Here is a 56,116-nt window from a genome sequence, read left to right on the forward strand (position 1 = left end):
CGCCCATGCTGAAACCGGATGGGATGACTATGCCGACGGTTGGCGGGTCGAGAATACAGCTGGCGATACGCAGGGCACTCGTGTGCTGCAGCACCCGCACGCGAATGAGCAGCCGTTCACCCGAAGCCTATCGGGGGTTTCGTTGCCGAAGGGGGCTGAAGTGATCTGGATCCGGGCGCGGACCAGCGTCGACGGGTGGGGGCATAAGCGATTTAAACTGACGCTTCCGGTGGCCGAGTAGTCCAACGTTATGCAAACCTGTGAAAGGAAAAGGCCCGGACAATGTCCGGGCCTTGTTTGGTTTTTCAGGTCCGCTTAGTGCGAATGACCTTTGTCCCATTCTTCCTGCTTGGGCAGGATTTCAAAGGTATGTTCGGGCGGTGGGCTGGGCAGGGTCCATTCCAGCGTGTCCGCATATTCGTTCCAGTAGTTGTTTTCGGTCACGCGTTTGCCCTTGAACAGCGTGTAAAACACGATGCCAATGAAGAACACGAATGACGCGAAAGACAGGAACGCACCGTAAGAGCTGATCTTGTTCCAGTAGGCAAATGCTTCCGGGTAGTCGATGTAACGACGGGGCATGCCTTGGCGGCCTAGGAAGTGTTGCGGGAAGAAGGTCAGGTTCACACCGATGAAGAAGGTCCAGAAGTGGATCTTGCCGGCCCATTCAGGGTACTGGCGACCGGACATTTTTCCGATCCAGTAATAGATGCCTGCAAAGATACACATCACCGCACCAATCGACATCACATAGTGGAAGTGTGCCACAACGTAATAGGTGTCGTGATAGACGCGGTCGACACCTGCTTGCGACAGCACGACGCCCGTCACACCACCCACGGTGAACAGGAACAAGAAGCCCATAGCAAACAGCATCGGTGTCTTGAACTCGATCGAGCCGCCCCAGAGCGTCGCGATCCATGAGAAGATCTTAACGCCTGTCGGCACCGCAATGACCATCGTGGCCAGCATGAAATAGGACTGCTGGGTCAGCGACATGCCAACGGTGTACATGTGGTGCGCCCACACGACGAAGCCGATGAAGCCAATAGCGATCAAGGCCCAGACCATCGGCATGTAGCCGAAGATCGGTTTGCGGGCGAATGTACCGATCACGTGGCTGATCAAACCGAAGCCGGGCAGGATCACGATATACACTTCCGGGTGTCCAAAGAACCACAGGATGTGCTGATACAGGATCGGGTCGCCGCCACCTGACGGGTCAAAGAACGTCCCGCCGAAGTTACGGTCGATCAACAGCATGGTGATTGCGCCTGCCAGAACCGGCAGCGAAAGAAGGATCAGCCATGCCGTTACAAAGATCGACCACGCGAACAGAGGCACTTTGAACAGCGTCATGCCAGGGGCACGCATGTTCAGGAATGTTGTGATGATGTTGATCGCACCCAGGATCGACGAGGCACCCGACACGTGAACCGCGAAGATCGCAAGGTCCATCGAATACCCACCTTCTGTCGTGGACAGCGGCGGATACAGAACCCAACCGACACCAGACCCAAGTTGGTCATTTCCACCCGGCGCCAGCAGCGAAGCCACGCCAAGAGCCACACCCGTGGCGTAAAGCCAGAACGATAGGTTGTTCATCCGCGGGAAGGACATATCCGGTGCACCAATTTGCAGCGGCATGAAATAGTTACCGAACCCGCCGAACAGGGCAGGGATGACCACGAAGAACATCATCAGAACGCCGTGATAGGTGATCATCACGTTCCAGAGGTGGCCGTTGGGCGTGCACTCTGCGGCGGCGTCTGCAATGAAACGCGCACCTTCAAGACACATGTATTGAACACCGGGTTCCATCAACTCAAGCCGCATGTAAACGGTGAAGCTGACCGAAATGAAACCCGTCAGTCCGGCCAGAAACAGATACAGGATCCCGATATCTTTGTGGTTGGTCGACATGAACCACCGGGTAAAGAACCCGCGATCATCGTGGTGGTCATGGTCGTGAATGGCTGCGTCCGCCATGTATCCCTCCCTTTAGGGTTAACGTGACCAAAGCGAGGCAAAACCTCACCCGGCTTTTTAACGTGTGTAATATGAGGCGGGGGGACGGGCAATGTCGCAATGGTCGCATTGCTTAAAAAAAATACGCCCCGCACCGATAATTACCGGGCAGGGCGTGACGTTTCAGCGAAAAATCAGCCTTGTCGCTGATAAGCCTTAGTTGGTGGTGGTCGAATCGCTTTCAGTCGCTTCACTTTCAGTGGCCTCACCTTCGCCCGACATTTCAGGCGAGAAGGTGGCGAGGAAGGCAACGATGTCTTCGGGCTTGCCCCATTTGAAGGTCATCTTCGACTTGGCTGCGGAATCACCGGTGTGTTCTTTCAAGAAACCTTTGGGATCCTTGATGTACTCCATCAGCAGTTCTTCGGTCCAAACCAAACCGGCTTCGCCTGCAGCAACAATGGAATCGCCGTATTTGAAATCTTCAACGGTGCCAGCCTGGCGGCCAACTACACCGTAAAGGTTCGGGCCGGTCTTACCGCCTTTGAACAGTGCTTCGCCGCTGTCATCGACAATGCCGTGGCACGATTTGCATTTTTTGAAATCTTTTTCGCCTTTGGCGACGTCGCCTTCTGCGAAGGCTGTGCCCGAAAGAGCAAGAATCATAGCTGCGGAAGAGAGAATCGTCTTCATGTTGGTCCTCTTGATATGTCTATTTCACGCGTTATGCGCTTTGTTGTGCGGACCCTGCAGTGATTGCAACCCGATTGAAAGATGGCGAGCTGTCGCAGGGTATATAGGAGGCCATTCAGGCTAGTTTTTGCCGGCAGGGCCGAAGACCTTATCAAAACATCGACGCAAGGCATTGTCCACATCATCCATGGTGACAGGCAAACTCAGATCTACAAGGCTGGTCACGCCGTGTTCAGAGATGCCGCACGGCACAATGCCCGAAAAATGTTCCAGGTCCGGTTCAACATTGATCGAGATCCCGTGGAAGCTTACCCATTTGCGCAGGCGCACTCCGATGGCAGCGATCTTGTCCTCGGGCGATTGGCCCAAAGCGGTTTTGGGCTTGTCATCACGCACGACCCAGACGCCGACACGGCCTTCGCGCCGCTCACCGGTGACGTTGAATTCGGCAAGCGTGTCGATGACCCATTCTTCAAGCGCACCAACGAATGCGCGCACATCGCGTCCGCGCTTGCCCACATCCAGCATCACATAAGCAACGCGTTGGCCCGGTCCATGATATGTGTATTGTCCGCCCCGCTTTGACGAGTGGACTGGAAACCGGTCAGGTGTCACAAGGTCTTTCGGGTCGGCAGATGTGCCTGCTGTGTAAAGTGGCGGATGTTCCAGAAGCCAGATCATCTCGCCCGCCTCACCACGCGCCATGGCATCGACATGTGCTTCCATACGCGCAACGGCGGCTGTGTAGTCGACCAATGTTTCGGCTGTTTCCCATCTGACAGGGGGCATATCTGGTAAGGCTTTCATAGGCTTCATTTGGCACCGCTTTGTGGCATTGTCAAAATGCATCCTGAATTATCTTGGGTTCGCATTTTTTGGCTTCACATCCCAAGACCCCTTCGATATGAAGCGCGTCACCTAGCCTGGGCTTGCGGTCGTGGCGGAATTGGTAGACGCGCAGCGTTGAGGTCGCTGTGAGGTAACACTCGTGTGGGTTCGAGTCCCACCGACCGCACCATATCTCACGCACATTTTGCGAACGACTGCTCGTCGCCGGATCGGCTTGCAATCCGCTTGCCTGTCAATCCGACGCAAGGCTATGGTCGCGCCATGCTTGATCCTGATGACAAAGCCTTTCTGACAGATCTGTTCGATGCGGCCATCACCGCTGCAAACGCAGAAACAGTTCTGCGGGGAAATTTGCCGGAGAAACCGAAGGGTAAAACCGTGGTGGTCGGTGCGGGTAAAGGCGTCGCGCAACTGGCAGCAGCATTTGAAGAGCTATGGGGCGAGCCGGTCGAGGGCGTCGTTGTTACGCGTTACGGTTACGCTACGCCATGTCAGAACATACGTGTTTTGGAAGCCGCACACCCCGTGCCCGATGCCGCTGGGCTTGTGGCCGCGGTCGCGTTGTTAGATTCGGTCAGCGGGTTGGGTGCGGACGATCTTGTCGTCGCACTGATCACGGGGGGTGGATCTGCATTACTTCCTGCGCCACCCGACGGGATGACGCTTGAAGATGAGCAGCAACTGAACGATGCGCTGTTGGCGTCTGGGGCACCGATTTCGGTGATGAATGCGATCCGTAAGCATGTGTCACGGATAAAAGGTGGACGATTGGCTATGGCCGCCTTTCCCGCCCAGGTCGTCAGTCTGATCGTATCTGATGTGCCCGGCGATGTCCCGTCGCAGGTCGCATCTGGTCCAACGGTTCCCGACGACGCAGATCAAGCGCAGGCGCTTGCAGCGATTTCGTCGTGGAACATTGATGTGCCCGTTCATATCGTGGAGCATATACGGACCAATCCAGCACCGTCGCCGTCAGACCCCGCCTTTGGTGGCCATCAGGTGGACGTTGTCGCTTCGGCGCGCCTGAGCCTTGAAGCCGCTGCTGCACGGGCGCGGGTGCTGGGCATTCCCGCAGTTCTTCTGTCTGACGCAATAGAAGGAGAGGCGCGTGAGGTGGCGAAGATGCACGGCGCTATGACGCGTGAGGTGTTGATGCGCAATCAACCGTTCAGTGCCCCCTGCGTTTTGCTGTCAGGCGGCGAAACGACTGTAACATTGAAAGGTGCCGGGCGCGGAGGCCGAAATACTGAGTTCCTTCTGTCGCTGGCAATCACATGCGATGGCCTGACTGGGTTCACTGCCCTAGCGGCAGATACCGACGGGATTGACGGATCAGAAGACAACGCTGGGGCGTTTATTGATGGCCAGACTGCCGGACGGCTTCGAACTTTGGGTCACGACCCGTCTGCCCTGTTGGCACAAAATGACGCGTGGGCGGCATTCGATGCGTTGGGTGATCTGTTCTCACCAGGGCCGACAGGCACCAATGTCAATGATTTCCGGGCGATTCTTATCAAATAGAGTAAAAAGGGTGCCCGCATTGGACACCCCATTCTAAGTCATGCTGCCAGTTTTTCGATACTGGCATCCGCTTCAGAAAGACCATCCGGCCCGGTTGCCGAGATGAAATCAACATCTGTCATGCCCAAGAAGCCGAGAATAAATTTCAGATAGGGTGTTGCAAAATCATGTGGCGCGCCAACCGGAGTTCCAGCAGAGGCGGTCACAACAATCACACGCTTTCCGGTCAAAAGACCTTCGGGTGTGCCGTCTTCGCGATAGCGAAATGTGACGCCTGCGCGAGCCAGTTGATCAATCCATGCCTTCAATGTGGACGGGATCGAAAAGTTATAGGTCGCCGCAGATATCACGATCAGCTCGGCTTGCTGAACTTCGGCCACAATCTGATCTGACAGGTCCAGTGCTGCGTTGTCATCTTCCGTCCGCGCTTCGGGTGGGGTGAAGGTGGCGGCGGTCCATGCAGCCGTCAGATGCGGTACGCCCTGCGCCAGATCACGTGTGGTGACGGTGGCGTCGGAGTACTTGGCGATCACTTTATCAGCCAGTGCGCGAGAGATTGAACCGTCCGCCCGGGCGGAACTGTCGATGCGAAGGATATGTGTCATGTAGTGCTCCAGTATTGCTTTGGATAAGATATGTGGACTTGCAAAAAAAAACGCAATCTGCACAAATTAACAGTATCTGTTAGAATTCGCACAGAAAGATTGAAGGACCCGATGAACCACTGGGACGAAATCCGAACAGCTTATCATGTCGCGCGGGCAGGCACGGTCAGTGGAGCAGCAGCAGTGTTGGGCATCCATCATGCAACGGTCATTCGTCATATTGATGCCATTGAAGCCCGGCTTGGCGTCAAACTGTTTCAACGCCACGCACGCGGCTATTCGCCGACCGAGGCGGGATCCGATCTTGCGCGGATTGCACAAGTGACCGAAGACCAGTTCACCCAACTTGAGGGACGATTGAAGGGGCAGGGCGATGACGTCACCGGCGATCTGGTGATCACCGCTCTGCCGGGGTTCTCAGCTCGGCTCGCGCCAGTGTTGACCGAGTTTCAATCCCGCTATCCCGGATTGCGTGTGCGGCTTTTGACCGGCCCAAGGATTTTCAAACTCGAATATGGCGAGGCACATGTCGCGATCCGTGCCGGAACGGCGCCGCAAGAACCTGACAATGTGGTCCAGCCGTTTCTGAATGTGGGCATTGGCCTCTATGCTGCGCAATCCTATATCGACAAGCACGGTTTGCCGACCGAAGAGACATTGGCCGATCATCATTTCATCGGAACGGGTGATCTGAACTCCCGCGCGCCGTTCATGCAATGGCTTGCACAGAACATTCCGGCCGAGAATGTGCGGTTTCAAGTGTCCGACGATTTTGCAATGCACGAGGCATTGATCGCTGGGGCAGGGTTAGGTTTTGCGGTGCGAGGCGCATTGGGCGGACTGGTTGAGGTCGTGCCCCCTAAAGAAGAGTGGATATCGCATCTTTGGCTGGTGACACATGTTGACCTTCATCGGTCGACAAAAGTGCAGGCCATTCTGACGCAGCTTAAAACCGCTGCTCGGCAATGGGCGAAGGAAGACGTGGGCTTGTCCTTGCCTTAACTGGTTTGTTCGTCGCGTAGTTCGGTTTCAAGAAACCGCTCAAACGCGTCAAGGTTCACAGGCTCAAACTGCCCAAACCCCTGCATCCAGATCGATGCTTCGCGCAGGGCATCCGGTTCCAGTTTGCACCACTTCACCCGTCCTCGCTTTTCCTGGCTGATCAACCCGGCGCGGGTCAGGATTGTCAGGTGCTTTGAGATTGCGGCCAGCGACATTTCAAACGGCTCTGCGACATCGGTGACCGCCATGTCATCTTCAAGAAGCATGGTCAGAATGGCGCGTCGGGTCGGGTCGGACAGTGCGGCAAAGGCAAGATCAAGACGAGTGTTCATACCTGTGGGTTACGTCCGGGCGTTTCAATCGTCAACCAGATGGTTGAATAAGCGGTTTTGGTGCCAATCAGCACCCGAAACGGGCAGGCTGCGCTATGGCGAAAGCTGGCGACGACTAAAATTCATAAATATCAATATATTAGGCGGTTGGGTGTTCGCGCTAAACGCCGTTGACTCAAAGCGTTTCAACCCTTAGCACATGCAGCAACCGTCACCGGAGGCATTTCCTTGTCCAACGAACCCGATCGCGAGCGCCTACAGCAGCTCGAGGCGCGCCTGAAAGAGGCGAAGGGTGAGGAGAAGCAGAAAAAAACCGGGGACGAGGCCTATAACCAGGCGTCCTTCGCCTGGCAGATGGTCATAGAGCTTACGGTCGGTCTGTTGATCGGCTTTGGCATCGGATACGGGTTAGACGGGCTGTTTGGCACAAAACCCATCTTCATGGTGCTGTTTATGATGTTGGGTTTTGCGGCAGGCATGAAGGTCATGCTTTCGACTGCAGCCCAGATGCAGAAAAAAGCGGAAGACGCGCAAAACGCGCAGAATGCCGCAGAAGAAGAGGGTAACGGACGTGGCTGAACAAAGCGCAAAACAGGGTGGCGGCCCGATCATCAAGATTGCATTCTTTGTTGTTCTGGCCTTGGTGCTTCTGTCGGGCCTGATTTTTGCACCCGAGCATCCGGGTCTGGCCATTCATCCGATGGATCAGTTCGAGATCAAACCGCTGTTCGGTGGTGACCATCTTGGCACCTTTACACCGACCAACCAGACTCTTTGGATGGTTATAGCGATCGTCGGCATTGTGCTGCTTCTGGTGGTCGGGTCGCGTGGCCGCGCTATTGTGCCAACGCGAGGGCAATCGGTTGCTGAACTGGCCTATGGCTTCGTCTACAAAATGGTTGAAGACGTGGCAGGCAAAGACGCCGTCAAATACTTCCCCGGTATCATGACATTGTTCATGTTTATCGTGTTCGCCAACTTCCTTGGTCTGATCCCGACCAGCTTTACCGCCACCAGCCACATCGCTGTTACCGCGGTGCTGGCCTTGATCGTGTTCGTTTTCGTGACCGTGCTGGGCTTCGTCAAGAACGGCGTTGGTTTTCTTGGACTGTTCTGGGTTTCGGCCGCACCGTTGCCGCTGCGCCCGGTTCTAGCCATCATCGAGATCATTTCCTATTTCGTGCGCCCCGTCAGCCACTCCATTCGTTTGGCAGGCAACATGATGGCCGGCCACGCGGTGATCAAGGTTTTCGCCGGCTTTGCCGCAGCTCTGGGGCTGTTCGGCTTCCTGCCAATCCTCGCAATCGCAGCGTTCTATGCGCTCGAAGTGCTCGTAGCCTTCATCCAGGCCTACGTGTTCTCGATCCTGACCTGCGTATATCTGAAAGACGCTCTGCATCCGTCGCACTAAGCCACGGTTGCAGCCCGCTCACCAATCCTAATTCAAGCATTCCAACGTAAGGAGAAATCACAATGGAAGGCAATATCGCTCAAATGGGTCAATTCATCGGTGCAGGTCTGGCAGCTATCGGTTCGGGTGCCGCCGCTATCGGTGTGGGCCACGTTGCTGGTAACTTCCTGGCCGGTGCTCTGCGCAACCCGTCGGCAGCTGCCGCACAAACCGCGACCCTGTTCATCGGTATCGCATTTGCAGAAGCCCTGGGCATCTTCTCGTTCCTGGTTGCTCTGCTGCTGATGTTTGCTGTCTAAGACCTGAACCATCCTTACGCGGGGGCGAAGCCTTTGGTGTTTCGCCCCAAGTAATCCGGTTTGGAGATAAGACATGGCAAGTAATACGCAACAGACCGCGGACGGTGCACATGGTGGCGCAGAAGCCGCCGGCATGCCGCAACTGGACTTCTCGACCTTCGGGAACCAGATTTTCTGGCTCGTTGTCACGCTGGTCGTAATCTATCTGGTCCTGACAAAGGTCGCATTGCCCCGGATTGAGGCTGTGCTGGCGGAACGTCGGGGCACGATCACTAGTGATCTGGCAGCCGCTGAAGAGCTGAAGCAGAAAGCTGTTGAAGCTGAAGACGCTTACAACAAGGCGCTGGCCGACGCTCGTGCAGAAGCAAACAAGATTGTTGCAGAAGCACGCGCCGATATTCAGGGCGAGGTTGATGCCGCTGCCGCCAAGGCAGACGCAGAGATTGCGGCCAAGGCTGCCGAAAGTGAAGCCGCGATTGCGGAAATTCGCGCCGGTGCCGTGGACAGTGTGAAAGCTGTAGCCAAGGATACAGCGAAGGAAATTCTCGCTTCTTTGGGTTACAAAGCTGATGCCAAATCTATCACCGCTGCGGTGACATCGCGGATGAAAGGGTAAAAACATGAAGACATTTACTCTTGCTCCGCTGTTCTCCGTAATCGCCATGCCTGCATTTGCAGCAGGTGATACGGGGTGGGCCGATCTGGCCAACACCAACACCGTCGTGATGCTGGCGTTCCTGCTGTTCATCACCTTCTTGGGCTATATGGGCATTCACAATATGCTTGGCTCTCAGCTGGACAACCGTGCAGACGGCATCAAGTCCGAATTGGAAGAGGCGCGCGCCTTGCGGGAAGAGGCGCAGACCATTCTGGCGTCCTATGAGCGCAAGCAGAAAGAAGTCGCCAAGCAGGCAGATCGTATTGTCGCCCATGCGAAGGAAGAAGCAGCCAATGCAGCGGCCGCTGCGAAAGAGGATCTGAAAGCCTCGATCGCGCGTCGTCTTGCGGCCGCAGAAGACCAGATCGTTTCGGCCCAATCTGCCGCCGTGAAAGAGGTGCGTGACACCGCCGCTCAGGTCGCGGTGGCTGCGGCGCGCGATGTGATCGCCAAGCAGATGACGGCGACCGAAGGCAACAGCCTGATCGACGATGCGATCAAGACGGTCGAAGCCAAGCTGCACTAAGCCGTAGGCTAAATGAAAGTTAGAAAGCCCGGCCCCTGCGGTCGGGTTTTTTGTTGGGTGACGTTCGGTGTGTTGCGCGCCTATGTGCGCTCTTTTTCATAGGTCAGACGTTGGAGTGCGACCTCTTCGTTGCGATCTGCGCGGCGCAGATCGGAGTAAGCTTGAGTCACGAAATCCATATGCGCCTCGATGGCCGCCCGAGCTTTCACGGGATCGCGGGCTTGAAGCGCGTCATTAATGGCCCGGTGCTGTTCCAGCAGGTCAAGGCGCGTATTGGTGATCTGGATAACCACCTGGCGGCTGTAGAACACTCCTTGTTTCAACAGGTCATACATGGCGCGCATCATGTGAACCATCAACACGTTGTGGCTGGCTTCGATGATTGCCATGTGAAAGTCGCTGTCCAGATCGGCACCCTGACTCTCGGGTGCGCCTTCCATCTTTTGAAAAAGTTCTGCGATCACTTTCAGATCTGTATCGGATGCAAACTTCGCGGCCCGTTCAGCAGCCAGCCCCTCCATATCTCTGCGAAACGCAATGTAGTCATAGACTGCCTCGTCGTGACGCGAGAAAAGTTGAACCAGCGCGGGCGGGAAAGAACTGTCCAGACTGTCACTGACATAGATACCAGCACCAGCCCGGCGCGCCAAAAGACCCTTGTCTTCTAGATCCGCAATCGCATCACGCAACGAAGGACGCGACACGCCCATCCGATCAGAGAGATCCCGTTCAGATGGCAAGCGTTCGCCCGGGCGCAAGATGCCACGCAAGATCAACAGTTCAATCTGTTCGACGACGGATTGTGACAGCTTACCTGCCGCTATTTTTTGAAATGGCATTCTGTGTCCTGCGCGCGAATTGGTCATATAATATGACCACATTTGCGGCAGCGCCTCAATGAAAAAAGCCGGACACATGCCCGGCTTTCTTCCCCTCACGATTGGCCGGTCAGTTACGGATCGGACGAATGATAATCTCAACTCGGCGGTTTTGTTGACGGCCATATGCATCAAGGTTCGATGCAACCGGACGATCTTCGCCATAACCGATAGTCACAACACGAGACGTCGGAACGCCGTTCGACGTCAGAACAGACGCCACCGATGCAGCCCGTCGCTTGGACAGAGACAGGTTATAATCGGCGTTGCCCACATTGTCCGTGTGGCCGACGACCTCGATCACCGAGTTCGGGTATTGGCGCAGGTTGTCGGCCACCGCACGCAGATCGGATTGCAGCGCATAGCTGACATCGGCGCTGTCGGTGGCGAACAGGATGTCTTGCGGCAATGTCACGATCAGTTCGTTGCCGGTGTTCACGATCTTGACCTGATCGTTGTCGATCGACTGGCGTAGATCGCCCGCCTGCTTGTCAAGCTGCTGACCAATGACGCCACCGACCACGCCGCCGATCACCGCGCCAACGGCTGCTTTGCCAAGCTTTCCGTCGCCTTTGCGGGTCGCGCCCAGAAGGCCGCCTGCGATGGCACCGATTGCCGCACCGTTTTGGGTGCGCGGGCCCATGTTGCTCGTCGGGCTCTGTGTCGGTGATGTACAGGCCGTTGTGGCCAGTGCACCAACAACAGCGAGCATTAAGATTGAGCGTTTAGCGTGCATACTGCATTCCTCAGGTTTGTTATTCGCGTTTGTCTTACATGAATGACGATTGATATCGAATAACAAGCCCGTTTGTCGGCGAAACTACGCAGAAATCAGGCGCTTGCCGCATCCTCGGTCTGGGCGCTTTCCCATGCAAGCAGCGCGCGCTTCACCGGCAAGCCCCAGTGATAGCCGCCGAGAGCGCCGGATTTACGCAACGCTCTATGGCACGGAATCAACCAACTGACCGGGTTGCGCCCAACGGCGGTGCCGACAGCCCGCACGGCCCGTGGGGATCCGATGGTTTCGGCGATTTGCGAATAGGTCGTTACGTGGCCAGAAGGTATGGACAGCAACGCCTCCCACACCTTGATCTGAAACGGGGCACCTATCAGGTGCAGAGGCGTCATGCCGCGTTGATCGAATGCTTGATCTACCCAAGGCGCTAACTTCGTTGGGTCCTCCTGAAACTTGGCATTGGGCCAGCGGGATCGGAGGTCGGCCATGGCCACTTGCGGTCCGGTCTCAGACGCAAAACCCAATCCGCAGATACCCTTGTCCGTACCCATAACCAAAGCAGGGCCGAAGGGGCTGTCGAACCATCCCCAATGGATGGTCAGACCATCACCGCCAGCGGCATATGCGCCAGGGCTCATCGCTTCCCATCGTAAGAAAAGGTCATGTAGCCGCCCTTGCCCGGACAACCCAACCGAATGGGACGTTTTCAGCGTCGAAAAACGATCCTGAAGAAGCGTCTTTGCGTGGCCCAGCGTTAGGAACTGTTGATAACGTTTCGGTGACACTCCGACCCAGCGTGAAAAAACACGTTGAAAATGGGCGGGCGACATATCCATCTTGGCGGCCAATGCCTCAAGCGACAAAGATTCTCCGTCGCTCGCATCGATGTGGTCGATCGCCCGGCGGATAACGTTGTAATGATAACTATCTTCCTGAAGGGTCATGGCGGCCTCGCTTGTTCTACGGTACCAGAATGGCGCAGATTACCAGTGTAAAGCGACCCGGAAAGTGCGCATCCGTTCGAAATCATGAGGGAACCGCCTTGTCGGAGAGGTCAGAAAAAGGCATAGGAACGGCATGGCAAAACAACTGGGATATCACCCGATCCGCGCGATCTTTGAGCGTTTTCACGCGGCCGAGCCAGAGCCGAAAGGCGAGCTTGAGCACGTGAATGCCTACACGCTGGTCGTCGCCGTGGCGCTGTCTGCGCAGGCTACCGATGTCGGCGTCAACAAAGCGACACGTGCGCTGTTCAAAATCGCCGATACTCCCGAAAAGATGCTCGCCCTTGGTGAAGATGGGTTGATTGAACATATCAAGACCATCGGTCTGTTCCGGCAGAAGGCAAAAAACGTCATCAAGCTTAGCCGCATTCTGGTTGAGGAATACGGCGGTGTTGTTCCGAATTCCCGCGCGGCGCTTCAATCGCTGCCGGGGGTCGGGCGCAAGACCGCAAATGTGGTTCTGAATATGTGGTGGGGCGTCCCCGCGCAGGCGGTTGACACGCATATCTTTCGTGTCGGTAACCGTACCGGAATAGCGGTGGGCAAAGACGTGAACGCGGTCGAACGCGCGATCGAAGACAACATTCCAGCTGACTATCAACAACATGCCCATCACTGGTTGATCTTGCATGGGCGCTATACCTGCAAGGCGCGCAAGCCAATGTGCGGAAACTGTATTATCCGGGATCTATGCCCCTACGAGGACAAGAATATATGACGAAAAAGTACAAGGTTGTTGGCATCGGCAATGCCGTAGTGGACGTGTTGACCGTGGCCGATGATAGTTTTCTTGAGCTGATGGGGATCGAAAAAGGCATAATGCAACTGGTTGAACGCGATCGGGCCGAAGTGCTGTATGCCGCGATGAAAGAACGCAAGCAGGCGGCCGGCGGATCCGTCGCAAACACGCTGGCAGGCATCGGCAAGCTGGGCTTGCCGACCGGGTTCGTCGGGCGGGTGCATGATGATGCGTTAGGTCGTTTCTATGCGGACGCGATGGAGATGGATGGCACACGGTTCATCAATCCTCCGGTGCCGGGTGGAGAGCTGCCGACCTCGCGGTCAATGATCTTTGTCTCGCCTGATGGTGAGCGGTCGATGAATACTTATCTGGGTATTTCCGCTGAGCTGGGGTCCGACGATGTGGACCCGGACGTCGCGGCTGACGCCGAGATTGTGTTTTTGGAAGGTTACCTATTCGACAAGGACAAGGGAAAAGAGGCGTTCATCGCCATGGCTCGCGCTTGTCGCGCCGCAGGCGGGCTTGCGGGCATCGCCATTTCCGATCCCTTCTGCGTCGAACGGCACCGGGACGACTTCTTATCACTGATCGAACACGATTTGGATTATGTCATAGGAAACGAAGACGAGATCAAATCCCTGTTTGAAACTGATGACATGGAAGAAGCAATCGCTAGAACCGCCGCGATTTGCCCGATGGTGGTATGCACCCGATCAGGCGACGGTGTTGCGATCTTGGCAAATGGCGAGCGTGTGGATGTGCCTGTCGAAAGGATTGTGCCCGTCGATGCCACCGGGGCTGGTGATGGTTTTGCAGCTGGGTTCCTCTTCGGTCTTGCCAATGGTGCCGACATGCGCACTTGCGGCGAAATGGGGTGTACCATTGCAGGTGAGGTGATCCGCCATATCGGGCCACGTGCCGACCGTAACTTGTTGGCGCTGCTGCGCGACAATGGGCTGGTCTGATCGGGTCAATCACCCAGCTTGGCGTGCACCTCGTCCAGATCAACCTCGCCGATGGGCATCTTGTTGGCAGGGTTTTCAAAATCATATTTGAACAAGTCGAAATCACGGTTGTAGATTTCATAGACCAGATGCATGGATAGATCGTCGAAATAATCTTCGACCGGGTGGGCACGCTTCGGGCCGTGCCCTTCGCTTTCGTTGAAGCGTGGAATGTCGGACAAAGTTACGGAATGCGGCGTCTCGATTGCGTCAAGCACTTGCTGCATCCCATCATTGAACCGTTCGGTCCAGACGATGTTGTCATATCGTCCACCATTGGCAATGAAGGTTGCCACGTGTCCAGACATTGCTGACCAATGAATGTCAGGGTCCATCGGACGTCGCCACCGGATAGTGTCACGGGCAAACAGCAGGAACCGTCGAAAGCTTTTCACCTGATCAAATTCAAACCCGTTGTCTGGATCGCCTACATCGATACCGTATTTCTGGATTAAAAGCGGCACCAGATTGCCACGGTACCGGCGGCCATTGCGCTGAATGCCGCAAATCTTGTCAAAGAAACTGGACAGGATCCGCGTATAAGGATTGCGAACACAGGTGAACGCATAGCTTGAATGCGCCAGTACGTTGTCTTCGATGAGTTTTTGCGAAGCATCCTGCGCCCATTTGTGCAGTCCATCGGTGCTGTCATGGATGTCACCATCGAAAAAACGGCCGTGATCGGAATAGTACATGATCTGGCCAATGGTCGAGCAAGCGCATTTGGGCACGACCCGATACACAACGCTTTCGCTTTCGGTCATCCAAGTGCCGGGAAATCCCATTAACTCAATACCTCCGAGGCCATACAACGACCGATTGAACAGAACACAGCTATACCGTTCAGAAAAAAGCAAAGAAACACTGTTTATTCAATGGTCTTTCACGCTATCAATGGCTGCAGTCTTCGTGCCTACAAGGATTTTGTGACGACACCATGGCCAAAATTGCCTTCATTCTTCTGTGCCACAAGGACCCCGACGCAATTATCAATCAGGCAACGCGACTGACTGCCGTCGGCGATTGTATGTCGATTCATTTCGATGCAAGTGCCAATCCCGAGCATTATCAGCAGATTCGCGAGGCACTTGCAGATAACCCAAACGTCACCTTCGCGCGCAAACGCATCAAGTGCGGCTGGGGTGAATGGTCATTGGTGCAAGCAACTCTGAATGCGGTTGAGGCGGCGCTGGATGACTTTCCACGCGCCACACATTTCTACATGGTGTCCGGCGATTGTATGGCGATCAAGTCTGCAGAGTATACGCATAACTTTCTCGATTCCTCGGATGTCGACTATATCGAAAGCTTCGATTATTTCGAAAGTGACTGGATCAAGACCGGTATGAAAGAAGAGCGGCTGATCTATCGCCACTTCTTTAACGAACGTACCCAAAAGCGCAGGTTCTATGCTGCGTTCAACCTGCAAAAACAGCTTGGGCTCACACGGGACATTCCGCAAGACGTTCAAGTGATGATCGGAAGTCAGTGGTGGTGTCTCAGGCGGCGTACGGTTGAATGGATCGTTGAATTCACGCGTAAGCGCAGGGATGTCATGCGATTCTTTCGCACCACCTGGATCCCAGACGAGACCTTCTTTCAGACCTTGGTGCGGCATTTGGTGCCCGAAGGGGAAATTCGGTCGCGCACCCCAACGTTTCTGATGTTCACCGACTACGGCATGCCGGTGACCTTTTATGACGATCATTATGACTTGCTGCTCAGCCAAGATTTTCTGTTTGCCAGGAAAATCAGCCCGGAGGCGCACGAGCTGAAACGTCGTCTTGGGGATCTGTATGCTGCCGAAGGTGTCACGTTCCAGATTTCGAACGAAGGGCGCAGCCTGTTCAAGTTCCTGACAGGCCGTGGCCGGATCGGGCAAAGGTTTGCCCCGCGGTTTTGGGAGGCTGAAAGCAGCCTTGGACGGGATAGGGAGCTGCTGATCATCGTGTCCAAGAAGTGGCATGTCGGCAAACGGCTTTTGCAAAAAATTGCCGAGGTCACTGGGTTACCCGTGATTGAATACCTGTTCGACGAAGAAAGTTGTCCGATGCCTGATCTGGGCGGCATTCAATCGCGGATGGGCAAACGCACCCGGCACCGCAGGGCGCTGATGCGGATGCTGTTTGACTACCACGATACCAATCGGTTGGTCGTGTGCATGGACCCCAACAACCTTGATCTGTTGCAGGACTTCTTTTCGGACAGGTCAACGACCCGTTTGCTGGAAGTCCACTGTGACTTCACGGATGACTATCTACTTGGCCATGCAAAGCGCGTTGGGTTGGCGGGTGACAACACACCACGGGACGCCATCAATCGATTGTTACCCACGATCCGTTCCGATGTCGCTTTCGAAAGTGAACAAATCCGCGATGCGGGTTTTACAGAACTGTACCGGATCAGCGAATCTGCCAGTGTTGACGAAAATACAGTGCCATTGTCGCGGTTTTTGTCGATCACCGAAGATCGTGCCAAAGAGATTGCCGAGCTGGACCACCTTTTCGCCGACTGATGGCCCGATCTGGTTTAACGACAGGAGACAAACATGCCCTATTCCTATGACGACCAGAACATCTTCGCCAAGATACTTCGCGGAGAAATCCCAAACGATACAGTTTACGAGGATGAATTTGCCCTGGCCTTTCGTGATATCCAGCCACAAGCACCCGTTCATGTGCTGGTGATCCCCAAGGGACCATATGTGAACCATGATCATTTCGCGAACTCTGCGACGGATGCCGAAATTACTGGTTACACCCGCGCGATTGGCAAGGTTTGCGCGGCACTGGGTATCGCACCGGGGGATGAGGGGCAGGGCTATCGCACAATCGCCAACTCTGGCGAAGACGGCGTGCAGGAAGTGCCACATTTCCACACGCATATTTTGGGCGGACGCCTGTTGGGTCGGATGCTGAAACGCGCTGGCGATTGATCGGTTCTGCCTTGCAGAGATACGCGGTGCTGGTATCATGATGCAAAACGAATGAACGAGGTGTCCGTGATGACCCAGACTCCGCCCGAAACCAAAGTTGTGGACAGTTATAAGGTCGCCTGTGACGGCGGCGAAGGGGCGCTGGGACACCCGCGTGTGTATCTGCAAATTCCGCAGGAACATGGCTGGGTAGAATGTCCCTATTGCGATTGCAAATATGTCCACAAGGATCATTCGGACAAGGCGGCGTAAACGCTGCAATCCGGTCAGAAAGACGGGCCGCGGGCAAACGCCACGCGGCCTTTTGCGTCTGAGGGCGCTCGTATACAAGGGAGGGGCCGATGAGCTTCGGAAAAGGTTGTCATCTGCATCTGGTCGACGGGTCGGCCTTCATTTTCCGTGCTTACCACGCACTGCCACCTTTGACGCGCAAATCCGACGGTTTGCCCATTGGTGCGGTCGCTGGGTTTTGTAACATGCTGTTCAAGTTTATTGAGGATAACACCGGCCCCGACGCTCCGACCCATGTGGCCGTGATCTTCGACTATTCGGGGAAGAGTTTTCGAAACGATATGTATCCGCTGTACAAGGCCAATCGCCCCCCCGCGCCTGAAGACCTTGTGCCGCAATTCCCGCTGACCCGTGATGCCACTCGCGCCTTCAACATCGCATGCATCGAGAAAGAAGGGTTCGAAGCGGACGACATCATCGCCACGCTTGCCAAACGTGCCAACGAAGCGGGAGGGCGTGTCACGATCCTGTCGTCTGACAAGGATCTTATGCAGCTGGTCGGGGGCGGGGTCGAAATGCTCGACCCAATGAAGAACAAGCGCATTGGAGTTGAGGGGGTTGAAGAGAAGTTCGGCGTAGGACCCAACCGCGTTGTGGATGTGCAGGCCCTGGCCGGTGATAGTGTCGATAACGTACCCGGTGCGCCGGGGATCGGGATCAAGACGGCGGCGCTTTTGATCAATGAGTTTGGTGATCTGGACACACTTCTTGAGCGGGCGGGTGAAATCAAACAACCCAAACGCCGCCAGACCCTGATCGACAATGTTGAGCAAATCCTCATCAGCCGCGACCTTGTGAAACTGGACGATAACATGGAGTTGGATCTGCCCTTCGATGAGTTGGAATTGAAGGAACCCAATCCCGAGACGCTGCTAAACTTCTTGACCGACATGGAGTTCCGCACACTCACCAATCGCGTCGCGAAGAAGTTCGATGTGGAAGCGCCAGAGATCAAGAGCGTTGAGCCAAACGTTGACGCAAGCGCCCCCGAGATGCCCGAGATCAATCCCGAGCGCTATGAGTGGGTGAAAGATGCGACCGCATTGAAGGCCTGGGTAGATCGCATTGTTGGGCGCGGATATGTAGCCATTGACACCGAAACCACTGGGTTGGACGAAATGCGGGCGGAACTGGTTGGTATCTCTCTGGCAGTCGAACCGGGCGAGGCCTGCTATATTCCTCTGATCCACAAAACCAGTCAGACAGATGATTTGTTTGGCAGTGATGACTTGGCCGACGGGCAAATGTCACTGGACGAGGTTCTTGCCCTTCTGAAACCCGTGCTTGAGGATCCCGCAATTTTGAAGATCGGGCAGAACATGAAATATGATGCGAAGATAATGACGCGCTATGGCGTTGATATTGCGCCGATAGATGACACGATGCTGATGTCGTATGCTCAGAATGCCGGGGTTCATAATCATGGGATGGACACGCTGTCTGACCGATATCTCGGGCATACGCCGATCTCGATCAAATCGCTTCTTGGAACAGGAAAATCGGCGATCACCTTTGACCGCGTTCCGGTCGAGGATGCGGTGAAATACGCGGCCGAAGATGCCGATATCACTCTTCGGCTGTGGCACTATCTGAAACCACGTCTGCACAGCGCCCATGTGACGCGTGTTTATGAGCGCCTCGAACGCCCTCTGGTTCCTGTGCTGGCTCAGATGGAGATGACCGGCATCAAGGTTGACCGCGATGTGCTATCGCGCATGTCCAACGCCTTTGCCCAAAAAATGGCGGGATATGAAGCCGAGCTTTACGAGATTGCAGGCAAGGAATTCAACGTGCAAAGCCCTGCACAAGTGGGCGAGATTCTATTTGACCAGATGGGGCTTGAGGGCGGTAAGCGCACCAAGTCGGGCCAATGGTCAACACCGGCGGATGTTCTGGCAGACCTGGCGACCGAACATGACTTTGCTGCGCGCGTTCTGGATTATCGTCAACTTCAAAAGCTGAAATCCACCTATACCGATGCGTTGCAGGACCATATTCACCCGGAGACGGGCCGCGTGCATACGTCTTATTCCATCGCCGGTGCAAACACAGGCAGGTTGGCGTCAACTGATCCGAATTTGCAGAATATTCCCGTCCGCTCGGAAGAAGGGCGTCGCATCCGCGAAGCCTTTGTCGCGCCGGAAGGCACCAAGTTGATCAGCCTGGACTACAGCCAGATCGAACTACGTATTCTCGCTCATGTAGCCAATATTGATGCACTGAAGCAGGCGTTTCGCAATGGCCAAGACATTCACGCAATGACCGCTTCCGAGATGTTCGACGTGCCAATGGACGAGATGACACCTGACATTCGTCGCCAAGCCAAAGCCATCAATTTCGGTGTGATCTACGGCATTTCAGGATTTGGTCTGGCCCGTAACCTGCGCATCCCGCGAGCCGAGGCACAGGGCTTCATTGATCGCTATTTCGAACGCTTCCCCGGTATTCGCAAATACATGGACGATACGGTCGCATTTGCGAAGGAACACAAACGTGTCGAAACCCTGTTCGGACGCCAGATTCACACACCCGAGATCGACGCCAAAGGCCCCCATGCAGGCTTCGCCAAACGCGCGGCGATCAACGCACCAATTCAAGGCACCGCTGCCGATATCATTCGTCGCGCGATGATCCGAATGCCATATGCAATTGCAAAAATGCCTGCGAAGATGCTGTTACAGGTCCACGACGAACTGATTTTTGAAGTTGAAGATGGAGCTGTGGAAGAGGTCATCGAGGTTGTGCGCGGCGTGATGGAAGGTGCAGCAGAGCCGGCGATCAAACTTGATTTACCGCTGATCGTCGACGCGGGAACCGGCATGAACTGGGCCGAAGCGCACTGACCGCTATTTCCGGGGGTCAATACCGCGTTCAGCCAATTGCGCATAAAGCGCAGGCAGGTTTTTGTCGCGTTCTTCCCGAAACCGTTCGCCGATTGTGAACCCTTCGATCCGGTCGATACGGAACATGCGGAAATCCTCGCGCAGCTCGCACCAGCTGACAACGCACCATCCGTTTTTCCACAGCCACAAGGCAAGCGGGCGAACGACACGCGTAGATTTCCGCGCGCCTTCATCGACATAGCTCAAGGCAAGGCGCAAACGAGCATTTATGGCTGCCTCGATCTGATCAATGAAATGCCTATCACGTTCCGATGGCATCAGGTTTGGCCCGGCGTGGATTTCGACCCGATCGGCTTGCGCGCCAAGGCTGTCGGGCAACACAGACCTGACCTTCACCAAGGCTTCCGTTGCTGCCTTCGCCATGGATGCCCCACCCATCCGTTCAATCAAACGGGTGCCAGCAATCACGGCCATTACTTCGTCACGCGTGAACATCAGGGGCGGGATATCATATCCCGCCCGCATCACATATCCGACGCCAGCCTCGCCTTCGATAGGGACGCCTGATCCAATCAGATCCGCGATGTCGCGATAGATTGTTCGCTCGCTAACCTCGAGCGTTTCGGACAGATCACGCGCGGTGGTCAGGCGACCGCCCCGAAGATGTTGGACAATCTGAAACAGGCGGTCGGCGCGGCGCATAGACTATCCTCTCGGTTCAAACAATCCAATCGAGTTGCCGTCAGGATCGGTGGCATATTGGAAACGGCCCGGCGGAATTTCGATGATCGGGCCTGTCATAGTTCCGCCAGCAATTTCGCACCGTTTGGCACAGGTTTCCAGCTTATCGGGTGTCGCGATATGCACGGTCGGACCATTTCCATCAGTGGCGGGCTTTCCGGCATAAAGATGGCCACCGACACCTGTCATGTCACTGGAAAAATTGGCCAGGGGATTGGGGCCTGTGTCGTCAATTGCCATCTTCCATTGAAAAACCTCGGTGTAGAATGCGACGGCTTTCTCAAGGTTCGTTACTGGAATTTCCGTCCATACAACAAGGGGTTGGGTATCCATGATATTTTCCTTTAGTTGGTGTTGATGAGCCTGTGTCGCACACCCCTCCTGACAGCATACTGTCAGGAGGGATTGGGTCGAAACAGATCGGCCGAAAACTGCACGGCCTTCAAACCGGCAAATGGCTCTGCTTGACCCGCTATAGGAGTGCTATAGGCTTCAGGGACCTGCCCAGAGGACTGACATGCGCCAATTTACCCTTCCCGCCGTGATTTTGACGTCAATCGCATTGGCGGGCTGCCAAACCACCAAAACGGAAACTCCCAGTGGCGACGTTACCTTCTGTGATCGTGTGATTGGGTGGCATCCAATTGCTGGCGAGAATGGCGCTGAGCGTGCGGTGACGCGGGCCGAGGTATGCTCGAAACTGGCAGGCGATGGGGTTTGGATGAAGGTTGGGCAGGTCCATTCAAAACTGCGCGCCCGGAGCTATTGGTTGTGGATGCCCAAAGATGATCGTCATCTCGCTGTGTCGTCCACAGATGGCGCGCCAGTGCTTTCGGGTTGGTCGCTTCAGGCCCGTCCTTTCGGCTATGCGCACGAGGTTGTTATCGTACCCGATTTGGGTAAGATCAATGCCGGTGCTTTACCTGCTGGCGCTTGCCCGCAAAAAGCGGTCGGAAAGAAGCCCCAGTTGCGTTACTGCATTGCCAGCGACTGAAGTGCGATTTTGCTAACTGTCGCCGCGCGGGTCCAGCAAGCGTTTCATCACGTCATCCGAGGTAATCCGACCGACCGGTTTGCCGCGTTCGGTGACGCAGACTTCAGCCTGTCCGTCCAGTGCCGTCATCACCTTTGCTACACGATCACGCACATCGACGCTGGTGGGGGCTGTGCTGTCCTCGTCGGTCATGACGTCCCGCGCGGTTAGAACACCCAGCGGGTTCATGTGGGCAACGAAATCCGCCACATAGTCGTCGGCAGGGTGCGTAAAGATATCTCGAGGTGTACCGCATTGTACGATGCGCCCACCTTCCATGATCGCAATCCGGTCGCCTAGCTTGAACGCTTCGTCCAGGTCGTGACTGACGAAAATGATCGTGCGTTTCAGGCTTTGTTGCAGCTCAAGTAACTCGTCCTGAAGCCGGGTGCGGATCAAAGGATCAAGCGCAGAAAAAGGTTCGTCCATCAGCAGAATTGGGGCTTCCGTGACGAATGCGCGTGCAAGGCCGACGCGTTGCTGCATCCCGCCAGACAGATCGCCGACTTTGCGGTCTGCCCAGTCTGACAAGCCCACGATCTCAAGTTGAGCGTCCACCCGGTCTTTTCGATCGGCGGCGGACACACCATGAAGTTCTAACCCCAGCCCGACATTCTGGCGCACGGTGCGCCATGGCAGCAAACCAAACTGTTGAAATACCATCGCCACACGACGTGCACGGATGCGACGCAGTGTGTTCTTGTCGGCGTGGGTCACATCAACCAAGACGTTGCCGTCGCAGACATGGGCCGCACCCCGCACAACAGGGTTCAGCCCATTCACTGCGCGTAGAAGAGTTGATTTGCCCGACCCGGACAGCCCCATCAACACAAGAATTTCGCCCTCTTGAACTGTCAGCGAGCAATTGTGCACGCCCAGGACTTGGCCGGTGGCTTCTTGAATCTCAGAACGGGTCAGGCCTTGATCCATCAATGGCAGGGCTTTGTCAGGCGATTGCCCGAACACGATCGAGACGTTGTCGAATTTGACGGCAACGCCTGCGGTTTCACTTGGCTTGGTGATCTGTGTCATCTTAACGTTCCACTCGCAAAACGCGGTCAAGCATGATGGCCACGACCACGATGATGAACCCGCTTTCAAAGCCAAGGGCAGTATTCACCTGATTCAATGCCCGCACGACGGGCACACCCAGACCATCGGCCCCGACCAATGCTGCGATGACAACCATCGACAATGACAGCATGATGGTTTGATTCAGGCCGGTCATGATCTGCGGCAGCGCATAAGGCAGCTCGACTTTCCATAGGGTTTGTCGCGGCGTAGCACCAAAGGCCTGGGCAGCTTCCAACAAGGCGGGTGGGGTGGAACTGACGCCCAGATGGGTCAGGCGAATTGGGGCCGGCAGCACAAAGATCACGGTCGCGATCAGGCCGGGCACCATGCCGATACCAAAAAAAACAATCGCTGGGATCAGGTAAACGAAAGTCGGCAGCGTTTGCATCAAATCCAGCACTGGACGCATTGCGCGAAACAGGCGCGGGCGGTGGGCGGCGGCAATCCCGATGGGAGTGCCAACGGCCATGCAGACCACACATGCTGAAAGGACCAGCGTCAGGCTTTCAGTCGTTTCCTCCCAATAGCCTTGATTAAGAATGAACAGGAACCCAAAGAGCACCAGCGCGCAAGTTTTCCAGTTCCGTTGTAGAAGCCACGTGATGGCCACGAAAACCGCCGTCACCAACAAAGGGTGCGGGGTTTGCAACACCCATAAAATACCGTCGATCAGCAGTTCCATCAGCCAGCTGAGCCAGTCAAAGAACGGCTCTCCCGTTTCCTGAAGCCAGTCAAACAACCGTTTGGCGGTCTTTCCTACGGGGATCTTCGTTTCGGTCAGCCAGTCCATGCTTCGCCTTTTTCAAAAAAGGGTAAGATCAAAAAAACGCGCCGGAGAAACCCCGGCGCGCCTTTGATTGAGCCTTAGATCACAGACCCAGAGCCCCTTTGACAGCGGCAACGCTGTCACCGCCATCAACCGTGGTCACGCCATCCAGCCACGCCATGAAGGCGTCAGGATTGGCTTTCAGCCAAGCGCTGGCAGCATCGGCCGGGTCTTCCCCGTCATTCAGGATCGCGCCCATGATTTCGTTCTCCATGGCTAGCGAAAACTCAAGGTTTTGCAGCAGCTTGCCGACATTTTGGCATTCTTCTACATACCCCTTGCGGGTGTTTGTCATGACCTGTGCGCCGCCCAGATTGGGACCGAAGAAGTCGTCGCCTCCGGTCAGATAACCCATGTCGAAATTGGCGTTCATCGGGTGGGGTTCCCAGCCAAGGAAAACGACCGGCTCGCCTTTTTTGTCGGCGCGGGCAACCTGTGCCAGCATCCCTTGTTCCGAGCTTTCGACAACCTCGAACCCCTCAAGGTCAAACGCATTGCCGTCGATCATCGATTGGATCAGGCGGTTGCCGTCATTGCCCGGCTCGATGCCGTAAATCTTGCCTTCCAGTGCATCCTTTTGCGCTGCGATGTCAGCAAAATCTTTGATGCCCATATCCATCGCGGCCTTGTTTACGGCAAGCGTGTATTTTGCACCGTCAAGGTTCATGCGCACGGTTTCTACTGTGCCTGCCTCGCGATAGGGCGCGATGTCGGCTTCCATCGTGGGCATCCAGTTGCCAAGGAACACATCGATATCGCCTTCGGCCATCGATGTGTAGGTGACGGGCACTGACAACACCTTGATATCAGTGTCATATCCCAGTGCGCCCAGCACAACTGTCGTGGCTGCAGTCGTGGCGGTGATGTCAGTCCAGCCGACATCCGAGAATACGACTTCGTTGCAATGACCATCTGCAAATGCAGCGTTGGTTACGGCCGTAAGCGCAATGGCTGATAAAGTTGTTCTGAGGTTCATTTGTTCGCTCCCTATGTGTTCGTGCGGTTTCTTCTGACCGAAGGTCCGGGACTCCCCGAACCGCTCATCCAACCCTAACGTAGTGGATACACGGGTGAAACCAGCTTCATTGGACACAGACGCTGCTTTTTATTGATTGACGAGTCAATTAAAAAAACGCAATCCTGCCGAGATACTGGAATTGGAGGAGATATGCCCAAGGTTGGAATGGAGCCGATCCGGCGCGGTGCGCTGGTGCAAGCCACGATCCACGAGATCGGGCGCGCAGGCAGTCTGGATGTCACCGTGACCCAAATTGCCAAGCGGGCCGGTGTGTCCAGTGCTTTGGCGCATCACTATTTCGGTGGGAAGGATCAGATCTTTCTGGCCGCGATGCGCCATATCTTGTCGGTCTATGGGGCGCAGGTGCGGGCAGCTCTGTTTGGCGCAACCGGACCTCGTGACCGTGTCGAGGCGATCATCCGGGCGAATTTCGAAGCCGGAAACTTCCGGCCCGAAGTCATTTCGGCTTGGTTGAATTTTTATGTGTTGTCGCAAAGCAATGATGGCGCGCGCCGGCTCTTGCGCGTGTATCAGCATCGTCTGCACTCCAACCTGGTTCATGCGTTGCGCCCGTTTGTTGGCGTCGATGCGCATGACGTGGCTGACACGCTGGCATCAATGATAGACGGTCTCTATATCCGCCACGCTTTGCGCGAGGAAGCGCCAAGCGGCGCTCGTGCCTGCGACCGGGTTCTAGCCTGTCTTGATGTCATATTGGAGTCCTACGAATGACCCGTCCAAACATCCTGATTATCATGGTGGACCAGTTGAACGGAACTCTGTTTCCTGACGGTCCCGCGGATTGGTTGCATGCTCCAAACTTGAAGAGACTGGCTGAACGTTCGGTCCGGTTCCAGAATGCCTATACCGCCAGCCCACTTTGTGCGCCGGGCCGAGCCAGTTTCATGTCTGGCCTGTTGCCGCGCCGTACCAACGTTTACGACAATGCAGCCGAATTCGCGTCCGACATTCCAACTTACGCGCATCACCTGCGCCGGGCAGGCTATCAAACTGCGTTGTCGGGTAAGATGCACTTCGTCGGCCCCGACCAGATGCACGGGTTTGAAGAGCGATTGACCACGGATATTTACCCTGCCGATTTTGGCTGGACACCTGACTATCGAAAGCCCGGAGAGCGGATCGACTGGTGGTATCACAATATGGGGTCCGTCACCGGGTCCGGCGTCGCCGAGATTTCGAACCAAATGGAATATGATGATGAGGTCGCTTATAACGCCTGCGCTAAACTCTATGATCTGGCGCGAGGGCATGACGACCGGCCATGGTGCCTGACGGTCAGCTTCACCCATCCGCATGATCCCTATGTGGCTCGGCGCAAATATTGGGATCTGTATGAGGATTGCGAGCATCTTTTACCCAAGGTACCCGCGATGGACTACGGTGATCACGACCCCCATGCGCAGCGGATTTTTGACGCCAACGATTGGCGCAGTTTCGACATCACAGACGAGGATATCCGTCGTTCACGTCGGGCCTATTTCGCCAACATCTCGTTTCTGGACGACAAGGTTGGCGAGATGCTGGACGTCATGGAGCGCACACGGCAGGACGCGATCATCCTGTTCGTGTCAGACCATGGCGACATGCTGGGCGAACGTGGATTGTGGTTCAAGATGAACTTCTATGAAGGGTCGGCGCGGGTGCCCCTGATGATCTCTGCGGCAGGGTTAACACCCGGGTTGGTTGTTGCGCCAGTATCTACGCTAGATGTGACTCCGACCTTGGCCGATCTGGCAGGCATCTCACTGGATGAAGTGAAGCCATGGGTGGATGGTGAAACACTTGTGCCTATGGCCAGGGGCGAGGAACGGGAAAGCCCCGTCGCGATGGAGTATGCTGCAGAAGCGTCATATGCCCCGCTTGTCTCTTTACGATATGGACCGTGGAAATATAACCGCTGCGCGCTAGATCCCGATCAGTTATTCAACATTGAAGATGATCCGCTAGAATTGAACAATCTTGCGGATGATCCGGCACATTTGGGAACGTTGAACAGCCTGCGCGCCAAGTCAGAAGCCCGTTGGGACTTGTCTGCTTATGATGCGGAAGTGCGCGAAAGCCAAGCGCGGCGCTGGGTGGTTTATGAAGCGTTGCGCAATGGCGCTTATTTCCCATGGGATTATCAGCCCCTGCAAAAAGCGTCGGAACGCTACATGCGCAACCACATGAACCTGGACACATTGGAAGAAGGTCAGCGGTTCCCCCGTGGGGAATAAGCGTCCCAATTACGGCGGAACAAACATGCAAGCAGAATACATTATTGTGGGCGCAGGTAGCGCGGGTTGTGCGATGGCCTACCGACTGGCTGAGGCTGGTAAAAAGGTTTTGATGATTGAACACGGTGGAACAGATGCGGGACCGTTCATCCAGATGCCCGCCGCGCTGAGCTATCCAATGAACATGCGCCAGTATGATTGGGGTTTTATGACCGAACCTGAACCGCATCTGGGTGGGCGTCGGTTGGTGACGCCCCGTGGCAAAGTGATCGGTGGATCCAGCTCGATAAATGGCATGGTTTATGTCCGTGGACATGCCAAGGACTTCGATCATTGGGCTGAAAGTGGTGCTGATGGATGGTCCTTTGCAGATGTTCTGCCCTATTTCAAAAGAATGGAACACTGGCATGACGGTGGCCATGGAGGGGACGCAAGCTGGCGTGGCACAGACGGGCCGCTGCATGTTACACGAGGCCCCCGTGCCAACCCGTTGTTCCACGCCTTTGTAGAAGCCGGGACGCAGGCCGGCTATCCAGTGACTGGGGACTATAACGGTCAGCAGCAGGAAGGCTTTGGCCCCATGGAGCAAACCGTCTGGCGAGGTCGACGCTGGTCGGCGGCGAATGCATATCTTCGTCCGGCACTGAAACGGGACAATTGCGAACTGATCCGGGCCTTTGCCCGCAAAGTTGTGATCAAGGATGGCCGCGCCATCGGAGTTGAGGTTGAGCGAGGCGGCAAGATCGATGTCATCCACGCAGAAGCCGAGGTGATCATCGCTGCAAGTTCGATCAACTCTCCCAAATTGTTGATGCTGTCGGGCGTCGGTTCCGCGGCGCATTTGGCCGAACACGGGATTGAAGTGGTTGCCGATCGCGCAGGCGTAGGTCAGAATCTGCAAGACCACCTTGAAGTCTATATGCAATACGCGGCGCAGAAACCAATCACGCTTTACCGCTATTGGAACTTGGTCTGGAAAGGCATTCTGGGCGCGCAATGGCTGTTCACCAAGACGGGGCTAGGCGCGTCGAACCAGTTTGAAAGTGCTGCCTTCATCCGGTCGCGTGCCGGTGTCGAATACCCCGACATCCAATATCATTTCCTGCCCATGGCCGTGCGCTATGACGGCACGGCACCCGCCGAAGGACATGGCTTTCAAGCCCATACCGGCCCCATGCGGTCACCATCACGCGGGGAAATCACACTGAAATCGGCCGACCCGAACGAAGCGCCGCGTATCTTCTTCAATTACATGTCCACCGAACAGGATTGGCAAGACTTCCGCACCTGTGTTCGTTTGACCCGCGAAATCTTTGCACAAGACGCGTTCAAAGATCACGTGAAGCATGAAATCCAGCCTGGCAATGCTCTGCAAACCGATGACGAGATAGATGGATTTATCCGAGAGCATGCCGAAAGCGCCTATCACCCATGTGGCACGTGCCGCATCGGACGGGGTGATGACCCGAACGCCGTGGTGGATCCCGAACTACGGGTCATCGGCGTGGATGGATTGCGCGTAGCGGACAGTTCAGTCTTTCCGCGCATTACCAACGGGAACTTGAATGCGCCGTCGATCATGGTGGGCGAAAAGGCATCAGACCTTATTCTGGGTCGCCGACTTCCCGCGTCAAATGATGCCCCTTGGATGCATCCCGATTGGCAAAATTCTCAACGGTAACAGCTGCTGATTTGATCCGGGTCAATGCGGTGGGTGATGAACGCGCGCAACCTAGTGACGAACCAAGAAAAAAGGAGAAGTCGCGAATGTCTCACACCCCTCACGAACTGCAAGAAGAGTTTCCGGAACTGGCAGTAAAAATGGCCGAGATGAAGCTTTCAGACGCTCATTTCGCCAAACTGGCCGATGAATATCACGAGTTGAATCGTGCCGTGCACCGCGCAGAAACCAATGTCGAACCGACCGATCAGTTTAACGAAGAGGAAATGCGCAAAAAACGTGCTGTCCTGAAGGATCAGATTTATCGAATGTTGACAGCGGTCTAGGCCGGGTTGTCGTTGCCATAGGGCCTGACCCATCAGGTCGGAGCAATGGTGTGTTAAAACCGCGCGCTGATATCAGTTCCAGTGGGCGTCGAAGAAAAGTCGAAGCGCATTAGTAGAGCGCTTCGATCCACTCTCGCATCTTTGCCAAGGCATCCTTCCGCCAAATCGTTTTGTGGCCAGCATCGGGGTGCGTGACGAAGACCTTGTTCGGGCTAGGCGAGAGTTTGAAGATTGTGCGCCCCATCGCGATCGGGATGGTGGTATCTGCACCACCATGCATCACAAACAATGGGGCTTTGGTTCTCGTGACCGACTGGCGCGACGGCCAGAGGTCGGAACGGTTTCGAAACAACGGTAGCATCGCAGGGTTTTTATAAGCCACTAGTTCTACCAGAGACGTGTAGGGTGCTTGTAGGATGATCCCAAGTGGCGGACGTTGTCGGCCCACTTTGTGGGTTGCGATCTCTAACGCAACACCTGTACCCAGGCTTTCCCCCCACAGAATGGTTGGACTGTTGCCGACGATTGCCGGAAGGTCTTTGTAGAGTTGATTGGCTAAGTTCTGAATGCGCTTCCGGCTGGGAAGACTTTTACTGCCGCCCATTCCGGGATAGGACATGGCGACGACACCATATCCCTTGTCCAAAAACCAAGGAAATTTGCCGCGTCGAATGGCGAGATTGCCACCAGATCCTGGTAGATAAAGAATTGTCGGCTTGCCGGGCTTCGGTTGCCCAACCCACAAAATCAAACCGTGAAATCGTTGTTCTTCCAAACGCTTGTCAACTTGTTTCGGGTTGGCATATGCCGGATCGAATTGATAGAACACGCGGCGCTCAAGCAACGTCTGTGCGGACTGAGCTTTTGCTGGAGTGTCGAGCAGCGCAGAAAAAGCGAAGATCGTCAGAACGGCTAGTAGCGGAAATTTATTCATCGTTTGATCTCGTAGGGAAGTGTGCCGCGTGAATATGGATCGACTTGCAGTTTGCGTTCAAGGGGCGGCACTGACCGCTGGTGGCAGAACTGGCGTTCGCAAATGCGGCAGGATACGCCTATCGGCTCAAAAGCAGCGTCATTCGTAACATTCAGATCGTCGGCATAGACCAAGGCGCCGGCGTGTTTTACTTCGCAACCCAGTCCTATTGCATAGCGACGCACAGGGGCGTCAAAGCTGCCGCCTGATTTCGATACGTTCCGTGACAAACAGAAGTATCTGACCCCATCTGGTGTTTGCGCAAGCTGACGTAGAAAACGTCCTGGTGTTTCAAAGGCTTGGTGTACGTTCCATAGCGGACAAGCTCCGCCAAAACGCGCAAACTGAAGTCGTGTGGCCGAGTGGCGTTTGGTAATGGTACCGGCCTGATCAACGCGGACAAAAAAGAAGGGAACACCCTTTGCACCGGGTCTTTGAAGCGTGGACAATCTATGGGCCACTTGTTCGATGGATGCCCCGAAACGATCTGCCAGTCGTTCAAGGTCATGGCGCGTCTCATGCGCTGCGGCAAGAAACTGCTCATAGGGCAGTCTGGCAGCCCCTGCGAAATAATTGGCAAGGCCAAGTTTGGCGATGGAGCGGGCTTCGTCGGTCTGGAAGCGCGCGAAATCCAAGGTGGCCTCTAACAGCGCATCTTGGGTAAGTAATGCAATCTGCATCAACAACTGAAACTCTTGCGTTGCCCGGGGTGGGCGCGTGGACAGGCGCAGTACCCGGCTTTCAGGGTCATAGCTGCGCATCGCATCCTGATCGACCCGTTCAAGCTTGATCCCACGGTCTGCCAATACGGTCTCGGCCATTTGGGCAGGGTCCAACCCACGAGATCTTCCGTTGGCAGCGAAATGTTCAGCCGCGCGATCCACTGCATCAATGTAATTGTCGCAATAGTGAAAGAAGTCGCGCACTTCGTCCCATGGGCTCGCGTTGGAGCCATGATCAACCGTGCCAAGGTTTTCATCGAGTGACGCCAGTCTTTCGTGACCCATTCGGTAGGCGCGGTGTAGCTCCAGTAACGCATGGGCAAGCGCAGGTGCATTAGAGGCTGCAAGTCTGAGGTCTGCCAATGGCGGTACGTCCGAAAACACTGGGTCGGCGAAGGCTTCGCGCATATCGCTGACCAGACGCTCGGCATCACCAGTCGACAATTCGGCCACGTCGAAGCCGAACTCCTGCGCCAGTGCCAAGACCACCCCGGTTGAAACCGGCCGGTTGTTGTTTTCCATCTGATTCAAATAGGGCAGACTGACACCCAGTTTTTCGGCAAAATTTTTCTGGGTCAGTTCAAGCCGTGATCGAATTTCACGAAGTTTTACGCCAGCATAGAGCTTCTGGGTGGCCATGCGCAGGGCATTCCTTTCGAAGATTTGCAGAGTTTGCTAATGCGCCCTTATACCATTTGCAAAGGCCGTGCGTCAAAGATTCAACCGCTTTTCGCGCTGCATCACCAGAACGATGGCAACGACAGCCAGGGCTGAAGATGCAAGCATCAGAAGCAGAAGCGGCATCGCGGTTGATCCGGGGACCAGCAGCCATCCTGCTAGGGCTGACAAGGCTGCGCCGCCACCGATGTTTAATGCGCCACCGAGTCCCGAGGCGCTGCCCGCAAGCTCTGGTCGCACGCTCATCATCCCTGATGTCGCGTTGGGAAGGGTCATACCATTGCCGACACCAACCCATGTCATGAAGCCGAAAAAGACATACTCGGACCCAAATCCAAGCAGGAAAAGTGCAAGCGAGATTGTCAGGCCGGCAGCCGTAATGATGGCCCCCCAAAACACCATGCTGGTCAATCCGATCCGCATGGAATAGCGCCCTGAGATATAGTTTCCCACCAGATATCCCGCAGCAGGTGTACCAAAGAACAACCCTAGACGCGCTGGGCTCATGCCGTAAATCTCGCTGCCGACAAAAGGTGCGCCACCGAGGTAGGCAAAGAATGCGCCCGAGGTCAGTGCCGCCGAGGCGCAATAGCCCCAGAAACGTGGTGATGTTAGCAAGGATGGGTAGGCGCGGAACTGGGCGCTAAACCCGCCCGGTTGTGGCGTGATCGTTTCGCCCAGATCGCGCCAAGTCAAAAGGATCGCAGCCACACCCGCGCCTGCCTGCAGCCAGAAGTTGGCCTTCCAGCCAAAGGTTTGATCCAGAACGCCGCCGATAGATGGACCGATCATCGGGATGATGGACATGCCCATGGTCACATATCCGATCATCGATGCCGCTTGGTCGCCGGGCACCATGTCGCGGATCGCGGCGCGGGACAGAACAACTCCGACAACGACAGCAGCCTGAAGCATCCGAAAGCCCAGAAAGATTTGAACTGTGGGCGCAGAAATGCAGCCAAGAGTCGCAAAGATATAGATGGCAAACCCCGCCATGATCACCGGGCGACGACCAAACCGGTCTGACAAGGGGCCGACGGCTATCTGCATCAACGCGTTGACGCAAAGATACAAGGCGACCGACAGCTGCACGATACGATAGTCGGTGTCGAAATAGCGCGCCATGCCGGGTAGGGACGGCAGAAAGACATTCATCGACAAGGTCGCCGCTGCGGCCACGAATGTCAGCGTAAAGACATGCGGTGGTGTGGATGAATCCAAAAAACGGGATGCGGGTTTTGACGACATGTGTCATGGCTAGGCTTGGGCAGCCAGACTGTCCATCCCGAGGTGACAGGATTTGCAGTTATTCAATTTGCAATATTTACATTGCAATAAGTTTGCAAATTCGCCCAATTTCTCTTTCAGGATGGGTGGTTAAGCGTTACTTTGCCTCGAAATCAAGGAGTGCCGCCAGATGAAAGATATCCTTCAGGAGCTTGAAGATCGCCGCGAGATTGCCCGCCTTGGGGGCGGACAAAGGCGCATCGACAGTCAACACCAAAAAGGCAAGCTGACCGCGCGTGAGCGGGTCGAGCTTCTGCTGGACGAAGATTCGTTTGAAGAGTTCGACATGTTCAAGGCGCATCGCTGCAGCGAATTTGGCATGGAGGCTGACAGGCCGGCAGGCGACGGTGTCATCACCGGTTGGGGCACGATCAACGGGCGACTGGTTTATGTCTTCAGTCAGGATTTTACGGTCTTTGGTGGATCACTGTCGGAAACCCATGCGGAAAAAATCTGCAAGATCATGGACATGGCGATGCAGAACGGCGCGCCAGTGATTGGTATCAACGATTCAGGTGGTGCGCGCATTCAAGAGGGCGTGGCGTCGTTGGCGGGCTATGCCGAGGTGTTTCAACGCAACATCATGGCGTCGGGTGTCGTGCCGCAGATCTCAGTGATCATGGGGCCATGTGCGGGCGGCGCTGTGTATTCACCGGCGATGACCGATTTCATCTTCATGGTCAAAGACAGCTCATATATGTTCGTGACCGGACCCGATGTTGTGAAAACTGTAACCAATGAAGTGGTGACTGCGGAAGAGCTTGGCGGTGCATCGACTCACACCAAGAAGTCGTCGGTCGCAGACGGCGCATTTGAGAACGACGTCGAAGCGTTGTCCGAAATTCGTCGTCTTGTCGATTTCCTGCCACTGAACAATCGCGACAAAGCCCCCACGCGACCTTTCTTTGACGATCCTTCGCGGTTCGATGAAAGTCTTGATACATTGGTGCCAGACAACGCCAACGCGCCTTATGACATGAAAGAGCTGATCGCCAAGCTGGCCGATGAAGGTGATTTCTATGAGATTCAGGAAAATTTTGCCAAGAACATCATCACCGGGTTCGTGCGACTGGAAGGTCAAACCGTCGGCGTGGTTGCCAACCAGCCAATGGTGTTGGCAGGATGTCTGGATATTGACAGCTCGCGCAAAGCGGCCCGTTTCGTGCGGTTCTGTGATGCGTTCGAAATTCCGATTCTGACCTTGGTCGATGTGCCGGGCTTCCTGCCGGGCACCAGCCAAGAGTATGGCGGTGTGATCAAGCATGGTGCGAAACTTCTGTTTGCCTATGGTGAAGCGACGGTGCCGAAGGTCACACTGATCACCCGTAAAGCCTATGGCGGTGCGTATGACGTGATGGCGTCCAAACATCTACGCGGCGACTTCAACTATGCCTGGCCTACGGCTGAGATCGCGGTGATGGGGGCCAAAGGTGCGACAGAAATTCTGTATCGTTCCGAACTGAGTGACCCCGAGAAGATCGCGCAGCGCACGCTGGATTACGAAGAACGGTTCGCCAATCCCTTCGTTGCCGCCGAACGTGGCTTCATCGACGAGGTGATACAGCCGCGGTCTTCGCGGATGCGGATCTGTCGTGCATTTGCGTCTTTGCGTAACAAAAAGCTTCAGAACCCTTGGAAAAAACACGACAATATCCCGCTTTGAGAATGACATGCGAAGGAAAGCATAACGGCCCACTGGGCTTGGTTGGGGTGGCGGTATGTGCCGCTGCTCTATCCCTGACCGCGCCTGTCGCGGCAGGGTCCACTGATGCTTTTTTTGAAACAGGCACAAAGATCAATGTGCCATCCGGGCAAGAGATTATGTTTCTTGATGTGATCGAAGGTGAAGACAGCGCCGTTGGCACCGCGATCCGGGTTCGGTTCCTAGCTCCGCGCATTGCCCGTGATAGCGGGGATGTAGAGTTTATGCAGGCAGAAGAAGATATGGCAACGCTGTGCCAAGACTATGTTCTGCCGCAAATGGTGAACACGGGCATTGCGATGCCCGCCCAAATCATCATTGTTCTGTCCGATCGCGTCGTTGAACACGGCATGACGGATCCGGACGCGACACAGTTCTTTGAGGCCTATCGCCCCGAAAGCGGCATGTGTGTTTGGGAGGGGTTCTGATGGCTTTGCCGTATATGACGAAGCATAAGGGTTTTCCGGGGCGGCTTCCGGGTTCGGACTATCAGTTTACAATACGCCGGCCGAATAAATCTGGCGCAACACCTCTGATCGCTCGGGAACGCTTTGCTGACCGCCGACCAGCTGACCGCCGGGCTGATGTGGGCTTCATGGGCGCACTTTGGAATTATTTTGGTGATCAGCCGTTTGAACGTGGGAATTTGGATGCTGGACGCCTGTCTTGGTTGTTTGGGCGCGAGGTAATTGCGGCCGAAGATCCGTTCGACCCTGAAAGCTACGAAGCTCTTCTGGTGATCGACGTGAACCGTGCAACCGCCGCATTTCCGGATGTTTTTGAGGATTGATCGGCATGAACCCGCCCGCCCATACATCGAACCGGCAGAATCCAGCCCAAATGGTGGATGTGGTCGCAACACATTCTTGTAACGCGGGAAAAGCGTGCCAATCTAAATCTCAAGCGGAAAGCATATCCCCGTTTTCCGCTATGGTTTGTCGAAACCATTACCCTTCCCCTTCTTCAGCCCGGTTCACTGCATTAGCAACTGAACCGGGCCTCTTTTTTGCCGATTGCACCAGTTCTGCCGGGCAGGCGACAAAATTGTGCTTTGGAAATCCTGCAAATCAAGGCAAACTGGGTGTAATAAACAATACAACCAGAGGCAGTCAAAAATGCAGATCAGCAAACTTCTCGTGGGGGCCGCAGCCCTTGTCGTGCTGGCAGGATGCCAGTGGAACGATCTTCAACGCGCCGGTGTTGGCGCGGCCACAGGCGCGGTGGTTGCGAAAGCGGCCAGCGGTAACCTTCTTACAGGCGCGGTTATCGGCGCGGGCGCGGGTGCGCTTTGCGACGATGTCGGTATGCGCATCTGTAACTGATACACCTGCCGTCTCGCACGGCACTTCAAACGATTTACAGCCCGCCGGGACCGATCCCGGTGGGCTTTTCTATGCCAATTCGCGCGAGGGATCAGCCCGTCGCGCCCATACATGAACGGAAGGGACAGGACATGTTCAAGAAGATCCTGATTGCAAACCGGGGTGAAATCGCCTGCCGCGTGATCAAGACCGCCCGAAAGATGGGTATCCAGACGGTTGCCATCTATTCGGACGCTGACAAGAATGCGCTTCATGTAAAGATGGCGGACGAGGCGGTGCATATCGGCCCGCCGCCCGCTAACCAGTCCTACATCGTCATCGACAAGGTTATGAAGGCAATCAAGGATAGCGGTGCAGAAGCCGTGCATCCGGGATATGGTTTCCTTTCTGAGAACTCAAAATTTGCCGAGGCATTGGCTGAAGCAGGTGTCGCTTTTGTTGGACCGCCGGTTGGTGCGATTGAGGCAATGGGCGACAAGATCACGTCCAAGAAAATCGCGCAGGAAGCGGATGTTTCGACGGTGCCCGGTTACATGGGGCTTATCGAAGACGCAGACGAGGCCGTGAAAATATCGAACGAAATCGGCTATCCAGTGATGATCAAAGCCTCTGCGGGCGGCGGCGGCAAAGGCATGCGGATCGCGTGGAATGATGCCGAGGCTCGCGAAGGCTTCCAGTCGTCAAAGAACGAAGCTGCCAGTTCGTTTGGGGATGATCGAATCTTCATCGAAAAATTCGTAACCCAACCGCGACACATCGAAATCCAAGTTCTTTGCGACAGTCATGGAAATGGTGTGTATCTGGGCGAACGCGAATGCTCGATTCAGCGCCGCAATCAGAAGGTTGTTGAAGAAGCGCCAAGTCCGTTCCTTGATGAAAAGACCCGTAAGGCAATGGGCGAGCAAGCGGTCGCACTGGCACAAGCCGTGGATTATGCGTCTGCCGGGACGGTCGAGTTCATCGTCGATGGAGACAAGAATTTCTATTTCCTTGAGATGAACACCCGTTTGCAGGTGGAACATCCAGTGACCGAACTCATCACTGGGGTCGACTTGGTCGAACAGATGATCCGGGTTGCAGCTGGTGAGAAGCTGTCGATCAGCCAAAAGGATGTGAAGCTGAAAGGCTGGGCGATTGAAAACCGTCTTTATGCTGAGGATCCCTATCGGGGTTTCCTGCCATCCATAGGCCGTTTGACGCGCTATCGTCCGCCTGCTGAAACCGCAGCAGGTCCCTTGCTAGACAACGGCAAGTGGCAAGGTGATGCGCCGTCTGGTGACATCGCGGTGCGCAATGATACTGGCGTATACGAGGGTGGCGAGATCTCGATGTATTACGACCCGATGATCGCCAAGCTTTGCACTTGGGGCCCTACTCGGGACGAGGCGATCGAAGCTATGCGGGTTGCGCTGGACAGTTTTGAAGTCGAAGGTATTGGACACAACCTGCCGTTTTTGTCGGCTGTTATGGATCACCCGATTTTCATTAAGGGCGATATGACGACTGCCTTTATCGAGGAGCAATATCCCGAAGGGTTTGAGGGTGTCGAACTGGGGCAAGACGTGCTTAAGCGCATCGCCGCTTCTGCTGCCGCAATGCACCGGGTTGCCGAGATACGACGCACACGCATTACGGGCCGCATGGACAATCACGAGCGCAAAGTGGGCAAGCACTGGGTCGTGACACTCCAAGGAGTCGAATTTGCGGTCAAGATCAAGGCGGACAAGAAAGGGTCGACGGTCAAGTTCGACGATGGTTCAAAACTGCGCGTTAAATCTGATTGGACACCGGGTGATAGTCTAGCCCTTCTGAGTGTTGGTGGTGAGCCGCTTGTTCTGAAGGTGGACAAGATCACTGCGGGCTTCCGCATGCGGTCGCGTGGGGCTGATCTGAAGGTTCATGTGCGTACCCCTCGTCAGGCTGAACTGGCCCGTTTGATGCCTGAGAAGCTACCGCCTGATACCTCAAAAATGCTGTTGTGCCCGATGCCGGGTTTGATGGTCAAAGTTGATGTCGATGCTGGTCAGGAAGTGCAGGAAGGGCAGGCACTTTGCACCATCGAAGCCATGAAAATGGAGAACATCCTGCGCGCCGAGAAGAAAGGCATCGTGACCAAGATCAACGTGGCCGCGGGCGACAGCCTGGCGGTTGACGAAGTGATCATGGAGTTCGAATAGAAATGAGCATGACCGCCACGATGACACGCGAACGACGCCATGAACCCGCTGTGGCGGTCGGTGTCAGCGTGGCGGTCTTCTTGTTGGTGCAGGCAATGGCCTACGCCCTGGTGGGTGCATTCGAATTCCCGCTGGACGATGTCTATATCCATTTGGCCGTGGCAGAGCAGATCGCAGCGGGCGGCTATGGCGTAAACCCCGGTGAATACACCTCGGCGGCGTCGTCTCCGATTTACCCGTTGTTGCTGGTTCCTTTCGTGGGGTCAGATGTGCACGCTTATGTTCCTGTGTTTTGGAATGTGATTGCGTTGGTCGCATGCGCGGTTCTCTGGGGGCGCATCGTTCGGAATGCCGTTCTAGATCGACGCCTTGCGCTTGCAATGGCCATCCTTGGACCCTTGGCGTTCAACCTTGCAGGCATTGCGCAAGTGGGTATGGAACATACCCTGCACGTTCTAGCTGGTTTGGCAGTGCTGCGGGGATTGCAGCAAAACTTCGAAGATGGTCGTCTGCATTGGCTGTTGGCTGCAGGTATGATTTTGGGCCCACTGATCCGGTTTGAAGGACTGGCAGTTACAGGCGGTGCAGCGCTGGCGCTGGCAATGACCGGGCGGTGGAAAACTGGCCTGTCGCTGTTTGCGGTCGCGCTGGCGTTGGTTGCAGGGTTCATGGCGTTCTTGATGTCGCTTGGACTGGAGCCCTTACCAAACTCGGTGATGGCAAAGCTGGCTGGGGGCGGGCAGGACAGTCGCTTCAGCTTGTTTGACCTGCCGGTGAAGATTGCGACCCAGTTGCTCTTGTCCGACAAGGCCATCGTGATGTTGTTTGCCGTGGTGATCGCGGCTGTGGCTCTCCCACGTGTGGACGGCAAGGCACGCGCATTGTTGGCCGGGGCGGTGTTTGCGGGAACCGGGCATTTGTTGCTGGGCCAGTTTGGCTGGTTCAATCGGTACGAGCTGTATGCACTTAGCTTTGTCTTCGGCATGGTTCTGCTGGGATTGTTCCGGGCCGAGAACATGAAATCGGCGCGTATGCTTTTGCTGGTCGGTTTCGCCTATCTGGCGGTCTCCTACGGGACGTGGCTGGTGCAAAACGGCAAATATGGCGCGCTGGGTATCTATTCACAGCAGCGCAACATGAGCACTTTCGTAAAAGAGGTTTATCAGAAGCCTGTCGCAGTGAACGATCTGGGGTACGTGGCGTGGAACAATCCGAACTATGTTCTGGATCTATGGGGGTTGGCTTCGTATCGCGCTTTGTCGACCCGATTGGACAATCCACAAGACGGCTGGGCCGATGAAATCGTAAAAGATGCCGGGGTCGAGCTTGCCATCATCTATGACCGCTGGATCGACAACGGAATCGGAGACGATTGGGTCAAGGTGGGATCCCTGATCTATACCGGCGGCCGCGCTTTTCTTGGGGGGCAGATTGTCAGCTTCTATGCCACCACCCCAAGCGCCGCCTCAGAGCTTCGGAAACAGATTGCAGACTTCGCCCCACGCGTTGTCGGCGCCGCAGAATTGCGGGTCGAGGGCGCGCCATGACGGGCAGTTCAATGGAACAAGGTCCGCGGAAGCAGGCCGATAAGACATGACGAAAAGGATGACGTGATGAGCGATACAGCCAAGTGGAAAGAACTGGCCGAGAAAGAACTTCGCGGTCGCGCGTTGGATGACCTGACGTGGAACACGTTGGAGGGCATCGAGGTCAAGCCGCTATACACAGCTGAAGATACTCAGGATCTGGACCATATGGGCAACTTGCCCGGTTTCGGCCCATTTACGCGCGGCGTAAAGGCCACGATGTATGCAGGGCGGCCATGGACGATCCGGCAATATGCAGGCTTTTCTACCGCTGAGGAGTCAAATGCCTTCTATCGCCGCAACCTTGCCGCCGGTCAGCAGGGCGTATCCGTCGCTTTTGATCTGGCAACGCACCGCGGTTATGACAGCGACCACCCGCGTGTTGTTGGCGACGTCGGCAAGGCCGGTGTTGCGATCGATTCCGTCGAGGACATGAAGATCCTGTTTGATGGCATCCCGCTGGACACGGTCTCGGTCTCGATGACGATGAACGGGGCGGTGATCCCGATCCTTGCGAATTTCATCGTGGCGGGTGAAGAGCAGGGGCACGACAAGGCGCTGCTGTCTGGCACTATTCAGAACGATATTCTCAAAGAGTTCATGGTGCGCAACACCTATATCTACCCTCCTGAACCCTCTATGCGCATCATTTCGGACATCATCGAATACACGTCCAACGAAATGCCGAAATTCAACTCGATCTCGATATCCGGCTATCACATGCAGGAAGCGGGCGCGAACTTGGTGCAGGAACTCGCCTATACGCTGGCCGATGGTCGCGAATATGTGCGCGCGGCGATCGAGGCTGGCATGGACGTGGACAAGTTCGCGGGTCGCCTGTCCTTCTTCTTCGCCATCGGTATGAATTTCTTCATGGAAGCCGCCAAACTGCGTGCTGCCCGCACTCTGTGGCATCGCGTGATGACTGATTTTGATGCGAAATCCGAACGCTCGAAAATGCTGCGCACGCACTGCCAGACCTCGGGCGTCAGCTTGCAGGAACAAGACCCCTATAACAACGTGATCCGCACGGCATATGAGGCGATGTCGGCGGCGCTGGGCGGCACGCAGTCGCTCCACACCAACGCGCTGGACGAGGCCATCGCACTGCCAACAGATTTCTCAGCCCGGATCGCGCGCAACACGCAGATCATCTTGCAGGAAGAAACCGGTATCACCAACGTGGTCGATCCTCTGGCCGGGTCTTATTACGTCGAGGCGCTGACCGATGAGTTGATCAACAAAGCCTGGGCCTTGATGGAAGAGGTTGAAGAGATGGGCGGCATGACCAAGGCGGTGGCGTCAGGCATGCCCAAGCTGCGGATCGAAGAAAGTGCTGCCAAGCGTCAGGCAATGATCGACCGAGGCGAGGAAACCATCGTCGGTGTGAACAAGCACAGATTGGAAAAAGAAGACCCGATCGAGATTCTGGATGTGGACAACGTGGCCGTGCGCGAAAGCCAGGTCGCCCGTCTTGAAAAAATCCGCGCGACGCGGGACGGCGCCGCATGTGAGGCTGCCTTGGCCGAACTGACGCGCCGCGCCAAGGAAGGCGGCAATCTGCTTGAGGCTGCTGTGGAAGCTGCGCGCGCGCGCGCAACAGTCGGAGAAATCTCTATGGCTATGGAAAAAGAATTCGGCCGCCACCGCGCCGAGGTGAAAACGCTCGCTGGTGTCTATGGTGCGGCATACGAAGGCGACGAGGGCTTTGCCGCGATCCAGAAATCGGTGGAGGAATTCGCCGAGGCAGAAGGCCGCCGCCCGCGTATGCTGGTGGTCAAAATGGGGCAGGACGGGCACGACCGAGGCGCTAAGGTGATCGCAACCGCTTTTGCTGATATCGGCTTTGACGTCGACGTTGGCCCGCTGTTCCAAACCCCAGACGAAGCCGCGCAGGACGCCATCGACAACGATGTGCACATTGTTGGCATCAGCTCGCAAGCTGCGGCTCACAAGACCTTGGCACCGCAATTGGTGAACGCGCTGAAAGAACATGGGGCCGAAGATATCATCGTAATCTGTGGCGGGGTCATCCCGCAGCAGGACTATGACTTCCTTTATGAAAACGGTGTGAAGGCGATCTTTGGCCCGGGGACGAACATTCCAAATGCCGCGCAGGACATCCTGAAACTGGTGCGCCAGTCCCGCGCCTGATCGACAAGACACTTGCGGCTGGCGGAATTTCCCGCCAGCGTCGTCCCAGACCGGAAGGAGAGAGTTTTGGCTCTGGGAGAGATTGATCATCTTGTGGTGTCCTCCGCTACGCTGACAGAAGGCGTTGCGTGTCTTGAGGACCTGCTGGGGGTGCCCATGGCGGGGGGAGGAGAACACCCGCTCATGGGCACCCACAATGCGCTTTTGTCGCTGGGTCCATCCACCTATCTGGAAGTCATCGCGATCAACCCGGATGCGCCCGACCCCGGTCGTGCAAGGTGGTTCGATCTGGATTATTTCACCGGACCTGCGCGCCTGACCAACTGGGCGCTGCGGGTGCCGGATTTGTACGACGCATTGCACCGGGCACCAGACGGGATGGGGAATGCCATTGCGCTGGAACGGGGTGACTATGCTTGGGATATGGCGATTCCACAGGATGGGCGGCTGCCGTTTTCAGGCTGTGCACCAGGGTTACTAAGCTGGAAGGGGTGGCAACCCGCACCCAACCTGCCCGACCACGGGCTGCGCCTTGCCGCACTGGAAATCACCCACCCAGAGGCCGAGGCTCTTGCGGTCGCACTTGCCCCGCTGGTCGCCGATGGCCGAATTTCCGTTCACACAGGTGCGCCGGGTCTAACCGCGTGGCTGGACACCGCGAATGGGCTGATCGAACTGCCATGATACGCGCTGCGACCCAGGCCGACATTCCAGCCATCTTGATGCTCTGGAACCTCGCAATCCGCGAAACGTTGATCACATTCAACACAGTCGAGAAATCGCCAGACGACGTAGCGAATGCAATTCGTGTCTACGATGCTTTTCTGGTTGCAGAATATGATGGGCAGGTGGTCGGATTTGCGGCGCTGTTCCCCTTCCGCACTGGTGTGGGCTATGCCCATACCAAGGAACATTCAATCATTGTGTCGCCATCCGCTCGCGGATGCGGGTTGGGCCGTGCATTGATATTGACGTTGGAAACCGCCGCGCGCGATCAAGGTGTGCATTCCATGATTGCGGGCGTATCGGCGTCAAATCCGGATGGAGAACCATTTCACGCGGCCATCGGTTTTGACACAGTGGGCCGCGTGGCAGATGCAGGATACAAGTTCGGCCAGTGGCACGACCTAGTGCTGATGCAGAAGAAGCTTTAGGCCGGTTCAGCCGATGCTTTGTCCGTTTCGCGGACCGGGTTGCCCGCCATCACCAATACCGTTGCCCCAATCGCCGCAGACAGTGCCGAGGCAACAAGCACGCCCAGACGAACGTCGTTCATCAGGGTTTGGTCCGCAAAGCTGAGGCTGCCAATAAACAGCGACATGGTGAAACCGATACCGGCCAGCGCAGATACCCCATAGATGTGTATCCAACCCACCCCATGCGGCAGACGTGCCAATCCTGATTTAACTGTCAGGTAGGTTAATCCCACAACACCAATCTGCTTGCCAATCACAAGCCCTGCGATAATCCCAAGCGGGATAGGTGCGAACAACGCCTCCAGCGACATACCTTTCAGCGAGACACCGGCATTGGCGAAGGCAAAGATCGGTACGATCATAAATAGCACATATGGCGCCAAAGCGTGCTCGAGACTGTGCAGAGGGGATTTTCCCCAGCGATCTTTGATTGGAATGAAAAAGGCTGTCGCCACCCCCGCAAGCGTTGCGTGAACGCCGGATTTCAGAACCAGTACCCACAGAACAATCCCCAGCATCAGGATCGGTGCGATCCGGTGGATTTGACGCATGTTCAACCACCACATCAGGACAAGTGGCACCAGCGCATAGATAAGGTATTCGACCTTCAGCTCGGCTGTATAAAACAATGCAATGACGATGATCGCACCCAAGTCATCCAAGATTGCGAGTGTCAACAGGAACACCTTCAACGCCGCAGGTGCTCGCGTCCCGATCAGCGCAAGTATTCCCAACGCAAAGGCAATATCCGTTGCCGCTGGAATGGCCCAGCCACCAAGTGTTTCGGGACTTGACCAGTTGATCGCCGCATAAATGATTGCGGGAACTGCCATGCCGCCCACAGCCGCCATGCCGGGCAAAACGACATCACGCGGATTGCGCAGCTTGCCTTCGAGAATCTCGTGTTTCAACTCAAGACCGATCAGCAGGAAAAATATGGCCATCAGGCCGTCGTTGATCCAAAGGATCAGCGGCTTGGAAAGACCTTGATCATTGATCAGGATTGAGAACTTGGCCCCTAGGATATCGTTGACCTGACTCGCGACGGGCGAATTGGCGGCAATCATGGCTGCGATTGCCGACAGCATCAGCAGCACGCCCCCCGATGCATCATGGCGAAAGAAGCGGTCAAACATCCTTAGGAGCATTCACGTATCCCTACTGTTTTTGTTTTATTTGGTGAAAGATGGTGCTTTCGGGCGGAAAATCAAGACAAGTAAGCAGGGAAAACGACAAGCAGCCCAGTGCTTTGGCACATAAAACAATCCGCTAGCTGCGCGCTTTCTGCTCGTTTTCGGATGCTGGACTGTGTAACAAGTGCCGCATGTCCATCTGGTCTCGCATAACTGATGCTTTGTCTGCCCTTGCCAAGGGGGAAAGCTTGTCTGACGTATTTGCCAACTTGCGCACGCCCCCCGAACGTTCGGCGGGGTTTGCAATTGCGGTAATCGCGCTGGGCGCAAAGATGGCCAAAGCCGATGGATTGGTGACGCGGGACGAGGTATCTGCTTTTCGCGAAGTCTTCGACATCCCGCAAAGCGAAGAGAAGAACGCGGCGCGGTTGTTCAATCTGGCGCGGACGGATGTCGCCGGATTCGAACTGTATGCTCAAAAGGTCGCAGCAATGTTTGGGCCGGACGATCCGGCACTTTGCGACTTGATGGAGGGGCTGTTTTACATCGCGATTGCTGACGGGGAATATCACCCCGCCGAGAACGATTTTCTTCAGCACGTCTCCGAGATTTTTGGTATCTCGCCACGCAAGTTCAAGGCCTTGCGGTCGCGGCTGGTGCCCGATGCACACCCGGATCCCTACGATGTTCTGGGGGTCACTCCGGACATGTCTTTGAACGACATCCGAAAGGTCTGGCGCGCCGAGGTTCGCGAAAGCCATCCGGACAGAATGTTCGCCCGAGGCGTGCCGGAAGAGGCTGTGAAACTAGCGGAAAAACGTTTGATTGCAGTCAATCGGGCTTGGGAAGAGATCAGCAAAGGGCAGGGCTGATGCGCATTGCGACCTACAATGTCGAATGGTTCAATTCGCTGTTTGATGATGAAGGTCGTCCGCTAATCGATGAACAATGGTCCGGGCGACGCGATGTCACGCGGAGAGCGCAGTTGAAGGCAGCAGGAATCGTGTTCAAGGTGCTCGACGCGGATGCTGTGATGGTGATTGAAGCCCCTGATCAGAATAGGCGACGTGACACGAGAATTGCCCTTGAAGGCTTCGCAGAACTTTTTGATTTGCGTGCCCGTAAGGCACTGATCGGATTTGCCAACGATACACAACAAGAAATCGCACTGCTCTATGATCCGGATGTGTTTTCGGCCCGTCATGATCCGCAAGGGGATGTCGGAGGGATCATCGCACCGCGGTTTGATACAACTTTCCAGCTTGACTTGGACACGGATGCGTCACCGGAACCGATCGTGTTTTCAAAACCACCGCTGGAGGTGGACCTGACCCATCGCGAAAGCGGAAAGTCAATGCGTCTGATCGGGGTGCATGTCAAATCTAAGGCTCCGCATGGCGCGCATGGGCCCAGCGATGTCATGCGTCTTGCCATCGAAAATCGCCGTAAACAAATGGCGCAATGCATTTGGATTCGCCAACGGGTCGACGCACATCTCCAAGCTGGTGATCCATTGATCGTGTTGGGCGATTTCAATGATGGTCCAGGGTTGGATGACTACGAGAAACTATTTGGCCGATCTGGTGTCGAGATTGTGATGGGCGAAGAAGAAGCGATCTGCATGTATGATCCGCATGCGCGCATGATTCTGACCCATAAGTCTGGCGCCCGCCCAGCCACGTCCCGGTTCTATATCGCCAAGGAACGGCGGTATCTTCAGGCCCTCCTAGATTACATAATGGTGTCTCCTGATTTGGCAGCCAAATCGCCACAATGGCGGATTTGGCACCCGTTTGATGACCCCGAATGCTATGGTGCACCCAAACTTCGCGAAGCGCTTTTGACGGCGTCAGACCACTTTCCAGTGTCGATTGACTTCGATCCATAGGCTTCACATCGACCGGAACACGCCTACATGTAGGACATGAAACAGATTGCAAAATCCACCGCGCTGGCCATGGTTGCCATCGCAAGTCTGACCACCCCGGCACTGGCCGAGGGCAAGGTTACCCCACCAACTGACAACCCTGAGCTGTCGGAGGGCGCAGATCTTCTGAACCGGGGATTTCAACTGTTGTTGGAAGGTTTGGCCAAAGAAGTGGAGCCTATGGCCGACAAATGGGCCGAAGGCTGGGCTGAGTTGGTCGAGCGTTTTGACGACCTGAACGCCTATTACCCGCCTGAGACCTTACCAAACGGGGACATCATAATCAGACGGCGTATCCCACTGGATGACGGAAACACGCCGCCGCCGGGTGAAACCGAGCTTTAGGTGCGGTGCTTCACAGGTTCGCGTCAACGCCGAAACTTAACGATGCCTTCAGCCTGAAGCGCGTCTGAAAGCGCGGTGAAGCGAGATTGTGCAACCTCGCCAAACAGATCCTTCCCGCTTTGGTCCAATGTCAGGATAAGTTGACGCTTCTTCGGAAACCACTTCAAAGAAGCAAGCTTCGTCGGGTCTTTCATAGTCAGCATCGCACCGAAACGCATGGCTTTACCGAGCACCTCGGCGCGGTTGATATTCTTTTCTGACAGGATTCCGAACAACGGTTCGAACCGCGATCCTGCACGCGCGTTCTTGTAGCGGTGTAACAAGGCCAAGCCCAGGAAAACGCGTTCCTGATGGGTCAGCCCACCAAGGTTTGCGCGGGTGGCGTTGTCAAAACAGACCTCATGCCGGTAATCGGGATGAGCGCGCCAACTTACGTCGTGCAGCAGGCAGGCGGCTTTGATCAGCCGCAGTTCACTGGTTTTGGCAGATTTGAACACAGGTTGCAGAAACGCAAAAAGGCGTTTGCCAAAGCCTGGAATACGGGCATCTTTCTGTTCGGCGGCATAGCAGGCTTCGATCAGAGGGTCGCGCCGACGCAGCCGCTCGGGCATCTGTTGATACAGTAACCCTTCGCGGATGCCGAATGAACTGACAGCAATCTCTTTCGGACGAAACTCGCGGATAAGGCGTTTCAGCACCTGCGCTGCGATGGGCACCAGCGCCATCCGGGCAGAGGATGTTCCGGTGCGTTGACGCACCTCGTCAAGGTCAACCTCTTCAATCCATTTCAATGTAGTAGCAAGGGATTTTGGCGTCATGCGATATTCATGCAGAACGGTCAGCGGGTAGCCGCGTCGTTCCATATCCAACCGCGCGATAGCCCGCCATGAACCGCCCACCAGAAACAGGCGCTTGTGATCCGTTCCCATATCATCGGCAAGTTGCTGAACCACGCGCGCAATCTCGGCCTTCAGACCTTTCTTTCCGCCGGGAACGCTTGCCAACTTCAACGGACCCAATGGCGAAGTCACACGTTTGCCCACTTGTCCGCCAGAAATACTGGCCAGTTCAAGCGACGAGCCACCGATATCGCACATCAGCCCGTTGGCGTCAGGCCAGCCCAGCAGCACACCCTGCGCGGAAAAGCGGGCTTCTTCCTCGCCGTCTATGACATATATGTTTAACCCAGTCTCACGCAGCACCTCAGCACAAAAATCAGGCCCGTCGCTGGCTTCACGCACGGCTGCTGTGGCAACGGCAGACAGAGGCGGCATCTTCATTCCATCGGCCAGTCTTTGAAAGCGCTTGATGGCAGCAAGTGCACGGACGCGACCTTCAGGATGAAGGCGTCCGGTTTCTGATAACCCAGTGCCCAAGCCGCACAAGATTTTTTCGTTAAAGAAATAAGCTGGGCTTCGTGCGGCGCCGTCAAACACCACCAGACGGACCGAGTTTGATCCGATATCTACCACTCCGATACGCCGCAGTGCCCGTACAGATGGATCATCAAACAGTGGACGTCCAAATGGCCCCCAATCGTCACTGGCCTCGCCGCGTCCGTCCATAGATTGTCCCCCGTTTGGTGTTGGTAGGTTAGCCGGGTGCCCGCCCGCGATCAATCTTCCGAATGGGTCAGTTCCGGTACGTCAGACGCCCCGGCTGAACCACGACCCGAAAGCGACGGGTTTTCCATGAAGAACCGGTGGCAGTTGAACGGTCGTTCAATGGTGGTCAGATCCGCGCGATAGAAACCGCCATCAGATCGCATCACCCAGCTTTGGGCGACGTCGGCAAGATTCGCAGCCATGATTTGGCTTACGATCTGCGCCTTGACTGTGGCGTTTTCGATCTCGACCAGTGTTTCCACACGACGGTTCAGATTGCGCCCCATCCAATCGGCGGACGACATGTAAACCCGTGCCTTTTTCGATGGAAGCCCGTAGCCGTTTCCAAAACAGACAATGCGCGAATGCTCAAGAAAGCGGCCGACGATGGATTTCACCCGGATGTTTTCCGACAAGCCTTTGATCCCTGGTCGCAAGCCGCAGATACCCCTCACCACAAGACTGATTTTTACGCCAGCTTGCGACGCAGTATAAAGCGCGTCGATTACATCGGGTTCGACCAGCGAGTTCATTTTTGCCCAGATTTCGGCAGGTTTGCCGTCCTTGGCATAGGCCGCTTCGGCTTTGATGCGTTTGATCAGGGTCGATTTCAGGTCGAGCGGGGAGATGGCAAGGTTTTCGAGCGATTGCGGCTCGGCATAGCCGGACAGGTAGTTGAACACGCGCGTGGCATCGCGCCCCAGTGCCGGGTCGCACGTGAACAAGCTGAGGTCAGTATAGATACGTGCAGTGATCGGATGATAATTGCCGGTGCCATAATGCGTGTATGTCACCAGTTCATCGCCTTCGCGTCGCACAACGGTCGAGATTTTGGCGTGAGTTTTATAGTTGATGAATCCATAAACTACATGCGCACCTGCCCGTTCCAGACGCCGTGACTGACGGATGTTCGCGGCTTCGTCAAACCGTGCTTTCAATTCGACAAGCGCGGTGACGGATTTTCCGTCTTCTGCTGCTTCGCACAGAGCGGATACAATCGGGCTGTCATGCGAGGTGCGGTACAACGTCTGTTTGATCGCGACCACATTTGGATCGCGTGCTGCCTGATGCAGAAAGCGAACCACCATGTCAAAGGTCTCATAGGGATGGTGCAGCAGCATGTCCTTTTGCCTGATGGCGGCAAACATATCGCCGTCATGATCCTGCACACGTTCGGGAACGCGGGGCGAGAAGCTGGGCCAGAGCAGGTCAGGCAGATCTTTCAGGACAAGCTGGCCAAGATCGGCCATGCCGATCATGCCGTCCACCTCGACAATTTCGTCGTCGGTTACTTTCAGTTCGCGCATGATCATCGACAGCAGCCCGGATGGCGCATCCTTGGTGATTTTCATGCGCACAACTTCACCCCGTCGGCGCCGTTTCAGAGCGGTTTCGAACTCGCGCACCAAATCTTCGGCTTCGTCTTCAACTTCAAGATCGCTGTCGCGCAGAATCCGGAAGGCACAATTCCCTTTCTCGACATAGCCGGGGAACAACAGATCAAGATATACAAGTAGTAGGTCTTCCAAGGGTAGGAAGCGGTAATGACCATCCTCGGCGGGCAGGGGGACGAACCTGTCGATCTGCTGTGGGATCGGCAGCAATGCTTTCAGTTTTTGCTTGTCTGACTTGCGTTCGAGTTGCAAAGCCAAAGTGTATCCGGTGTTCGGGATGAACGGAAAAGGGTGCGCCGGGTCAATCGCCAGCGGAGACAAGACCGGAAACACTTGGCTGAGAAATATTTTGTCCAGGTAGCCGCGGTCAACTTCGGTCAGATCATCGCGACGACAGATGATAATGCCTTGGCTTTGCATCTCGCTCGCTAATTGCTCGAACACGTTTTGTTGACGCGCCATTAGGGCACGCGCATCGGTATCGATCAGCTTCAACTGTTCGGTTGGGCTAAGGCCGTCGGCGGCGGGCGTGGTCACTCCTTCGCGGACCAATTCACGAAGGCCAGCCACACGGACGGTGTAAAATTCATCCAGATTGGCAGCCGATATCGACAGGAAGCGCAACCGCTCCAACAAAGGCACGCGGGCATTTTCCGCTTCCTCCAACACACGCCAGTTGAAGCCAAGCCAGCTGAGTTCACGATTGAAAAACCGGCGTGGCCCCTCGAAGTCTTCTAGAGGCAATTCCTGCGGGGTAGGAAACGCCGAGGCAAGGAAATCCGCAAGCGGAATCTGTGGTGTGTTGGTCTTGTTCATAGTCACACTCTAACACGCATAGATGTGACGGGAAGATGACGTTATGTCTCTGACCCCGTTTCATCATGCAGAAAACGGGCCGCTAGATTTCGTGTCAGAGGGCGACCTTCGGACAAGGCGGCATGATCCAGTTGATCGACCAGCTCCGCAACTGCCGCGAGTGAGCGATTCATGCGCGGCAGAAGATAATCGATTAGATTGGCGGGAACAGCGATTTGGCGATCGTCAAACAACTTGACCAGAACGGCAGACAGCAACATGTCGTCAGGTGGATCCAACGTTGCAAGCGTCGTGCCCTCCAGCCGGCTTCTGAGGTCGGGCAGGTTGATCGTCCAACGGGATGGCGCTGTATTCCCCGTGATTAAAAGCGACCCACCCTCGGCCAGAACCAGATTATGAAGGTGAAAAAGAGCAGTTTCCGCAACAACGTCGCCAGCGATCCGGTCAGCATCTTCAACAGCGACCGATTGACCTGCCAGTGTTGGAATGTCTGTGCCAGTCAGGTCGGCCGCACCCATGATCCTGGCACCCACGATGCCGGCCCACACATGGGTCAGGTGCGTTTTTCCAGTTCCTTCGGCTCCGACCAGCACCAGTTTTCGATTTGGCCAGTCTTGCCAAGCGTCAACGGCAGCCATCGCATTCGCGTTGGACGGTGTGACAAGAAAATCTTCCAGTCCCTGCGCCGCATGAGCGGGCAGGTCAAATGTCAATTGTCTGGCCATTATTCTGCGTCGCTTTCGTCGCCCATCTCTTGCGTGGACAACCCTTTGTACAGCAACCCTTCTTGGTATTTCCCGATGAAGAACCGGGCAACAACGCCCATCGAGGCGGCGACCGGGACGGCCACAAGCATACCGACAAACCCAAACAGAGAGCCAAAGACCGACAACGCCAACAACAGCCAGACCGGATGCAGTCCGACCGAGCTGCCAACCAGTTTAGGAGTGAGGATATTGCCCTCGAAAAACTGACCGAATATGAAAATTCCTGCAACCGCCCCAAGGTGCCACCATTCGCCCCAGAACTGAAACAGCCCCAGCCCGATCGCCAAGGTGCCACCGATGATGGCGCCCACATAGGGGATGAATGTGATTAACCCGGCGATAAAGCCGACGACCATTCCAAACTGCAATCCGACAGCCATCAATGCAACGGCGTAGTAGGTGCCAAGAACCAGACAAACTGTGCCTTGACCGCGAACGAAACTGGCCAAAGTGCGGTCGATATTAGTGGCTATCTGGCGGATTGCTGGGCGGTGATCAAGTGGCAGAAGGCTGTCAATCTTGGCCACCATCCGGTCCCAATCCAGCAGCATGTAGAAGGCGACGACCGGTGTTACGACCAATAGGATCACAATGTTGATCACCCCCATGGCAGAGCTAACAACTGTTCCCACTAGTTCTCCGCCGCGTTCCTTGATTGCTTGACCAAGGCTGCCCAAGGATTGGCGCAGGGTTGAATCTTCATCCATCAACGACGGTATGTTCTCGGTCAGAAAACTCTCGAGCTGCTTTAACAATTTAGGCGCAGCGTCGGCTAAGGCGATAGATTGCGAAACCAAAGTCGGCACCACCATTAGGAATGCAATAACAAAGCACAAGATCGCCAAGATTGAGATGATCGCAGTCGCCGCAACGCGAGACAGGCCGGCGGCCTCTAACCTATCTGCAACCGGGTCAAGGAAATATGCGATGGCCCCACCCAGTATGAAGGGCATGATCACGTCGCCCAGATACCAAAGGGCGAACGCCAAGACGGCGATGGTGACCGACCAGAATTTCACCTGCGTTTGAACGGGTAACGCCATTTGTGCTCCTTAAGATACTGCTTCCTATGTCGCCCAGCTTGGATAGCAATTCAAGTGCAGGACGCAGGGGGCTCTAATGTGCTGGCTTGTAAGTTCGCTCTTGCTCCTGCCCTGTATTGGGTGAATTATTGGCCAGACCGGTGGTGGCCGGCCTATCAAAGAGGTTTTCGATGCGCATAGCTGTTGCGATCAGTCTGGCTTGTTTTTTTCTATCGGCCTGCACGGGCCATGATTACGAGCCCCGCGAGCCGGGGATCAGTATTTCGGGCGAAACCAAGGCTGGCCTCAAGTATAGCGGTGGCGATGTTTCCCCGGATCAGGAAACCAAGATCACAATCAGCGTCGGCGGGTCGATCTAGCGGACCTACAGTGCCATTTGAACCATCGCGACCAGACGCGAAAACCAATCAGCGAACCATTGTATGATTGCCCCGTCCGCGTTGATGTCATAGACCGCATGGGACGTTTTCGTGATTGAACAGAGGTCCACATGCGCCTGTCCCGCTATTTTCTGCCCGTTCTGAAGGAAACCCCTTCTGAGGCGCAGATCGTTTCCCACCGCTACATGCTGCGCGCCGGTATGATCAAACAACAATCTGCCGGCATCTATTCTTGGCTGCCATTGGGCTTCAAGGTCCTGCGCAAGATCGAAAACATTGTGCACGAGGAACAGATTCGCGCCGGTCACATCCCAATGTTGATGCCGACCATCCAGTCCGCGGACTTGTGGCGCGAAAGCGGGCGGTATGACGGCTATGGTGAAGAAATGCTACGGATGCAGGATCGTCACGGGCGTGACATGCTGTTTTCGCCAACGGCAGAAGAAATGATCACCGACATTTTTCGTGCGAATGTGAATTCCTATAAAGATCTGCCGCTGACCATGTATCAAATTCAGTGGAAATTTCGCGACGAGATCCGCCCGCGCTTCGGCGTGATGCGGGGGCGTGAATTCTATATGAAAGATGGCTACAATTTCGATCTGACGAAAGAGGATGCACTGCACGCCTATAATCGCCATTTGGTTAGCTATCTGCGCACCTATGAACGGATGGGCTTGCAAGCAATCCCGATGCGCGCAGATTCAGGTCCCATTGGCGGCGACTACACGCACGAGTTTCTGGTATTGGCTGAAACCGGTGAAAGCGAAGTCTTCTATGACAGTGAAGTCACCGATCTGACATTTGGCGACCGCGATATCGACTATGACAATGTGGCGCAATGTCAGGGGGTTATGGACGAATTCACATCACGTTATGCCCGTACGGACGAAACGCATGACGCCGCTGCGTTCGACAAGGTGCCAGAAGCGCGCCGCCGCGTTGCGCGCGGGATCGAGGTTGGTCAGATTTTCTATTTCGGCACCACATATTCGGACAAACTGGGCGCGACCGTGGTCGATAAGGATCAAAACCAAGTGCCGGTGCACATGGGATCGCACGGTATCGGCGTCAGCCGACTGTTGGGTGCAATCATCGAAGCCAGTCATGACGACAAAGGTATTATCTGGCCCGAGGGCGTGACGCCGTTCCACTGTGGGATTGTCAATCTTAAGCAAGGCGACGCCGAGGCCGATGCAGCTTGCGAGGCGCTGTATCAGCAACTGACAAACGCCGGGTTGGAGCCGCTTTATGACGACCGCAATGAACGGGCAGGCGGCAAGTTTGCGACGATGGATCTGATCGGCCTTCCGTGGCGTATCACCGTGGGTCCGAGGGGCTTGAAAAACGGCGTTGTCGAACTGACTTGTCGTCGCACGGGCGAAAGCGAAGAACTGGCACCGGAAGCGACCGTGGCGAAGGTGATTAAGACATTCGAACCGCACCGCGTGCATGGGCTTTGATCCGATCTGATAATGTATTGAAACGGCGCCCCGGTCTGGTGCGCCGTTTTTTCAGCGTTTGATGACATAAAGGCAGCGCCTCTTGACCTGATCCTTCGGCTTTGGAAGGCTGTTTTCAATCGACAAACGAGCAGGTGACATAAATGATCCGGACGTTGGCAATGATAGGCGGCCTCGCAGGCGCGGTGGTGATGAGCCAGTTTCCCGAATTTACACAGCAGTATATGCAGCGTCTTTCAGGCGCACGAACCGAATTGCAGGTTGTGACGACCGGGTTCGAGCTCACTGCTAAAGCAGCAGGATACACCCGCGACGAAGCTCTGGAGAAAATGGGCGGAACCAGCTTTCAGGACAATCTACGCGACCAGATGAGACGCAATTTCACCCGTTACGAGCGTCTGGACTCAGCCTACCTTGCGCTGAAAGGCACCGAACCGATGGCGCGCTTGGCAAAGGTCTGGCATTTCCGCGATACGGATTTGGCCAAGCGCACATGGGAAGACTTTCGACCTGCGATCCCTGTTACAGCCGATGGTTTGCTTTGCGCCGGAATCGGCTTTGTTGGGGGATGGCTTTTGGTTTCGTTGATCCTTGGCGCATTTTTGCGCCCGTTTCGGCGCACCGCCTAGTGATGTGCCTGTTGGTCAGAACCTCAGGTTCAGGCCGACCTTAACACTGTGGAACAAAGGTGTCGCAAGAGTATTATTCCCCAACCCGTCCGACAACGTGTCTTTACCATAGTTCATGTACTCGTATTCGCCCGTTAACGACAGACGTTTGGTCAGTGGCTGTTCGATGCCCACACCCAGGATATACCCATTGGTTGCGTAGGTTTCGTTGATGGCTATGGGGCCAGACGCCCCCGTTCCCATTGCGCTGTAGTCGAATTCGGCGCGAGATACGCCGACTGTGCCATAGATAATGGAATTCAGCACCGGCCAGACATAACCGGCTTTCAAGCGAACGGACAGCGCGTGGTTCATTGAAGTTGACCCGCTATAGCCGTTCGACGTGAAGGTATCTTCGATCTTTCCGCCTTCGATGGCCAGTTCGGGCCCGAAAACCCAACGATCTAGTTGCCAGCGATAACCAGCGCGCAAGCTGCCCGCCCAGCCACTGTTCTCATAGTTTCCAAGGTTGAAGCTGTTGCCAGATCCTTGTGTGACGCCTATGCGATCACCGCCGCTGAAGTTATAGCCCAGTGTGCCTCCGACATAGGCACCTTCCCAGAACGGAGGATCATAGGATGTAGTGTTCTGGATAGGGGTCTCAATGACCGGGTCGGACAGGTTCCCGGCAGTGGCTGTATGGGACACCAGTACTAATGAAAGACAGGCGAAGGTTTTGGAAAGATAAGAACAGCGAAACATGATAATCCACCAACAGACAATACAACGACATTTGTTCTTTAGCCACAAAACTTGGGGTATGAAACACATTTTTGTGACATATCTAGTATCGCGTTGTGACCATGCCAGCTATGCCCACAGCTGATTCAGCTCACACGGGAAATGCTGACATTTTACACATCCGTGGCTGTTTGCATTTTGTCGATAATGGACAGAACGATGCCCGAAGGTCTTTGCAGTGCCGAATGTTGAAGATGTTCTATTTCGCGCCCGCAGTCACCCGATTCACATGACCCATTTTCCGACCTGGTTTGACCTCGTTCTTGCCATATAGATGCAAGGCTGCATTCTGTTCGAGCATAATGTCGGGAACTTTATTCATGTCATCACCGATCAGGTTCTCCATCACGACATCCACAAAGCGTGTTCCATCACCAAGTGGCCAGCCGACAACCGCGCGAATATGCTGCTCAAACTGATCCACGCTGCATCCTTGCTGGGTCCAATGGCCGGAATTGTGAACGCGCGGGGCAATCTCGTTGACGATAAGACCCTGAGATGTAACGAAAAACTCTACTCCCATGACGCCAACGTAATCCAAAGCGTTCAGGATCTTCGCGGCCAGCAAGACCGCATCGGTGCGTTGCGCGCTGGTCAGACGCGCAGGCACAGTCGTGGTGGCAAGGATGCCATCCTTGTGGACGTTTTCGCCTGGGTCAAAGCAAGCAATATCGCCATCGGTGCTGCGGGCTGCAATGACGCTGACTTCATGGGTGAATTCCACGAAACCTTCCAGAACCGACGGCGCACCCTTCATGTCAGAAAAAGCTTGGTCGGCTTGATCCGTGGACATGATCCGGGATTG

58 protein-coding genes and 1 tRNA gene (2 of these 59 cut by a window edge) are annotated in these 56,116 nt (G+C 55.5%); 35 read left to right on the plus strand and 24 right to left on the minus strand.

Translation table 11 applies throughout. The features are described 5' to 3' along the window. Window positions 1-241: the 3' portion of a hypothetical protein gene (locus MWU51_RS01445; protein ID WP_247033581.1), read on the plus strand. It extends 119 nt beyond the left edge of the window; only the last 241 of its 360 coding nucleotides appear in the window; its start codon lies beyond the left edge, outside the window; the stop codon is at window positions 239-241. 74 nt (window positions 242-315) lie between these two features. Here MWU51_RS01445 and MWU51_RS01450 read toward each other — a convergent pair whose 3' ends face one another. The 3 genes from MWU51_RS01450 to lipB form a co-directional block, all read right to left on the minus strand. Next, window positions 316-1,989, minus strand: coding sequence for a cytochrome c oxidase subunit 1 (locus MWU51_RS01450; protein ID WP_247033583.1), 1,674 nt, complete (start codon window positions 1,987-1,989; stop codon window positions 316-318). Between the two features lie 195 nt (window positions 1,990-2,184). Continuing rightward, window positions 2,185-2,661, minus strand: a complete 477-nt coding sequence (locus MWU51_RS01455) for a cytochrome C (RefSeq protein WP_247033593.1) — start codon at window positions 2,659-2,661, stop codon at window positions 2,185-2,187. A gap of 120 nt (window positions 2,662-2,781) precedes the next feature. Then, window positions 2,782-3,477: a lipoyl(octanoyl) transferase LipB gene (lipB, locus tag MWU51_RS01460; protein WP_247033600.1), complete on the minus strand. Its 696-nt coding sequence runs from the start codon at window positions 3,475-3,477 to the stop codon at window positions 2,782-2,784. Between the two features lie 115 nt (window positions 3,478-3,592). Between lipB and MWU51_RS01465 the strand changes: the two genes are divergently transcribed. Together MWU51_RS01465 and MWU51_RS01470 are read left to right on the plus strand one after the other, a co-directional pair. Continuing rightward, a tRNA-Leu gene (locus MWU51_RS01465) sits at window positions 3,593-3,679 on the plus strand. 92 nt (window positions 3,680-3,771) lie between these two features. After that, window positions 3,772-5,031: a glycerate kinase gene (locus tag MWU51_RS01470; RefSeq protein WP_247038641.1), complete on the plus strand. Its 1,260-nt coding sequence runs from the start codon at window positions 3,772-3,774 to the stop codon at window positions 5,029-5,031. Window positions 5,032-5,069: 38 nt separating this feature from the next. Here MWU51_RS01470 and MWU51_RS01475 read toward each other — a convergent pair whose 3' ends face one another. Then, on the minus strand, window positions 5,070-5,636 hold the full coding sequence (locus MWU51_RS01475) for an NAD(P)H-dependent oxidoreductase (RefSeq protein WP_247033609.1): 567 nt from the start codon (window positions 5,634-5,636) through the stop codon (window positions 5,070-5,072). Window positions 5,637-5,747: 111 nt separating this feature from the next. On the opposite strand from MWU51_RS01475, the gene MWU51_RS01480 reads away from it, so the two are divergent. Continuing rightward, window positions 5,748-6,638, plus strand: a complete 891-nt coding sequence (locus tag MWU51_RS01480) for a LysR family transcriptional regulator (protein WP_247033613.1) — start codon at window positions 5,748-5,750, stop codon at window positions 6,636-6,638. Here the strand turns inward: MWU51_RS01480 and MWU51_RS01485 are convergent. Next, window positions 6,635-6,970, minus strand: coding sequence for a metalloregulator ArsR/SmtB family transcription factor (locus MWU51_RS01485; RefSeq protein WP_247033641.1), 336 nt, complete (start codon window positions 6,968-6,970; stop codon window positions 6,635-6,637). The genes MWU51_RS01480 and MWU51_RS01485 overlap by 4 nt on opposite strands. 228 nt (window positions 6,971-7,198) lie before the next feature. Here MWU51_RS01485 and MWU51_RS01490 point away from each other — a divergent pair, with 228 nt between their 5' ends. The 5 genes from MWU51_RS01490 (at window position 7,199) to MWU51_RS01510 (ending at window position 9,864) form a co-directional block, all read left to right on the plus strand. After that, a complete protein-coding gene (locus MWU51_RS01490; RefSeq protein ID WP_247033643.1) occupies window positions 7,199-7,549 on the plus strand; it encodes an AtpZ/AtpI family protein in 351 nt (116 codons plus the stop codon). A 28-nt stretch (window positions 7,550-7,577) separates the two neighbouring features. Then, on the plus strand, window positions 7,578-8,381 hold the full coding sequence (locus MWU51_RS01495) for a F0F1 ATP synthase subunit A (protein ID WP_247038643.1): 804 nt from the start codon (window positions 7,578-7,580) through the stop codon (window positions 8,379-8,381). Between the two features lie 62 nt (window positions 8,382-8,443). After that, window positions 8,444-8,680 carry a F0F1 ATP synthase subunit C gene (locus MWU51_RS01500; RefSeq protein WP_055188564.1) on the plus strand — a complete coding sequence of 79 codons (237 nt, stop codon included), beginning with the start codon at window positions 8,444-8,446 and terminating at the stop codon, window positions 8,678-8,680. 73 nt (window positions 8,681-8,753) lie between these two features. Continuing rightward, window positions 8,754-9,296, plus strand: coding sequence for a F0F1 ATP synthase subunit B' (locus tag MWU51_RS01505; protein WP_247033646.1), 543 nt, complete (start codon window positions 8,754-8,756; stop codon window positions 9,294-9,296). A 4-nt stretch (window positions 9,297-9,300) separates the two neighbouring features. After that, complete coding sequence (locus tag MWU51_RS01510; protein WP_247033652.1) at window positions 9,301-9,864, plus strand: ATP F0F1 synthase subunit B; 564 nt, start codon at window positions 9,301-9,303, stop codon at window positions 9,862-9,864. An 80-nt stretch (window positions 9,865-9,944) separates the two neighbouring features. Here MWU51_RS01510 and MWU51_RS01515 read toward each other — a convergent pair whose 3' ends face one another. The 3 genes from MWU51_RS01515 to MWU51_RS01525 form a co-directional block, all read right to left on the minus strand. Then, the gene (locus tag MWU51_RS01515; RefSeq protein ID WP_247033654.1) at window positions 9,945-10,703 is read right to left on the minus strand and encodes an FCD domain-containing protein; all 759 of its coding nucleotides are present in this window, start codon (window positions 10,701-10,703) and stop codon (window positions 9,945-9,947) included. A 109-nt stretch (window positions 10,704-10,812) separates the two neighbouring features. Further along, window positions 10,813-11,478, minus strand: coding sequence for an OmpA family protein (locus MWU51_RS01520; protein ID WP_247033656.1), 666 nt, complete (start codon window positions 11,476-11,478; stop codon window positions 10,813-10,815). A 95-nt stretch (window positions 11,479-11,573) separates the two neighbouring features. Next, entirely contained in the window at window positions 11,574-12,422 is an 849-nt protein-coding gene (locus MWU51_RS01525; protein WP_247033658.1) for a bifunctional helix-turn-helix domain-containing protein/methylated-DNA--[protein]-cysteine S-methyltransferase, read from the minus strand. 133 nt (window positions 12,423-12,555) lie between these two features. Between MWU51_RS01525 and nth the strand changes: the two genes are divergently transcribed. Beyond that, entirely contained in the window at window positions 12,556-13,200 is a 645-nt protein-coding gene (gene nth, locus MWU51_RS01530; RefSeq protein ID WP_247033667.1) for an endonuclease III, read from the plus strand. Then, window positions 13,197-14,189, plus strand: coding sequence for an adenosine kinase (locus tag MWU51_RS01535; protein ID WP_247033669.1), 993 nt, complete (start codon window positions 13,197-13,199; stop codon window positions 14,187-14,189). The genes nth and MWU51_RS01535 overlap by 4 nt, the downstream gene beginning before the upstream one ends. Window positions 14,190-14,194: 5 nt before the next feature. Here the strand turns inward: MWU51_RS01535 and MWU51_RS01540 are convergent, their stop codons facing one another. Beyond that, complete coding sequence (locus tag MWU51_RS01540; RefSeq protein ID WP_247033673.1) at window positions 14,195-15,013, minus strand: sulfotransferase family protein; 819 nt, start codon at window positions 15,011-15,013, stop codon at window positions 14,195-14,197. A gap of 152 nt (window positions 15,014-15,165) precedes the next feature. Here MWU51_RS01540 and MWU51_RS01545 point away from each other — a divergent pair, with 152 nt between their 5' ends. The 4 genes from MWU51_RS01545 to polA all read left to right on the plus strand — a co-directional run bounded on the left by MWU51_RS01545 (window position 15,166) and on the right by polA (window position 20,297). Continuing rightward, window positions 15,166-16,743 (plus strand): DUF5928 domain-containing protein, encoded by a 1,578-nt coding sequence (locus tag MWU51_RS01545; RefSeq protein WP_247033675.1) that lies wholly within the window; start codon window positions 15,166-15,168, stop codon window positions 16,741-16,743. Between the two features lie 33 nt (window positions 16,744-16,776). Continuing rightward, window positions 16,777-17,163 (plus strand): HIT domain-containing protein, encoded by a 387-nt coding sequence (locus MWU51_RS01550; RefSeq protein WP_247033677.1) that lies wholly within the window; start codon window positions 16,777-16,779, stop codon window positions 17,161-17,163. Window positions 17,164-17,232: 69 nt separating this feature from the next. Further along, window positions 17,233-17,415 (plus strand): zinc-finger domain-containing protein, encoded by a 183-nt coding sequence (locus tag MWU51_RS01555; protein WP_247033679.1) that lies wholly within the window; start codon window positions 17,233-17,235, stop codon window positions 17,413-17,415. Window positions 17,416-17,504: 89 nt separating this feature from the next. Next, window positions 17,505-20,297 (plus strand): DNA polymerase I, encoded by a 2,793-nt coding sequence (gene polA / locus MWU51_RS01560; RefSeq protein WP_247033687.1) that lies wholly within the window; start codon window positions 17,505-17,507, stop codon window positions 20,295-20,297. 3 nt (window positions 20,298-20,300) lie between these two features. On the opposite strand, the gene MWU51_RS01565 is transcribed toward polA, so the two are convergent. Together MWU51_RS01565 and MWU51_RS01570 are read right to left on the minus strand one after the other, a co-directional pair. Further along, entirely contained in the window at window positions 20,301-20,999 is a 699-nt protein-coding gene (locus tag MWU51_RS01565) for a YafY family protein (protein ID WP_247033689.1), read from the minus strand. 3 nt (window positions 21,000-21,002) lie between these two features. Continuing rightward, window positions 21,003-21,371 carry a VOC family protein gene (locus MWU51_RS01570; RefSeq protein ID WP_247033691.1) on the minus strand — a complete coding sequence of 123 codons (369 nt, stop codon included), beginning with the start codon at window positions 21,369-21,371 and terminating at the stop codon, window positions 21,003-21,005. A 184-nt stretch (window positions 21,372-21,555) separates the two neighbouring features. Between MWU51_RS01570 and MWU51_RS01575 the strand changes: the two genes are divergently transcribed. Then, entirely contained in the window at window positions 21,556-22,032 is a 477-nt protein-coding gene (locus MWU51_RS01575) for a hypothetical protein (RefSeq protein WP_247033693.1), read from the plus strand. 12 nt (window positions 22,033-22,044) lie between these two features. Here the strand turns inward: MWU51_RS01575 and choV are convergent, their stop codons facing one another. From choV to MWU51_RS01590, 3 genes are all read right to left on the minus strand, one after another. Further along, window positions 22,045-23,103, minus strand: coding sequence for a choline ABC transporter ATP-binding protein (gene choV, locus MWU51_RS01580; RefSeq protein WP_247033695.1), 1,059 nt, complete (start codon window positions 23,101-23,103; stop codon window positions 22,045-22,047). A 1-nt stretch (window position 23,104) separates the two neighbouring features. Next, window positions 23,105-23,935 carry a choline ABC transporter permease subunit gene (choW, locus tag MWU51_RS01585; RefSeq protein WP_247033697.1) on the minus strand — a complete coding sequence of 277 codons (831 nt, stop codon included), beginning with the start codon at window positions 23,933-23,935 and terminating at the stop codon, window positions 23,105-23,107. A 79-nt stretch (window positions 23,936-24,014) separates the two neighbouring features. Beyond that, window positions 24,015-24,947, minus strand: a complete 933-nt coding sequence (locus MWU51_RS01590; RefSeq protein WP_247033705.1) for a choline ABC transporter substrate-binding protein — start codon at window positions 24,945-24,947, stop codon at window positions 24,015-24,017. A gap of 192 nt (window positions 24,948-25,139) precedes the next feature. Between MWU51_RS01590 and betI the strand changes: the two genes are divergently transcribed. The 4 genes from betI (at window position 25,140) to MWU51_RS01610 (ending at window position 29,233) form a co-directional block, all read left to right on the plus strand. After that, on the plus strand, window positions 25,140-25,721 hold the full coding sequence (gene betI / locus MWU51_RS01595) for a transcriptional regulator BetI (protein ID WP_247033707.1): 582 nt from the start codon (window positions 25,140-25,142) through the stop codon (window positions 25,719-25,721). Beyond that, window positions 25,718-27,226 carry a choline-sulfatase gene (gene betC / locus MWU51_RS01600; RefSeq protein ID WP_247033709.1) on the plus strand — a complete coding sequence of 503 codons (1,509 nt, stop codon included), beginning with the start codon at window positions 25,718-25,720 and terminating at the stop codon, window positions 27,224-27,226. The genes betI and betC overlap by 4 nt, the downstream gene beginning before the upstream one ends. Before the next feature lie 25 nt (window positions 27,227-27,251). Then, entirely contained in the window at window positions 27,252-28,907 is a 1,656-nt protein-coding gene (gene betA / locus MWU51_RS01605; RefSeq protein ID WP_247033718.1) for a choline dehydrogenase, read from the plus strand. An 86-nt stretch (window positions 28,908-28,993) separates the two neighbouring features. Next, on the plus strand, window positions 28,994-29,233 hold the full coding sequence (locus tag MWU51_RS01610; RefSeq protein WP_247033720.1) for a YdcH family protein: 240 nt from the start codon (window positions 28,994-28,996) through the stop codon (window positions 29,231-29,233). Between the two features lie 109 nt (window positions 29,234-29,342). Here MWU51_RS01610 and MWU51_RS01615 read toward each other — a convergent pair whose 3' ends face one another. The 3 genes from MWU51_RS01615 to MWU51_RS01625 form a co-directional block, all read right to left on the minus strand. Next, window positions 29,343-30,167, minus strand: coding sequence for an alpha/beta hydrolase (locus MWU51_RS01615; protein WP_247033722.1), 825 nt, complete (start codon window positions 30,165-30,167; stop codon window positions 29,343-29,345). Further along, the gene (locus MWU51_RS01620) at window positions 30,164-31,567 is read right to left on the minus strand and encodes a helix-turn-helix transcriptional regulator (RefSeq protein WP_247033730.1); all 1,404 of its coding nucleotides are present in this window, start codon (window positions 31,565-31,567) and stop codon (window positions 30,164-30,166) included. Before MWU51_RS01620 ends, MWU51_RS01615 begins: the two co-directional genes overlap by 4 nt. Window positions 31,568-31,639: 72 nt before the next feature. After that, on the minus strand, window positions 31,640-32,854 hold the full coding sequence (locus tag MWU51_RS01625; RefSeq protein ID WP_247033732.1) for a multidrug effflux MFS transporter: 1,215 nt from the start codon (window positions 32,852-32,854) through the stop codon (window positions 31,640-31,642). A 169-nt stretch (window positions 32,855-33,023) separates the two neighbouring features. Here MWU51_RS01625 and MWU51_RS01630 point away from each other — a divergent pair, with 169 nt between their 5' ends. From MWU51_RS01630 to MWU51_RS01670, 9 genes are all read left to right on the plus strand, one after another. Next, on the plus strand, window positions 33,024-34,556 hold the full coding sequence (locus MWU51_RS01630) for an acyl-CoA carboxylase subunit beta (RefSeq protein ID WP_247033735.1): 1,533 nt from the start codon (window positions 33,024-33,026) through the stop codon (window positions 34,554-34,556). Between the two features lie 2 nt (window positions 34,557-34,558). Further along, complete coding sequence (locus tag MWU51_RS01635; RefSeq protein WP_247033736.1) at window positions 34,559-35,023, plus strand: DUF6497 family protein; 465 nt, start codon at window positions 34,559-34,561, stop codon at window positions 35,021-35,023. A 14-nt stretch (window positions 35,024-35,037) separates the two neighbouring features. Further along, on the plus strand, window positions 35,038-35,385 hold the full coding sequence (locus tag MWU51_RS01640) for a hypothetical protein (protein ID WP_247038645.1): 348 nt from the start codon (window positions 35,038-35,040) through the stop codon (window positions 35,383-35,385). 325 nt (window positions 35,386-35,710) lie between these two features. Further along, window positions 35,711-35,917 (plus strand): hypothetical protein, encoded by a 207-nt coding sequence (locus MWU51_RS01645; RefSeq protein ID WP_247033738.1) that lies wholly within the window; start codon window positions 35,711-35,713, stop codon window positions 35,915-35,917. A 131-nt stretch (window positions 35,918-36,048) separates the two neighbouring features. Further along, a complete protein-coding gene (locus MWU51_RS01650) occupies window positions 36,049-38,094 on the plus strand; it encodes an acetyl/propionyl/methylcrotonyl-CoA carboxylase subunit alpha (protein ID WP_247033740.1) in 2,046 nt (681 codons plus the stop codon). Window positions 38,095-38,102: 8 nt separating this feature from the next. After that, window positions 38,103-39,641, plus strand: a complete 1,539-nt coding sequence (locus tag MWU51_RS01655; RefSeq protein ID WP_247033742.1) for a hypothetical protein — start codon at window positions 38,103-38,105, stop codon at window positions 39,639-39,641. A gap of 66 nt (window positions 39,642-39,707) precedes the next feature. Then, complete coding sequence (scpA, locus tag MWU51_RS01660) at window positions 39,708-41,834, plus strand: methylmalonyl-CoA mutase (protein ID WP_247033751.1); 2,127 nt, start codon at window positions 39,708-39,710, stop codon at window positions 41,832-41,834. Between the two features lie 93 nt (window positions 41,835-41,927). Then, window positions 41,928-42,518, plus strand: a complete 591-nt coding sequence (locus tag MWU51_RS01665; RefSeq protein WP_348646748.1) for a VOC family protein — start codon at window positions 41,928-41,930, stop codon at window positions 42,516-42,518. After that, window positions 42,515-42,988 (plus strand): GNAT family N-acetyltransferase, encoded by a 474-nt coding sequence (locus tag MWU51_RS01670; protein WP_247033753.1) that lies wholly within the window; start codon window positions 42,515-42,517, stop codon window positions 42,986-42,988. Before MWU51_RS01665 ends, MWU51_RS01670 begins: the two co-directional genes overlap by 4 nt. Here the strand turns inward: MWU51_RS01670 and nhaA are convergent. Then, entirely contained in the window at window positions 42,985-44,178 is a 1,194-nt protein-coding gene (gene nhaA / locus MWU51_RS01675; RefSeq protein WP_247033756.1) for a Na+/H+ antiporter NhaA, read from the minus strand. The two genes, MWU51_RS01670 and nhaA, sit on opposite strands and share 4 nt — an antisense overlap. A gap of 176 nt (window positions 44,179-44,354) precedes the next feature. Between nhaA and MWU51_RS01680 the strand changes: the two genes are divergently transcribed. From MWU51_RS01680 to MWU51_RS01690, 3 genes are read left to right on the plus strand one after another with little or no spacing between them, the layout of a single operon-like run. Continuing rightward, window positions 44,355-45,035, plus strand: coding sequence for a molecular chaperone DjiA (locus MWU51_RS01680; RefSeq protein ID WP_247033765.1), 681 nt, complete (start codon window positions 44,355-44,357; stop codon window positions 45,033-45,035). Beyond that, a complete protein-coding gene (locus tag MWU51_RS01685; RefSeq protein WP_247033787.1) occupies window positions 45,035-46,051 on the plus strand; it encodes an endonuclease/exonuclease/phosphatase family protein in 1,017 nt (338 codons plus the stop codon). Before MWU51_RS01680 ends, MWU51_RS01685 begins: the two co-directional genes overlap by 1 nt. A 36-nt stretch (window positions 46,052-46,087) precedes the next feature. After that, entirely contained in the window at window positions 46,088-46,435 is a 348-nt protein-coding gene (locus tag MWU51_RS01690) for a hypothetical protein (protein WP_247033789.1), read from the plus strand. A 23-nt stretch (window positions 46,436-46,458) separates the two neighbouring features. On the opposite strand, the gene MWU51_RS01695 is transcribed toward MWU51_RS01690, so the two are convergent. Genes MWU51_RS01695 through MWU51_RS01710 form a run of 4 tightly spaced genes read right to left on the minus strand, consistent with a single transcriptional unit; the run spans window position 46,459 to window position 52,059 of the window. Further along, window positions 46,459-48,000, minus strand: coding sequence for a Ppx/GppA family phosphatase (locus MWU51_RS01695; RefSeq protein WP_247033791.1), 1,542 nt, complete (start codon window positions 47,998-48,000; stop codon window positions 46,459-46,461). Window positions 48,001-48,050: 50 nt separating this feature from the next. Continuing rightward, window positions 48,051-50,249, minus strand: a complete 2,199-nt coding sequence (locus MWU51_RS01700) for an RNA degradosome polyphosphate kinase (RefSeq protein WP_247033793.1) — start codon at window positions 50,247-50,249, stop codon at window positions 48,051-48,053. A 41-nt stretch (window positions 50,250-50,290) separates the two neighbouring features. Next, window positions 50,291-50,974 carry a DnaA/Hda family protein gene (locus tag MWU51_RS01705; protein WP_247033795.1) on the minus strand — a complete coding sequence of 228 codons (684 nt, stop codon included), beginning with the start codon at window positions 50,972-50,974 and terminating at the stop codon, window positions 50,291-50,293. Next, a complete protein-coding gene (locus MWU51_RS01710) occupies window positions 50,974-52,059 on the minus strand; it encodes an AI-2E family transporter (protein ID WP_247033797.1) in 1,086 nt (361 codons plus the stop codon). The genes MWU51_RS01705 and MWU51_RS01710 overlap by 1 nt, the downstream gene beginning before the upstream one ends. Window positions 52,060-52,229: 170 nt before the next feature. Here MWU51_RS01710 and MWU51_RS01715 point away from each other — a divergent pair, with 170 nt between their 5' ends. The 3 genes from MWU51_RS01715 (at window position 52,230) to MWU51_RS01725 (ending at window position 54,531) form a co-directional block, all read left to right on the plus strand. Continuing rightward, window positions 52,230-52,418, plus strand: a complete 189-nt coding sequence (locus MWU51_RS01715; RefSeq protein ID WP_247033805.1) for a hypothetical protein — start codon at window positions 52,230-52,232, stop codon at window positions 52,416-52,418. 131 nt (window positions 52,419-52,549) lie between these two features. Then, entirely contained in the window at window positions 52,550-53,902 is a 1,353-nt protein-coding gene (proS, locus tag MWU51_RS01720; RefSeq protein WP_247033808.1) for a proline--tRNA ligase, read from the plus strand. Window positions 53,903-54,045: 143 nt separating this feature from the next. After that, on the plus strand, window positions 54,046-54,531 hold the full coding sequence (locus MWU51_RS01725) for a DUF2937 family protein (RefSeq protein WP_247033810.1): 486 nt from the start codon (window positions 54,046-54,048) through the stop codon (window positions 54,529-54,531). Window positions 54,532-54,546: 15 nt separating this feature from the next. Here MWU51_RS01725 and MWU51_RS01730 read toward each other — a convergent pair whose 3' ends face one another. Together MWU51_RS01730 and MWU51_RS01735 are read right to left on the minus strand one after the other, a co-directional pair. Beyond that, window positions 54,547-55,272: an outer membrane beta-barrel protein gene (locus tag MWU51_RS01730; RefSeq protein WP_247033812.1), complete on the minus strand. Its 726-nt coding sequence runs from the start codon at window positions 55,270-55,272 to the stop codon at window positions 54,547-54,549. Window positions 55,273-55,510: 238 nt separating this feature from the next. Beyond that, window positions 55,511-56,116: the 3' portion of a 5-(carboxyamino)imidazole ribonucleotide synthase gene (locus tag MWU51_RS01735; protein WP_247033814.1), read on the minus strand. 471 nt of this gene lie beyond the right edge of the window; 606 of the gene's 1,077 nt are visible here — the last part of the coding sequence; its start codon lies beyond the right edge, outside the window; its stop codon occupies window positions 55,511-55,513.

Origin of the sequence: Aliiroseovarius sp. F47248L (genome assembly GCF_023016085.1) — a bacterium.
GTDB lineage: Bacteria > Pseudomonadota > Alphaproteobacteria > Rhodobacterales > Rhodobacteraceae > Aliiroseovarius.

Coding starts and splice junctions, on each gene's coding strand:
- MWU51_RS01450 (WP_247033583.1), bottom strand. CDS start 1,989: ATGGCGGACGCAGCCATTCACGACCATGACCACCACGATGATCGCGGG.
- MWU51_RS01455 (WP_247033593.1), bottom strand. CDS start 2,661: ATGAAGACGATTCTCTCTTCCGCAGCTATGATTCTTGCTCTTTCGGGC.
- lipB (WP_247033600.1), bottom strand. CDS start 3,477: ATGAAGCCTATGAAAGCCTTACCAGATATGCCCCCTGTCAGATGGGAA.
- MWU51_RS01470 (WP_247038641.1), top strand. CDS start 3,772: ATGCTTGATCCTGATGACAAAGCCTTTCTGACAGATCTGTTCGATGCG.
- MWU51_RS01475 (WP_247033609.1), bottom strand. CDS start 5,636: ATGACACATATCCTTCGCATCGACAGTTCCGCCCGGGCGGACGGTTCA.
- MWU51_RS01480 (WP_247033613.1), top strand. CDS start 5,748: ATGAACCACTGGGACGAAATCCGAACAGCTTATCATGTCGCGCGGGCA.
- MWU51_RS01485 (WP_247033641.1), bottom strand. CDS start 6,970: ATGAACACTCGTCTTGATCTTGCCTTTGCCGCACTGTCCGACCCGACC.
- MWU51_RS01500 (WP_055188564.1), top strand. CDS start 8,444: ATGGAAGGCAATATCGCTCAAATGGGTCAATTCATCGGTGCAGGTCTG.
- MWU51_RS01505 (WP_247033646.1), top strand. CDS start 8,754: ATGGCAAGTAATACGCAACAGACCGCGGACGGTGCACATGGTGGCGCA.
- MWU51_RS01510 (WP_247033652.1), top strand. CDS start 9,301: ATGAAGACATTTACTCTTGCTCCGCTGTTCTCCGTAATCGCCATGCCT.
- MWU51_RS01515 (WP_247033654.1), bottom strand. CDS start 10,703: ATGCCATTTCAAAAAATAGCGGCAGGTAAGCTGTCACAATCCGTCGTC.
- MWU51_RS01520 (WP_247033656.1), bottom strand. CDS start 11,478: ATGCACGCTAAACGCTCAATCTTAATGCTCGCTGTTGTTGGTGCACTG.
- MWU51_RS01525 (WP_247033658.1), bottom strand. CDS start 12,422: ATGACCCTTCAGGAAGATAGTTATCATTACAACGTTATCCGCCGGGCG.
- nth (WP_247033667.1), top strand. CDS start 12,556: ATGGCAAAACAACTGGGATATCACCCGATCCGCGCGATCTTTGAGCGT.
- MWU51_RS01535 (WP_247033669.1), top strand. CDS start 13,197: ATGACGAAAAAGTACAAGGTTGTTGGCATCGGCAATGCCGTAGTGGAC.
- MWU51_RS01540 (WP_247033673.1), bottom strand. CDS start 15,013: ATGGGATTTCCCGGCACTTGGATGACCGAAAGCGAAAGCGTTGTGTAT.
- MWU51_RS01545 (WP_247033675.1), top strand. CDS start 15,166: ATGGCCAAAATTGCCTTCATTCTTCTGTGCCACAAGGACCCCGACGCA.
- MWU51_RS01550 (WP_247033677.1), top strand. CDS start 16,777: ATGCCCTATTCCTATGACGACCAGAACATCTTCGCCAAGATACTTCGC.
- MWU51_RS01555 (WP_247033679.1), top strand. CDS start 17,233: ATGACCCAGACTCCGCCCGAAACCAAAGTTGTGGACAGTTATAAGGTC.
- polA (WP_247033687.1), top strand. CDS start 17,505: ATGAGCTTCGGAAAAGGTTGTCATCTGCATCTGGTCGACGGGTCGGCC.
- MWU51_RS01565 (WP_247033689.1), bottom strand. CDS start 20,999: ATGCGCCGCGCCGACCGCCTGTTTCAGATTGTCCAACATCTTCGGGGC.
- MWU51_RS01570 (WP_247033691.1), bottom strand. CDS start 21,371: ATGGATACCCAACCCCTTGTTGTATGGACGGAAATTCCAGTAACGAAC.
- MWU51_RS01575 (WP_247033693.1), top strand. CDS start 21,556: ATGCGCCAATTTACCCTTCCCGCCGTGATTTTGACGTCAATCGCATTG.
- choV (WP_247033695.1), bottom strand. CDS start 23,103: ATGACACAGATCACCAAGCCAAGTGAAACCGCAGGCGTTGCCGTCAAA.
- choW (WP_247033697.1), bottom strand. CDS start 23,935: ATGGACTGGCTGACCGAAACGAAGATCCCCGTAGGAAAGACCGCCAAA.
- MWU51_RS01590 (WP_247033705.1), bottom strand. CDS start 24,947: ATGAACCTCAGAACAACTTTATCAGCCATTGCGCTTACGGCCGTAACC.
- betI (WP_247033707.1), top strand. CDS start 25,140: ATGCCCAAGGTTGGAATGGAGCCGATCCGGCGCGGTGCGCTGGTGCAA.
- betC (WP_247033709.1), top strand. CDS start 25,718: ATGACCCGTCCAAACATCCTGATTATCATGGTGGACCAGTTGAACGGA.
- betA (WP_247033718.1), top strand. CDS start 27,252: ATGCAAGCAGAATACATTATTGTGGGCGCAGGTAGCGCGGGTTGTGCG.
- MWU51_RS01610 (WP_247033720.1), top strand. CDS start 28,994: ATGTCTCACACCCCTCACGAACTGCAAGAAGAGTTTCCGGAACTGGCA.
- MWU51_RS01615 (WP_247033722.1), bottom strand. CDS start 30,167: ATGAATAAATTTCCGCTACTAGCCGTTCTGACGATCTTCGCTTTTTCT.
- MWU51_RS01620 (WP_247033730.1), bottom strand. CDS start 31,567: ATGGCCACCCAGAAGCTCTATGCTGGCGTAAAACTTCGTGAAATTCGA.
- MWU51_RS01625 (WP_247033732.1), bottom strand. CDS start 32,854: ATGTCGTCAAAACCCGCATCCCGTTTTTTGGATTCATCCACACCACCG.
- MWU51_RS01630 (WP_247033735.1), top strand. CDS start 33,024: ATGAAAGATATCCTTCAGGAGCTTGAAGATCGCCGCGAGATTGCCCGC.
- MWU51_RS01635 (WP_247033736.1), top strand. CDS start 34,559: ATGACATGCGAAGGAAAGCATAACGGCCCACTGGGCTTGGTTGGGGTG.
- MWU51_RS01640 (WP_247038645.1), top strand. CDS start 35,038: ATGACGAAGCATAAGGGTTTTCCGGGGCGGCTTCCGGGTTCGGACTAT.
- MWU51_RS01645 (WP_247033738.1), top strand. CDS start 35,711: ATGCAGATCAGCAAACTTCTCGTGGGGGCCGCAGCCCTTGTCGTGCTG.
- MWU51_RS01650 (WP_247033740.1), top strand. CDS start 36,049: ATGTTCAAGAAGATCCTGATTGCAAACCGGGGTGAAATCGCCTGCCGC.
- MWU51_RS01655 (WP_247033742.1), top strand. CDS start 38,103: ATGACCGCCACGATGACACGCGAACGACGCCATGAACCCGCTGTGGCG.
- scpA (WP_247033751.1), top strand. CDS start 39,708: ATGAGCGATACAGCCAAGTGGAAAGAACTGGCCGAGAAAGAACTTCGC.
- MWU51_RS01670 (WP_247033753.1), top strand. CDS start 42,515: ATGATACGCGCTGCGACCCAGGCCGACATTCCAGCCATCTTGATGCTC.
- nhaA (WP_247033756.1), bottom strand. CDS start 44,178: ATGCTCCTAAGGATGTTTGACCGCTTCTTTCGCCATGATGCATCGGGG.
- MWU51_RS01680 (WP_247033765.1), top strand. CDS start 44,355: ATGTCCATCTGGTCTCGCATAACTGATGCTTTGTCTGCCCTTGCCAAG.
- MWU51_RS01685 (WP_247033787.1), top strand. CDS start 45,035: ATGCGCATTGCGACCTACAATGTCGAATGGTTCAATTCGCTGTTTGAT.
- MWU51_RS01690 (WP_247033789.1), top strand. CDS start 46,088: ATGAAACAGATTGCAAAATCCACCGCGCTGGCCATGGTTGCCATCGCA.
- MWU51_RS01695 (WP_247033791.1), bottom strand. CDS start 48,000: ATGGACGGACGCGGCGAGGCCAGTGACGATTGGGGGCCATTTGGACGT.
- MWU51_RS01700 (WP_247033793.1), bottom strand. CDS start 50,249: ATGAACAAGACCAACACACCACAGATTCCGCTTGCGGATTTCCTTGCC.
- MWU51_RS01705 (WP_247033795.1), bottom strand. CDS start 50,974: ATGGCCAGACAATTGACATTTGACCTGCCCGCTCATGCGGCGCAGGGA.
- MWU51_RS01710 (WP_247033797.1), bottom strand. CDS start 52,059: ATGGCGTTACCCGTTCAAACGCAGGTGAAATTCTGGTCGGTCACCATC.
- MWU51_RS01715 (WP_247033805.1), top strand. CDS start 52,230: ATGCGCATAGCTGTTGCGATCAGTCTGGCTTGTTTTTTTCTATCGGCC.
- proS (WP_247033808.1), top strand. CDS start 52,550: ATGCGCCTGTCCCGCTATTTTCTGCCCGTTCTGAAGGAAACCCCTTCT.
- MWU51_RS01725 (WP_247033810.1), top strand. CDS start 54,046: ATGATCCGGACGTTGGCAATGATAGGCGGCCTCGCAGGCGCGGTGGTG.
- MWU51_RS01730 (WP_247033812.1), bottom strand. CDS start 55,272: ATGTTTCGCTGTTCTTATCTTTCCAAAACCTTCGCCTGTCTTTCATTA.